The sequence below is a fragment of the Roseateles sp. genome, assembly GCF_039595595.1.
Lineage (GTDB): Bacteria > Pseudomonadota > Gammaproteobacteria > Burkholderiales > Burkholderiaceae_C > Roseateles.
Genome location: NZ_JBCNLG010000009.1, coordinates 1 through 56,137 on the forward strand (window position 1 = coordinate 1; position 56,137 = coordinate 56,137).

51 protein-coding genes (1 of these 51 cut by a window edge) are annotated in these 56,137 nt (G+C 69.3%); 18 read left to right on the forward strand and 33 right to left on the reverse strand.

Annotation, left to right across the window (positions count from 1 at the left end; translation table 11 throughout):
- Positions 1 to 164 precede the first annotated feature (164 nt).
- Together ybiB and ABDW61_RS12890 are read right to left on the reverse strand one after the other, a co-directional pair.
- Positions 165 to 1,085 carry a DNA-binding protein YbiB gene (gene ybiB, locus ABDW61_RS12885; RefSeq protein ID WP_343639161.1) on the reverse strand — a complete coding sequence of 307 codons (921 nt, stop codon included), beginning with the start codon at positions 1,083 to 1,085 and terminating at the stop codon, positions 165 to 167.
- Positions 1,086 to 1,135: 50 nt separating this feature from the next.
- A complete protein-coding gene (locus ABDW61_RS12890; protein WP_343639162.1) occupies positions 1,136 to 2,203 on the reverse strand; it encodes an ornithine cyclodeaminase in 1,068 nt (355 codons plus the stop codon).
- A gap of 236 nt (positions 2,204 to 2,439) precedes the next feature.
- Here ABDW61_RS12890 and ABDW61_RS12895 point away from each other — a divergent pair, with 236 nt between their 5' ends.
- Positions 2,440 to 2,865 carry an Lrp/AsnC family transcriptional regulator gene (locus ABDW61_RS12895; RefSeq protein WP_343639163.1) on the forward strand — a complete coding sequence of 142 codons (426 nt, stop codon included), beginning with the start codon at positions 2,440 to 2,442 and terminating at the stop codon, positions 2,863 to 2,865.
- A gap of 29 nt (positions 2,866 to 2,894) precedes the next feature.
- On the opposite strand, the gene ABDW61_RS12900 is transcribed toward ABDW61_RS12895, so the two are convergent.
- Positions 2,895 to 3,722 (reverse strand): hypothetical protein, encoded by an 828-nt coding sequence (locus ABDW61_RS12900; protein WP_343639164.1) that lies wholly within the window; start codon positions 3,720 to 3,722, stop codon positions 2,895 to 2,897.
- Positions 3,723 to 3,783: 61 nt separating this feature from the next.
- Positions 3,784 to 4,911 carry a hypothetical protein gene (locus tag ABDW61_RS12905; protein WP_343639165.1) on the reverse strand — a complete coding sequence of 376 codons (1,128 nt, stop codon included), beginning with the start codon at positions 4,909 to 4,911 and terminating at the stop codon, positions 3,784 to 3,786.
- A 112-nt stretch (positions 4,912 to 5,023) separates the two neighbouring features.
- On the opposite strand from ABDW61_RS12905, the gene pncB reads away from it, so the two are divergent.
- Positions 5,024 to 6,238, forward strand: coding sequence for a nicotinate phosphoribosyltransferase (pncB, locus tag ABDW61_RS12910; protein ID WP_343639166.1), 1,215 nt, complete (start codon positions 5,024 to 5,026; stop codon positions 6,236 to 6,238).
- A gap of 21 nt (positions 6,239 to 6,259) precedes the next feature.
- Here the strand turns inward: pncB and ABDW61_RS12915 are convergent, their stop codons facing one another.
- Together ABDW61_RS12915 and ABDW61_RS12920 are read right to left on the reverse strand one after the other, a co-directional pair.
- Positions 6,260 to 7,360, reverse strand: a complete 1,101-nt coding sequence (locus ABDW61_RS12915; RefSeq protein ID WP_343639167.1) for a hypothetical protein — start codon at positions 7,358 to 7,360, stop codon at positions 6,260 to 6,262.
- A gap of 59 nt (positions 7,361 to 7,419) precedes the next feature.
- Entirely contained in the window at positions 7,420 to 9,882 is a 2,463-nt protein-coding gene (locus tag ABDW61_RS12920) for a penicillin acylase family protein (RefSeq protein ID WP_343639169.1), read from the reverse strand.
- Between the two features lie 78 nt (positions 9,883 to 9,960).
- On the opposite strand from ABDW61_RS12920, the gene ABDW61_RS12925 reads away from it, so the two are divergent.
- Positions 9,961 to 10,941, forward strand: a complete 981-nt coding sequence (locus tag ABDW61_RS12925; RefSeq protein ID WP_343639170.1) for a patatin-like phospholipase family protein — start codon at positions 9,961 to 9,963, stop codon at positions 10,939 to 10,941.
- Between the two features lie 26 nt (positions 10,942 to 10,967).
- On the opposite strand, the gene ABDW61_RS12930 is transcribed toward ABDW61_RS12925, so the two are convergent.
- From ABDW61_RS12930 to ABDW61_RS12945, 4 genes are all read right to left on the reverse strand, one after another.
- Entirely contained in the window at positions 10,968 to 12,149 is a 1,182-nt protein-coding gene (locus ABDW61_RS12930; protein ID WP_343639172.1) for a hypothetical protein, read from the reverse strand.
- Between the two features lie 47 nt (positions 12,150 to 12,196).
- Positions 12,197 to 13,432 carry a hypothetical protein gene (locus ABDW61_RS12935; protein WP_343639173.1) on the reverse strand — a complete coding sequence of 412 codons (1,236 nt, stop codon included), beginning with the start codon at positions 13,430 to 13,432 and terminating at the stop codon, positions 12,197 to 12,199.
- Between the two features lie 113 nt (positions 13,433 to 13,545).
- On the reverse strand, positions 13,546 to 14,115 hold the full coding sequence (locus ABDW61_RS12940; RefSeq protein WP_343639175.1) for a YdeI/OmpD-associated family protein: 570 nt from the start codon (positions 14,113 to 14,115) through the stop codon (positions 13,546 to 13,548).
- Between the two features lie 176 nt (positions 14,116 to 14,291).
- Entirely contained in the window at positions 14,292 to 15,581 is a 1,290-nt protein-coding gene (locus tag ABDW61_RS12945; protein ID WP_343639176.1) for a hypothetical protein, read from the reverse strand.
- Positions 15,582 to 15,937: 356 nt separating this feature from the next.
- On the opposite strand from ABDW61_RS12945, the gene ABDW61_RS12950 reads away from it, so the two are divergent.
- Entirely contained in the window at positions 15,938 to 16,681 is a 744-nt protein-coding gene (locus ABDW61_RS12950) for a TetR/AcrR family transcriptional regulator (protein WP_343639177.1), read from the forward strand.
- A gap of 100 nt (positions 16,682 to 16,781) precedes the next feature.
- Here the strand turns inward: ABDW61_RS12950 and phaP are convergent, their stop codons facing one another.
- The gene (gene phaP, locus ABDW61_RS12955; RefSeq protein WP_343639178.1) at positions 16,782 to 17,339 is read right to left on the reverse strand and encodes a TIGR01841 family phasin; all 558 of its coding nucleotides are present in this window, start codon (positions 17,337 to 17,339) and stop codon (positions 16,782 to 16,784) included.
- A 187-nt stretch (positions 17,340 to 17,526) separates the two neighbouring features.
- Between phaP and ABDW61_RS12960 the strand changes: the two genes are divergently transcribed.
- The 7 genes from ABDW61_RS12960 to ABDW61_RS12990 all read left to right on the forward strand — a co-directional run bounded on the left by ABDW61_RS12960 (position 17,527) and on the right by ABDW61_RS12990 (position 23,906).
- The gene (locus ABDW61_RS12960) at positions 17,527 to 18,474 is read left to right on the forward strand and encodes a histone deacetylase (RefSeq protein WP_343639179.1); all 948 of its coding nucleotides are present in this window, start codon (positions 17,527 to 17,529) and stop codon (positions 18,472 to 18,474) included.
- A gap of 27 nt (positions 18,475 to 18,501) precedes the next feature.
- On the forward strand, positions 18,502 to 18,975 hold the full coding sequence (locus tag ABDW61_RS12965; RefSeq protein WP_343639181.1) for a cupin domain-containing protein: 474 nt from the start codon (positions 18,502 to 18,504) through the stop codon (positions 18,973 to 18,975).
- A gap of 46 nt (positions 18,976 to 19,021) precedes the next feature.
- Positions 19,022 to 19,468 carry a thioesterase family protein gene (locus tag ABDW61_RS12970; RefSeq protein WP_343639183.1) on the forward strand — a complete coding sequence of 149 codons (447 nt, stop codon included), beginning with the start codon at positions 19,022 to 19,024 and terminating at the stop codon, positions 19,466 to 19,468.
- Positions 19,465 to 20,184: a nitroreductase gene (locus ABDW61_RS12975; protein ID WP_343639184.1), complete on the forward strand. Its 720-nt coding sequence runs from the start codon at positions 19,465 to 19,467 to the stop codon at positions 20,182 to 20,184. Before ABDW61_RS12970 ends, ABDW61_RS12975 begins: the two co-directional genes overlap by 4 nt.
- Before the next feature lie 122 nt (positions 20,185 to 20,306).
- Positions 20,307 to 21,290, forward strand: a complete 984-nt coding sequence (locus ABDW61_RS12980; RefSeq protein ID WP_343639185.1) for a D-glycerate dehydrogenase — start codon at positions 20,307 to 20,309, stop codon at positions 21,288 to 21,290.
- A 13-nt stretch (positions 21,291 to 21,303) separates the two neighbouring features.
- Entirely contained in the window at positions 21,304 to 22,644 is a 1,341-nt protein-coding gene (gene rmuC, locus ABDW61_RS12985) for a DNA recombination protein RmuC (protein ID WP_343639186.1), read from the forward strand.
- Complete coding sequence (locus tag ABDW61_RS12990) at positions 22,641 to 23,906, forward strand: MFS transporter (RefSeq protein ID WP_343639188.1); 1,266 nt, start codon at positions 22,641 to 22,643, stop codon at positions 23,904 to 23,906. The genes rmuC and ABDW61_RS12990 overlap by 4 nt, the downstream gene beginning before the upstream one ends.
- A 6-nt stretch (positions 23,907 to 23,912) precedes the next feature.
- Here the strand turns inward: ABDW61_RS12990 and ABDW61_RS12995 are convergent, their stop codons facing one another.
- Entirely contained in the window at positions 23,913 to 24,875 is a 963-nt protein-coding gene (locus ABDW61_RS12995) for a hypothetical protein (protein WP_343639190.1), read from the reverse strand.
- A 310-nt stretch (positions 24,876 to 25,185) separates the two neighbouring features.
- Here ABDW61_RS12995 and ABDW61_RS13000 point away from each other — a divergent pair, with 310 nt between their 5' ends.
- Positions 25,186 to 28,206, forward strand: a complete 3,021-nt coding sequence (locus ABDW61_RS13000; RefSeq protein ID WP_343639192.1) for an EAL domain-containing protein — start codon at positions 25,186 to 25,188, stop codon at positions 28,204 to 28,206.
- Positions 28,207 to 28,269: 63 nt separating this feature from the next.
- Here ABDW61_RS13000 and ABDW61_RS13005 read toward each other — a convergent pair whose 3' ends face one another.
- The 7 genes from ABDW61_RS13005 to ABDW61_RS13035 form a co-directional block, all read right to left on the reverse strand.
- Entirely contained in the window at positions 28,270 to 30,336 is a 2,067-nt protein-coding gene (locus ABDW61_RS13005; protein WP_343639194.1) for a M3 family metallopeptidase, read from the reverse strand.
- Positions 30,337 to 30,506: 170 nt separating this feature from the next.
- Positions 30,507 to 32,591, reverse strand: a complete 2,085-nt coding sequence (locus tag ABDW61_RS13010; protein ID WP_343639195.1) for a methyl-accepting chemotaxis protein — start codon at positions 32,589 to 32,591, stop codon at positions 30,507 to 30,509.
- A 157-nt stretch (positions 32,592 to 32,748) separates the two neighbouring features.
- Positions 32,749 to 33,291, reverse strand: coding sequence for a chemotaxis protein CheW (locus tag ABDW61_RS13015; RefSeq protein ID WP_343639197.1), 543 nt, complete (start codon positions 33,289 to 33,291; stop codon positions 32,749 to 32,751).
- Between the two features lie 22 nt (positions 33,292 to 33,313).
- The gene (locus ABDW61_RS13020) at positions 33,314 to 35,170 is read right to left on the reverse strand and encodes a methyl-accepting chemotaxis protein (protein WP_343639198.1); all 1,857 of its coding nucleotides are present in this window, start codon (positions 35,168 to 35,170) and stop codon (positions 33,314 to 33,316) included.
- Positions 35,171 to 35,242: 72 nt separating this feature from the next.
- Entirely contained in the window at positions 35,243 to 37,390 is a 2,148-nt protein-coding gene (locus tag ABDW61_RS13025) for a chemotaxis protein CheW (RefSeq protein WP_343639200.1), read from the reverse strand.
- Positions 37,391 to 37,409: 19 nt separating this feature from the next.
- A complete protein-coding gene (locus ABDW61_RS13030) occupies positions 37,410 to 37,772 on the reverse strand; it encodes a response regulator (RefSeq protein ID WP_058934514.1) in 363 nt (120 codons plus the stop codon).
- Between the two features lie 123 nt (positions 37,773 to 37,895).
- Entirely contained in the window at positions 37,896 to 38,354 is a 459-nt protein-coding gene (locus ABDW61_RS13035) for a hypothetical protein (RefSeq protein ID WP_343639201.1), read from the reverse strand.
- Between the two features lie 282 nt (positions 38,355 to 38,636).
- On the opposite strand from ABDW61_RS13035, the gene ABDW61_RS13040 reads away from it, so the two are divergent.
- From ABDW61_RS13040 to ABDW61_RS13065, 6 genes are all read left to right on the forward strand, one after another.
- Positions 38,637 to 39,797 carry a histidine kinase gene (locus tag ABDW61_RS13040; protein WP_343639203.1) on the forward strand — a complete coding sequence of 387 codons (1,161 nt, stop codon included), beginning with the start codon at positions 38,637 to 38,639 and terminating at the stop codon, positions 39,795 to 39,797.
- Positions 39,794 to 40,441: a response regulator transcription factor gene (locus ABDW61_RS13045; RefSeq protein ID WP_343639204.1), complete on the forward strand. Its 648-nt coding sequence runs from the start codon at positions 39,794 to 39,796 to the stop codon at positions 40,439 to 40,441. Before ABDW61_RS13040 ends, ABDW61_RS13045 begins: the two co-directional genes overlap by 4 nt.
- A gap of 246 nt (positions 40,442 to 40,687) precedes the next feature.
- Positions 40,688 to 41,908 (forward strand): efflux RND transporter periplasmic adaptor subunit, encoded by a 1,221-nt coding sequence (locus tag ABDW61_RS13050; protein WP_343639205.1) that lies wholly within the window; start codon positions 40,688 to 40,690, stop codon positions 41,906 to 41,908.
- 28 nt (positions 41,909 to 41,936) lie between these two features.
- The gene (locus tag ABDW61_RS13055) at positions 41,937 to 42,635 is read left to right on the forward strand and encodes an ABC transporter ATP-binding protein (protein ID WP_343639206.1); all 699 of its coding nucleotides are present in this window, start codon (positions 41,937 to 41,939) and stop codon (positions 42,633 to 42,635) included.
- Positions 42,636 to 42,662: 27 nt separating this feature from the next.
- Positions 42,663 to 43,832 (forward strand): ABC transporter permease, encoded by a 1,170-nt coding sequence (locus ABDW61_RS13060; protein ID WP_343639207.1) that lies wholly within the window; start codon positions 42,663 to 42,665, stop codon positions 43,830 to 43,832.
- Between the two features lie 2 nt (positions 43,833 to 43,834).
- Positions 43,835 to 45,151: an ABC transporter permease gene (locus tag ABDW61_RS13065; protein ID WP_343639208.1), complete on the forward strand. Its 1,317-nt coding sequence runs from the start codon at positions 43,835 to 43,837 to the stop codon at positions 45,149 to 45,151.
- A 47-nt stretch (positions 45,152 to 45,198) separates the two neighbouring features.
- On the opposite strand, the gene ABDW61_RS13070 is transcribed toward ABDW61_RS13065, so the two are convergent.
- From ABDW61_RS13070 to fliG, 14 genes are all read right to left on the reverse strand, one after another.
- Positions 45,199 to 45,594 (reverse strand): hypothetical protein, encoded by a 396-nt coding sequence (locus ABDW61_RS13070; protein WP_343639210.1) that lies wholly within the window; start codon positions 45,592 to 45,594, stop codon positions 45,199 to 45,201.
- Complete coding sequence (locus tag ABDW61_RS13075; RefSeq protein WP_343639212.1) at positions 45,572 to 46,054, reverse strand: hypothetical protein; 483 nt, start codon at positions 46,052 to 46,054, stop codon at positions 45,572 to 45,574. Before ABDW61_RS13075 ends, ABDW61_RS13070 begins: the two co-directional genes overlap by 23 nt.
- A gap of 216 nt (positions 46,055 to 46,270) precedes the next feature.
- Positions 46,271 to 47,035: a flagellar biosynthetic protein FliR gene (gene fliR, locus ABDW61_RS13080; RefSeq protein WP_343639213.1), complete on the reverse strand. Its 765-nt coding sequence runs from the start codon at positions 47,033 to 47,035 to the stop codon at positions 46,271 to 46,273.
- A 43-nt stretch (positions 47,036 to 47,078) separates the two neighbouring features.
- Positions 47,079 to 47,348 (reverse strand): flagellar biosynthesis protein FliQ, encoded by a 270-nt coding sequence (fliQ, locus tag ABDW61_RS13085; RefSeq protein ID WP_343639214.1) that lies wholly within the window; start codon positions 47,346 to 47,348, stop codon positions 47,079 to 47,081.
- Between the two features lie 25 nt (positions 47,349 to 47,373).
- Positions 47,374 to 48,192 (reverse strand): flagellar type III secretion system pore protein FliP, encoded by an 819-nt coding sequence (gene fliP / locus ABDW61_RS13090; protein ID WP_343639215.1) that lies wholly within the window; start codon positions 48,190 to 48,192, stop codon positions 47,374 to 47,376.
- 13 nt (positions 48,193 to 48,205) lie between these two features.
- Positions 48,206 to 48,571 carry a flagellar biosynthetic protein FliO gene (locus ABDW61_RS13095; protein ID WP_343639216.1) on the reverse strand — a complete coding sequence of 122 codons (366 nt, stop codon included), beginning with the start codon at positions 48,569 to 48,571 and terminating at the stop codon, positions 48,206 to 48,208.
- Between the two features lie 147 nt (positions 48,572 to 48,718).
- Positions 48,719 to 49,162, reverse strand: a complete 444-nt coding sequence (gene fliN / locus ABDW61_RS13100; RefSeq protein WP_091722331.1) for a flagellar motor switch protein FliN — start codon at positions 49,160 to 49,162, stop codon at positions 48,719 to 48,721.
- On the reverse strand, positions 49,155 to 50,156 hold the full coding sequence (gene fliM, locus ABDW61_RS13105; RefSeq protein ID WP_343639218.1) for a flagellar motor switch protein FliM: 1,002 nt from the start codon (positions 50,154 to 50,156) through the stop codon (positions 49,155 to 49,157). Before fliM ends, fliN begins: the two co-directional genes overlap by 8 nt.
- 24 nt (positions 50,157 to 50,180) lie before the next feature.
- Entirely contained in the window at positions 50,181 to 50,762 is a 582-nt protein-coding gene (locus ABDW61_RS13110) for a flagellar basal body-associated FliL family protein (RefSeq protein ID WP_343639220.1), read from the reverse strand.
- Between the two features lie 136 nt (positions 50,763 to 50,898).
- Complete coding sequence (locus ABDW61_RS13115) at positions 50,899 to 52,338, reverse strand: flagellar hook-length control protein FliK (protein ID WP_343639221.1); 1,440 nt, start codon at positions 52,336 to 52,338, stop codon at positions 50,899 to 50,901.
- A 32-nt stretch (positions 52,339 to 52,370) separates the two neighbouring features.
- Positions 52,371 to 52,841, reverse strand: a complete 471-nt coding sequence (gene fliJ / locus ABDW61_RS13120) for a flagellar export protein FliJ (protein WP_343639223.1) — start codon at positions 52,839 to 52,841, stop codon at positions 52,371 to 52,373.
- 34 nt (positions 52,842 to 52,875) lie between these two features.
- Positions 52,876 to 54,300: a flagellar protein export ATPase FliI gene (gene fliI, locus ABDW61_RS13125; protein ID WP_343639225.1), complete on the reverse strand. Its 1,425-nt coding sequence runs from the start codon at positions 54,298 to 54,300 to the stop codon at positions 52,876 to 52,878.
- On the reverse strand, positions 54,297 to 55,145 hold the full coding sequence (locus tag ABDW61_RS13130; RefSeq protein ID WP_343639227.1) for a FliH/SctL family protein: 849 nt from the start codon (positions 55,143 to 55,145) through the stop codon (positions 54,297 to 54,299). Before ABDW61_RS13130 ends, fliI begins: the two co-directional genes overlap by 4 nt.
- Positions 55,146 to 55,157: 12 nt before the next feature.
- Positions 55,158 to 56,137, reverse strand: the 3' portion of a protein-coding gene (fliG, locus tag ABDW61_RS13135) for a flagellar motor switch protein FliG (protein ID WP_343639228.1). Its footprint extends 16 nt past the window's final position; the window shows 980 of its 996 coding nt (coding positions 17-996); its start codon lies beyond the right edge, outside the window; its stop codon occupies positions 55,158 to 55,160.

The window sequence follows — 56,137 nt, forward strand, 5'->3', positions numbered from 1 at the left end:
CTGTCTGTTCATGACGAACCGAGGTCGGCCGCCACGACCCTCGCTCTCCCTCGGTATGGCGCCCAAGCGCCTACCCTGGGCGGGTCGGCCTGTGGCGGCCTGGGCGTACTTTGCTACATACAAGGGCAGGGGAGAGGGTGGGTTTATGGCCGCAGGCCGCGACTTCAAGCGGTCGCCAGGCGGCGCAGTGCGGCGAGTTGATCGGCGATGCGGGGCGGCAAGGGCTCCGTGCTGTCGAGGATCGCGCGGACCAGCGCGGCGTTGTCCGCCGGCTCGCAAGCGGTCGACAACGGCCAATCCAGATCCTCGTTGCTTTGCGGATTGAGATCGATCGCTTGTCCGTCCGCGAAGCCTTGCAGGTGGGCCTTGCGGCGCAGATGCAGATAAGCCTCGCCCTCGCTCGCGCGCATCAGCAGCGCGCGCCCGCCGTCGGCGCTCAGAATGGGCAGCGCCGTGCCCATGCTGTCGACGTACTCGGGATGCGTCACCGCCACCACGCGCACGCTGCGCCCCGGCAGCGGATCCAGCAGCTTGGCGACGCTGTGGCTGCTGTTGCGCAGCCCCAGCCGCGGACGCAGCGCCATCATCGCGTCGAGTCCCGCATGGATTGCCGCCGTCGGCAGGATGGCGAGCCGCTCCGCCTCCAGGCGCTCACCCGCCTGCGCGGCATCCCGCGACACCGTCAGCCCCAGCGCGTCGAACAGCTCGAACGGACTGACCCGGCTGTCGAAGTCATGCCGGCCGTGGATCAGCACCGGGATGCCTTCCCGCGCCAGCAGCATCGCCACCAGCGGCATCAGGTTGGCCTGCTTGCGGGCGCCGTTGAAGCTGGGCAGCACTACGGTGCGAGGCCCATCGGGGGCCTGGACGCGCGCCGCGCCGGCTTGCATGGCCTCGACGAAGCCGAGCAGTTCGTCCAGGCTCTCCCCCTTGATGCGCATCGCGATGAGGATGGCGCCGCGCTCCAGATCCGGCACCGTGCCGTCGAGCAGCTGTCCGAAGAGCTCGCGCGCCTGCTCGCGCGTCAGATCGCGGGCGCCGCGCGCGCCACGGCCGATTTCCTTGAGGAGGGGGGCGTAGTCCATGAGGCGCGCATCTTAAGAGCGCGCCCGGGTCCGTGCCTGCGCCTCCGCTTTCAGGCGGCCAGCGCCGCAGTCTGCGCGGACTGGCCCTGCGGCGCGGCCGGCAGTCCCAGTTCGCCGAACAGGTCCTTGGGATCGGCCATGTCCGGCACCAGCGCCAGCTCGCGGCCCAGTCCCAGCGCCTTCGCGCGATCGCTCAGCCAGCGCAGCGTCGCGAAATCCTCGAGCGCGAAGCCGACCGAGTCGAACACCGTCACCTCGTCCGCCGAGCGCCGGCCGGAGGCCTCGCCGCGCAGCACGCGCCACAGCTCGGTGACCTCGAAGTCCGCCGGCATCTGCTGCAGGTCGCCTTCGATGCGCGACTGCGGCTCGTACTCGACGAACACGCTGGCCTGTTCCAGCACGCCGCGATGCAGCTCGGTCTTGCCGGGGCAGTCGCCGCCGACGCCGTTGATGTGCATGCCGGGCTCGACCATCTCCGGCGTCAAGATGGTCGCGTTGCGCTTGTCGGCGGTGACGGTGGTGACGATGTCGGCGCCGCGGACCGCCTCGGCGGTGTCGCGGCAGCGGATCAGCGTCAGGCCCTCGACGCGCGACAGGTGGCGCACCAGCTTGTCGGTGGCGGCCGGGTCGACGTCGAACAGGCGGATCTCGTCGATGCCGAGCAGGTGATGGAAGGCCAGGGCCTGGAATTCGCTCTGCGCGCCGTTGCCGATCAGCGCCATCTTGCGCGGGCCCGGACGGGCGAGTTGCTGCGCGGCCAGGGCCGAGGTGGCCGCGGTGCGCAGCGCCGTGCTGAGCGTCAGTTCGGAGAGCAGGGTCGGCGTGCCGGTGGCAACGTCGGCGAGCACGCCGAAAGCCATGACGGTGGGCAGGCCCACGCGGTGGTTTTTGGGGTGACCGTTGACGTACTTGAAGCTGTAGAGCGATGCGTCGGAGATCGGCATCAGCTCGATCACGCCGTCATCGGAGTGGTTGGCGACGCGGGCGCTCTTGTCGAACTGGCTCCACCGGACGTAGTCGTCGGCGATGTAGCGGGCCAGGGTCTTGAGGCTCTCGGCCAGGCCGTCGTGGCGGACGACGCGGGCGACGTCGGGGGTGAGGAGCAGGCGGGTCGTCATCGGCAGTCTCATGGCAGTGGGAATGCCTCCATTCTTCGAATCCGCACTGTCAGCAGGAAGCCAGAGAACTGATCAATAATTTGAGCTCATTGAGCATTTCGTCAGCCTCGGCTGTCGTTGTGCCGTGAAATCAGGGTTAACCCAGGGCGCTCTGCGCGCGAATCCGGCCGTTCATGCGCGCTCCGCGCCACGATGGTGCGCCGCGCGCCGGACCTGGAAGGCGGGGCTTCGACGACATGGACACGCTCGACCATCAACTGATCGCGCTGCTGCGCCAGAACGCGCGGGAGAGCATCGCCACGCTCGCGCACAAGCTGAAGGTCTCGCGCGGGACGGTGACCAACCGGCTGACGCGGTTGGAGGACAGCGGCCAGATCGTCGGTTACACGGTGAAGCTGCGGGCCGATGTGGCGCAGCCGCACATCACGGCCTGGATGAGCATCGCGGTCGAGGGCAACCGCACCCGCGAGGTGGTGGGCATCCTGCTCGGCGAGCCGGGCGTGGCGGGGCTGTTCGACACCAACGGGCGCTGGGACCTGCTGGCCGAGTTGCGCGCGGACAACCTGAGCGAGCTGGCCGAGATCCTGGAGCGCGTGCGCCTGATCAAGGGCATCGGCGCGACCGAGACCAGCATCCACCTGCAGACCTACAAGCTGGGCTGAGTTTCGGACCGGGGCCGGGTCCGGCGGCCTCAGCGGCGGGCGGTTTCGGGCGAAGGGGGGCCGACGGGCGCGTCGTCGTCCGGCTCCGCGCGGTCCGGTTCGAGCTCGAAGCGGCCGTCGCGCAGTTCAAGCCGGGTGCGCTGCACCACGGGACGCGGGGAGGGACAGGAGCCTTCGTTGAAGCGCAGCACGATCTCCACGCGCGGGCCGCGTCCGGGGCTCAGCACGCTGACCCCGGAGCTCTGCGGCGCCGCGCCCGCGCCGCAGGCGAGCGGGCCGGGCTTGCCGTCGAAGCCGAGTTCCGCGGCGAGCTGCAGTTCGCCGTCGCGCTCGAGGATCAGGCGCTCGGCGCGGCTCTCGCGGCCGCGGTCGATGTCGTAGCGGCGGCTGCGCAGCAGCCAGCGCTCGTCGGCGATCTGCAGGAGCTGCAGGTCCTCGTCGCCCGAGCCCGGCGCGCCGGGCATCAGCAGCAGGCCCTTGGCGCGCAGCTTCCAGCGGCCCTGCTCGTCGGCGGCCAGCACGGCGGCGCCGAGCGCGGGCACGCAGCCGCCGCAGCGGAACTGCTCGCGCGGGCCGGGCGTCAACTGATAGACGAGCATCAGCTTCTCGACGTTGTGCTCGACATAGCGGCCGCGGAAGACCTCGCGGATGTCGGCGCGCAGCGCCGGCGAGCGCCCGCCGAAGAAGGCCGCGACGCGCGCGTCGCGCCAGGTGTTGCCGCCGTAGACCAGCTTCATCGCCGCGTCCGGTTTGGGCGGCGATTCGATCGCGATCGGGATCTGGGCGCGGACCAGGGCTGCCGCACCCAGGAGCAGGGCGGCGATCGAGCAGCGGATCAGGTCGGCGGCGTGAGGCACGGAGCGTTGGAGGCGATGAAGGCAGGGCGCATCATCGCCGAGCCGGCGTGAAGCCGGGCGCTCAGTAGCGGGGCTTCTTGCGAGGCAGGGTCATCACGAACTCCGGGACCTTCTCGAAGTCGACAGGCACTTCGGCAAGGCCATAGTTGATTGTCAGCCTGTTCCGCGTGCGTTCAGACTCCCATGGTTCCAGTTGGGAATGCCCCAGGAAAATGGCGTCGCGCCAGACGTCGTCCGTGACGTTTCCCGAACCGTGTGCATGCAGCTTCTCGCGCAGCAGGTGCTCTTTTGGCCATTCGGGGCCGCCCACCTTTTCAGTCATGAATGCCGCGAACCGATCTTGCCCGCTCGCGGAATCGCGAAGGATGCGAAAGGAGATCCTCGATCCCTCGAGCGTGATTCCGGGGCCGGCGCTGACACGATTTCCGTTGCGGTCGACGACGCTGACGAAGGGGCTGCCGATATCGAATGAGGTGGCTCGAACGATGAATTCCGGATTCTCATTGGCGGTCCAATCCGGCAGTTGAACTGAGAACATGAGAGTGCCCACCTCCTGCGGCTCATGACGGCGCAAAAGGTGAGTGTCCGCCGAGGCCACGATCTCGCGGCTCTGACACCAGTGGTCCGCCCGCCCCGGCTCGTATCCGGTGATCTGCCATTGCGTCCCGAGCAGGGCCTTGCCGCAGACCACGGGCGCGATCAGCCGGCCCGGAGCGGGCTCGCCCTTCTGCTGCCCCCATTCGCAGTTCGTGCCGTCGGAGGACATGCACATCGTGTCGTTGTTCGGCGTCTTCGACAGCAGGAGGCGGAATCCCAGCATCTCGTAGTCCTGCCACTTCGCGAAGAGATTGGCGTAGGCGACGTTGCACCAGTGGTTGGTCTGGTCATAGCCTGTGGCACCGCTGTACTTGTCCGCGTACGGGGCGCCGCAGGTCAGTGGCTTCACGAGCGTCTCGTCGTCGGAGGGCGTTCCGGGCTTGCAGTGCTGGCCGTCCTCGCTGTAGCAGCTGAAGTTGCCATCGGCCTCGACGCGATAGGACTGGCCCTTGAAGACTTTCCAGGCCGAGGCTTGAGCAGGGGTTTCGGTCGTCGCGGGAGGCTCGTCGACCGGCTCGGACTTGGCGTGGGCCTGGAGGCCGGCCAGCATCAGCGCGGCCGCCATCACGGGGCGTAAGGGGAAGAACTGCATCGAAAGGCTCCTGCGAGCAATGAAGGAGCCCGCTGGGTGCGGCATGCCAAGCGAGTGCGCATGACACCCCCAGCCGGGCAGGCCGCCGCCCTCGCGGGTACAGTCCCCGCCCATGAGCCGCCCCTCGACCCACGCCCCGGTGATCCGCAGCCTGCTGGAGACCGATCTCTACAAGTTCACGATGTGGCAGGCCATGCTGCATCGCCATCCCCAGGCGCAGGCCGAGTACCGCTTCGCGTGCCGTAACACGCCGCAATACCCGCTGGCCGAGCTGGTGTCGGACCTGGAGCGCGAGATCGACCACCTGTGCTCGCTGACCTTCCAGCCCGACGAACTCGAGTACCTGCGCGGGCTGCGCTTCATGAAGCCCGACTTCATCGACCTGCTGCGCATCTTCCGCTTCCAGCGCGACTTCATCTCGGTGCGCGCGGAGGGCGAGAAGCTCGACATCGTCGTGCGCGGGCCGCAGGTGCATGTGATGGGCTTCGAGATCTTCGTGCTGGCGATGGTCAACGAGCTTTACTTCCGCCGCTTCGACCACGGCCCCGCGATCGAGGAGGGCCGGCGCCGCCTGGCGCAGAAGGTCGACGCCATCCGCGCCTTCACGCGCGACGAGGCGCCGCGCCGCCACCCGTTCCAGTTCTTCGACTTCGGCCTGCGGCGGCGCTTCTCCGGCGCCTGGCATGCCGAGGTGCTGCGCACGCTGCGCGACGAGCTGCCCGAGACCTTCCGCGGCACGTCCAACGTGCTGCTGGCCAAGGAGCTCGGCCTGGTGCCGATCGGGACGATGGCGCATGAGTACCTGCAGGCCTACCAGGCCACCGGCGTGCGGCTGCGCGACCACCAGAAGGCGGCCCTGGAGGACTGGGTGCAGGAGTACCGCGGCGACCTGGGCATCGCGCTGACCGACGTGATCGGCATGGACGCCTTCCTGGCCGACTTCGACCTGTACTTCGCCAAGCTCTTTGACGGCCTGCGCCATGACTCGGGCGATCCGGTCGAGTGGGGCGAAAAGGCGCTGGCGCACTACGACCGGCTGCGCATCGACGCCAACACCAAGCGCCTGGTGTTCTCCGACGCGCTGGACATGTCCAAGGCGCTGGCGCTGTACCGCCACTTCGCCGACCGCGTCCAGCTGGGCTTCGGCATCGGCACCAAGCTCAGCAACGACATGGGTCTGCCGACGCTGAACATCGTCATCAAGCTCACCCATGTGAATGGCCAGCCGGTGGCCAAGCTCTCCGACAGCCCCGGCAAGACCATGTGCGAGGACCAGACCTTCCTGGCCTACCTGCGGCAGGTGTTCAAGGTGGCGCCGCCGGCCTGAGCCGGCGGGCGGCGCGCAGGCTCAATGCGAGATGCGCGGGGCGGGGCGCTTGCGAGCGACCACCGTTTCGTAGATCGCCGGCATGTCCGTGGCATGCTCCCAGGACTCTGGCCGGTTCCTCTTGAAGGTGAGCGTGAGCTGGTTCTCCCGCACTTCCTGTGTCGAAGCGCCCGCCTCTTGGCGGAAGTAGGCGGACGGATCGTCCCAGCGTTGATGCGGATGGAACAAGGGGGGCGTGCGACCGTAGCCGACCCAGTACTGCAGATCGTCCGTCGGTTGAATCCGAACCGTCATCAGTCCGTGCCCCGGGGAATCGATCCATGTGACCCGTCCATCGCGGCGGGTCACATGGAACCTCATCGAATCCTGTGACTTCAGCCGCGCGGCCCAAACGATGTCACTGGACGGGAGTCCTGGAACTGTGGGGAACTCGTAGGAGATGGTCGACGGGGAAATCGAGGAGGAGGGCCGCCAGGGGGAGGTCGAATCGCTGAAGAGCCTCGTCTCCAGATCGAAGCTGCCGGGCGCGAATTCCATGCTCACGGGCGGATCCAGCTGCTGCTCCATGATCTCGGGGGACTGGCACCAATGGTCGGGCTGGTCGTCCTCATAGCCGGAGAAGCCGGTCTCCTTGAGAAGGGCCTGCCCGCAGGCAAGCGGAACCACTTCCGCCCGCTTGACGCGGCCGCGCTCTTCACCCCATGCGCACTTCCTGCCGTTCGCGGATGCGCACATCGGGTCGCCGTTCGCGTTCGTGGCGAGCAGCACCGGCAGGCCGAGGATGTCGTAGTCCTGCCATCTCGCGAACAGCTTGGCATGCGCCGTGTTGCACCAGTGCCCGCGCGTGTCATATCCCGTCACTCCCCATTTCGCCTGGGCATCGCGTCCGCAGGAGAGCGGCCGGACGAGTTCGGGATACCGGGACGGCGCGCCGGCTTTGCAGTTCCACGCGTCCTCGCTGTAGCAGCTGAAGTCGCCGTTCGCGTCGAGGCGGTAGTACTGCCCGTCGAGTTCCTTCCACTCGGAGGGCGCCGCGGGTGTGGACGGTGTCAGCGCCCAGGCATGCGACGCGAACAGGATCAGCGCCGAGGCGCAAACGCGGAGACGAAATGGAGGGCGCATCGAGAGGCTCCTTCAGCCAGTTGAAGAAGCCGCTCAGTCGCTCTCCCGGGACGATCGGATCAGTCCCGATGCGCGGTGATGCGGTGGATCACCGGCCCGGCCAGCAGCGGCGTGGGCTTGCCCTCGACCCAGTCCTGGTGCCCCGCGCCGTAGAACGGCGACATCGGATGCCCGCTCTGCCCGCCGGGCATCGACAGCCAGCCCAGCTCCTCGCGGCCGGGCGAGACGACCAGACGCTCCGACTGCCCGAAGGCCGGTCCCGTCACGTGCGGCAGGTTGCTGTCACCGCCCTGCGGCACGGAGGGCATGTCGAGCCAGCGCGACAGCAGCGGAATCGCCTTGGCCAGCGGATGCTGGATGTGGCTTGCGTTCTGAACGCCCCAGGTCGCCGCGCCGAGGTTGCCATCCGGCGCGATCTCGCGCGCCGCGTCGTCCAGCTGCGCCAGCAGCAGCGCGTCCCAGCTCGCGTAGGCCGCGGGCAGCAGATGCATCGGACGCTCGTCGACGGCGCGCGCGACGCTGTATTCGAACTGGCCGCGCCAGCGGATGCGGCGCTTGGGATCGAGCTGCCTGTCGCCGAGCGCGGGCAGCGTCCACGCGGTCCACAGGGTGTCGAGCATGCGCAGCCGCGCCTGCCGCACCAGTCGGTAGGCGGCGGAATCCGCGTCGGCGCGGCCGTTCCAGTTTTCCAGCAATTGCACGAAGGCCTTGTGCGTCGGACTGGCGCCGGCATCGCCGCGCGCCGCCGCAAGGAATCGCGCGGCCCAGGTCTTCATGAAGCGCGCCTCATCGTCCGCGTGGATGGCGCCGATGGAAGCCTCGTCATGCTTCTCGCGCTCCGAGAGGCGATCGCGGATCTGCTGCGCGCGCGCGCCGAGGTCGAAGCCGCCATCGCCGAGCAGCTCGCCCGCCGCGCCTTCGAGCTGGCGGTTGTTGGCAGTCCAGAGCTGGCCGCGCGCCGGCGACAGCACCTGCGGCGCGCGGTCCGGATCGAGCCAGTCCTTGCGCATCGCCGCGGGTGGCACGAAGCGGCCGTAGACCTGCGGCAGGCCAGGCTGGGCCCACAGCCGGCCGGCGATGGTCCAGCCGATCTGGCCATCGCTGTCGGCGGCCAGGAAATTCTGGTGCGGCATGCCGGCGCGCTGCGCGACGGCGAGCGCCTCGCTGACATGCTTGACGCCCAGCATCCGGTCGGCGTCCAGGTTGAAGGCCGCGCCCTCGTGCGCGATCCAGTGCAGCGCGAAGCGGCGCGGGCCGTCCTCGGCCACGATGGGCGCGCCGTCGAGCTCGCGCACTTCCATCGTCACCGCGGGGCGGCCCTGCACTTCGATGGTCTCGGTGCGGGTCACCAGCTTGGCGTCGCGCGGCACCTCGACCCAGTCGTACCACTGGCCGTAGGCGTTGGTGAAGCCCCAGGCCACGTGGCCGTTGGTGCCGACGACCAGCGCCGGCAGGCCGGGCAGCGTCACGCCGGCCGCGCGCAGGCCGGCAGGTCCGGCGCCGATCTGGAACTGCGCGCGATACCAGATGCTGGGCACGCCCAGGCCCAGGTGCATGTCATTCGCCAGGATCGCCCCGCCGTGCGTGGTGCGCGAGCCCGCCACCGCCCAGTTGTTGCTGCCCAGCACCGGCGGCTCACCGCCACCGCCAGGGCCCGGGGCCGCGCTGTCCTCGCCGTCGGCATCGTCATCGTCGGTTGGCCGCAGCAGCGCCGCCGAGGCCGCGCCCGAGCGGGCGGGCGGTCCGCTGGCAGGCTCGGACAGCGAAGGCGTCGTGGAAGGCGCCTCGGCCTTGCGCCTGACGTCGAGCTGCTCCGGCGCCGGGATTGGCGGCGGCGGCATCTGGCTGCCGTCCAGCGCCGCGTCCCAGCGGCCGCCGCGCGGATGCAGCCAGTCGAAGACGGCATCGCCGGCGCGCTCGCGCAGCATGGCGCGCTCGAAACCGACCTCGTAGCTGCCGGACTGCAGCATGAAGTACATCTCCGCGATCACCAGCAGCGAATCGACCGGCGTCCAGTCCTGCGGCCTCGCGCGCAGCAGCAGGTATTGCCACGGGCGCGCCGGCAGTGCGTGCAGGCCGGCGTTGACGCCCTCGGTGTAGGCGAGCAGCAGCAGCTGGTCCTCGCTGGGGAGCTGCTCGAAGCGGTCGGTCAGCCGCGCGCGGAGCCGGTGCATGCGGCGCGCGCGGTCGCGCTCGAGCGCCTTCTCGCCGAACAGCGCCGCCAGCTCGCCGGCCGCCGAGCGGCGCGTCAGGTCCATCTCGAAGAAGCGCTCCTGCGCGTGCGCGAAGCCCAGTCCGCGCGCCACGTCCAGCCGCGTGCGGCCTTCGACGACCAGCGTGCCGCGTTCGTCGCGGCCCAGGCTGAGCGGCGCGCTCAGGCCGGGGATCGCGGCGTCGCCGTCGAGCTGCGGCAGGCTCGCGCGCACCGAGGCCCAGATCCCGATCGCCGCGGCGATCAGCAGCAGCGGCAGGCCGATGAGGCCTCGGACCATCCAGCGCCGCAGCGCGCTCTCTCGACTCATGAGTTCTCCTGATTGGGGCGGGATTGTGCGTGCGCAGTGCAACAGGACTGCTACAGCGTTTCCCTAAAATCCTGCGCCATGTCTTCAGACGACCGCGACCTTATCAAGACCACGCAGGCGCTGCCGGCGATGGTCTCCCGCCGCCGCTGGCTGAGCGCCGCTGGCGCGCTCGGCCTGACCGCGCTGAGCGCCTGCACCACCTTCGGGCCAACGGCGCAGCCGCCCGTCGTGACAACACCCGACCCCGAACTGCCGGCGCCGGTCACGCCCAAGCCGGTGCCCAAGCCGCCGCGGCTGGGCCTGGCGCTGGGCGGCGGCGCGGCGCGCGGTTTCGCGCACATCGGCGTGATCCAGGTGCTGGAGGAGAACGGCATCAAGGTCGATCTGGTGTGCGGCACCTCGGCGGGCAGCCTGGTGGGCGCGCTGTACGCGGCGGGGCGCACGGGCAAGGAACTGCAGGCGGTGGCCGAGCAGATGGACGAAGGCGCGATCACCGACTGGACCTTCCCGATGCGCGGCCTGATCCGCGGCGAGGCGCTGGCGCGCTACGTGCGGCAGATGACGGGCGGGCGCGGGCTGGAGCAACTGCCGGTGCCGCTGGGCATCGTCGCGACGGACCTGGGCGATGGCTCGCCGATCCTGTTCCGCCAGGGGGACGTGGGCACCGCGGTGCGCGCGTCGAGCGCGGTGCCGGCGGTGTTCCAGCCGGTCAAGATCGGCAACCGCGAGTACGTCGACGGCGGCCTGGTGGCGCCGGTGCCGGTGCGCTTCGCGCGGCAGATGGGCGCGGAGCTGGTCATCGCGGTGGACATCGGCGAGCCGCCCGATCCGAAGATTCCGGGCGACGCGATGCGCATGCTGATGCAGACCTTCTCGATCATGGGCAAGTCGATCAACCAGTACGAACTGCAGGGCGCCGACGTGGTGCTGCGGCCCAAGCTGGACGGCTTCAGCGGCGCCGACTTCACGACGCGCCGCCGCGCCATCGCGCTGGGACGCGAGGTCGCGACGGCGACGCTGCCGGAGATCAGAAGGAAGATCGCGGCGAAGACGCGGTGAGTGCGCGGTCGGGGCTGGCCGGCCCGCTAAAAGGCGGGAACCTTGCGCTTGCGAGTGAAGGTCACGTCGACGACGTACAGGCTCAGCATGTCAAAGCGGTCATGTTGCGCTGCAAGGCCACTGGAGGCGATCAGCAGGTGGTGCGGCGTCAGTTCCCGCGACAGCTCCCAGGGCAGTGGCATCGAGGTGGCGCCTTGCAGGACAGGAAGATGTTCGTCGGCCATCCGTTGGAACGGATGGGTGGCGTCGTGGACCTTGGACGTCCAGGTCAGATCTTGGCCGAGCGGCGCGCTGTGCTGCTCGAATGCGATGCTTCCGTCGGGCCTCGTTGAAGCCTTGACCACAAGAATGTCCCTGTCGTGCGTTCGTCGCCGAGGCTCTTGGCGCACAGCTGACCAGAACGAATACGGGCGAAAGTAGTAGTCCGCGATGTCGGTCCTGTGAGAGACGCCGACAGTGACAGCCGAAGTGAGGAGCTGCTCGTCGCGGTTGAACCGGCGCTCCATGCGAACGACCCACCGCGGCTCATCGCCCGCCGACCACGCAGGCAGCGGGATGATGTAAGCCTTCTGTTCCGCGGGGAAGCCATGGATGCCCCTGCCGAGGTCCGACTTCTCCTTCATGCCGGCGAAGACCGGGACGATCTCCCGGCTGCTGCACCAATGCTTGGGGTCGTCGTATCCCTTGCTGCCCGTCCGATCGCGCAGCATGCGGCCGCATACCAATGGGTTCAGTCCGGACGCCGGCGTGGGCGCACCCGCTGGCATGCAGGTCGTTCCGTCCGCCGATCTGCACATGACGTCGCCGCGCGGCCCAGTGGCCAGCTCGACGTTGTGACGGAGCGGCCTGTAGCTGAGCCAGGTCGCGAATAGATTGGCGTAGGCCTTGTTGCACCAATGGTCGATGACCTGATAGCCGGTGCGCTTGCGGTTGTCGCCGCCCCAGCGCGGGTCGTTGCACTTGAGCGGCCATCCCTTGGCGGTCGGCGTGTTGAGGCTGCAGGTGTTGGGCCGGTCGCTGTCCTCGGCGTAGCAGCTGAGATGCCCGTCCGACTCGAGCCGGTAGTGGTGGCCATTCCATTGCTTCCATTCGGTGGCAAGCGTTTGTGGGCCAGTGTGCGCCGCTGAGGCACCGGCAGCGGACGAGAGGAAGAACATCACGGCGCTGGCAAGAAGCCGGAAGCCGGAACTGGAAGGGTGTCTGCGCATGCGCGGATCTCCGAAGAAAAGGGAGAGAGAAAAGCAAGAAAGCGCCGTCAGAACGCCGGGATCTTGCGCTTGCGAGTGAAGGTGACGTCGGTAACTCGCAGCATGGTTGAACGGTAGGCATTGCTGGCGACGACGCCCGATCCGACATGGAGCATTTGGAGATGGCGAGGCGTCGCCTTGTAATGCACTGACCACGGGGCTCCGTTCGCCGCACGCTGGTCGAGCAGCCACTTGAATGGTTCGCTGGCACGGACTTCTGGTCGCCACGCCAGGTCCCATGCACGCCCGTCGTCGCCGCGAAAGCCCAGCGGCGTACCTTGATGCTTGAATTCGATGCTGCCGTCAGCTTTCTCGGAGACCACGACGACAAGTTGGTCGCTTCCCTGCCTCAGAGGCGGTTCGTCGCGGCTTGCTGACCAGATTGCGAAGGGACGATCGAGAAGATCGCCGGCGCTGTCCCCGCGAGACAGTCCCACGGTGACCGCAGTTTTCCTCGGATAGAGGGGGTTCCAATCGAGCGGCGTGGCGAACACACGTTCCATGCGCACCACCCATTCAGCTTGGTCATCGCCCGTCCACCTTGGCAGGGGAATGTCGACGGTCTCTTGGAACCACCATTCCCGATCCACGATGCCCCCTGCGGGGCCATACCGATCTTCGCCGTTCCAAAGCAAGTTTCTTTCCGCGCCGGCGAAGACCGGGACGATCTCCCGGCTGCTGCACCAATGCTTGGTATCGTTGTATCCCTTGCTTCCCGTGCGGTCGCGCAGCATTCGACCGCATACCAGCGGGTTCAGTCCGGATGGTGGCGTGGGAGCGCCCGCTGGCAGGCAGGTCGTTCCGTCCACCGACTTGCACATGACGTCGCCGCGCGGTCCCGTGGCCAACTCGACGTTGTGACCAAGCGGCTTGTAGCTGACCCAGGTCGCGAACAGATTGGCGTAGGCCGCATTGCACCAATGGTCGATGACCTGATAGCCGGTGCGCTTGCGGTTGTCGCCGCCCCAGCGCGGGTCGTCGCACTTGAGCGGCCAGCCCTTGGCGGTCGGTGCATTGAGGCTGCAGGTGTTGGGACGGCTGCTGTCCTCGGCGTAGCAACTGAGATGACCATCTGCCTCCAGCCGGTAGTGGTGGCCGTTCCATTGCATCCATTCGGTGGGAAGCGATGGAGGCTCGGTGGCGGCGTCGGCCAGTGCCGACGAGGCGCCAGTGGCGAACGCAAAGGTGAGCATCGCCGCGCGGACATTGCGCCGCGTGTTGGAACGGGAAGGGCGTCTGCGCATGCGCGGACCTCCAAGGCAACGAAGAGGCCCGATCAGTCGTCAAGTGACTCCCTCGGGCACGGCGACTTTTCGTCGCGCGCCTCAGGTGCAATCGGGGAACCGCGAGGCGGGCGTCAGAGCCGTTCGCCGCGCGCGCTCGCCTCGATCAGCTTGTTCAGCCGCGCGAGCTGCGTCTCGGGCTTCTTCGCGCTGAGGATGTGCCAGACGCTGGTGCGGCGGTAGCCGTCCGGCTGTGCCTGGAAGAACGCCCAGGCCTGCGCATCGCGCATGAAGATGACCTCATGCGCGGGCGACAGCTCCACGAGTTCCTTCGGCTGCTCGAACGAATACACCCGCGAGCGCTCCTCCTGCCGGCGCCCAAACGCGGCCAGCCCCGCCGGCTTCATCCGGCCCTCCTGGATCAGCGCCTCGGCGCGGGCGATGTTCACCGCGCTCCAGATCGACACCGCCTTGCGCGGCGTGAAGCGGATCTTGTAGCGCTTGTCGTCGATGCGGGTGCGCACCCCATCAATCCAGCCGTGGCACAGCGCCTCGTCCACCGACTCCGGCCAGTCGATGCTGGGCGTGCCCGTGGCGCGCTTGTGGAAACCGACCACGACCTCGGTGGCCGTGGCGGCGTGCTCGTCGAGCCAGGCGCGGAACTCGGCGGCGCTGGCGAAGAAGATCGGAGTACGGGCGGCCATGGGGGTGAAGTATGCCCGGCTGGCTCCAGCCGTCAGCGCTGGCGCGCCCATTGGAGATCAGAAGGAAGATCGCGGCGAAGACGCGGTGAGTGCGCGGTCGGCGTCTTTTCGTCTCGCGTGTCAGGCGCAAACGGTGAACCGCGGCGCGCGCCTCAGAGCCGTTCACCGCGACGCGCTCAAGGCGCAGGCGGAGGGGGACGGCGACGAAACATGACGGCTTGCGCGAGCGGGGCGATAAATGTATTCCCGCCCTTGAACCCCCACCCTGCCGAGATAAAGAGGGTTGGGTATCGGGCCCCTGGGACTGGACGATGGAGTGGCCGTGCGTCGAAGTTCACGAGATGTTTGGGATCCGCAGCGACGCTGTCCCAACCCCCGCTCAGGTATCGGCGAATGCCGTCGGGCCCCAGGACCGTGATCATCGTGAATCGGCCCAGAGGCCGCCTGATATCAACCGCGATCTTTTGAGGCTCTTCTTTGCTGGATTGCTCGGAAGGCCCGCTGCCGTCGCTTGCCGAATGGGGCCCGATGGTCGGGAACAGCCATGCCTCCCCATTGCCGTCCGGCACGGTCGGAGGCCTGTACTGCCACACGTCCCGCCAAGCGTCTTCATCGTCGGCGGCGGAAGGCGAACGGAAGGGAATGGAGAGCCCGTTATCAATCGTCAGCTTGAAAGGAGCATTAGTGGCGAGGACCTCGGAGTCGTCGTCGAGCAATTGGGGCTGGACGCGGACCAGCCAGGTCACCTCGTCGCCAGCGGCCCAGTTCGGCAGGGAGATCGCGTCAGTCCAGCCATTGGGCTCCACTCCGGCCATATGGTGCGTAATCGATGAACGCCCACGGTGGAGCATCAACTCGGGCGACTGGCACCAGTGCTTGGCATGCTCGGGTTCATAGCCGCTGAAACCAAAGCGTTTGAGCATGGGGCGGCCGCAGACGAGTGGGTTCACGGGCGTCTGCTCGTTCAGCGGCAATCGGACCTGGTCTGCCGGCATGCAGGTCACACCATCCATTGACAGACACATCACGTCCCCGCGCGGCGTCGTGGACAGGTACTGCGGATAGCCGACCACGGTGTGATCCATCCATTTGGCGAAGGCGCCGGCATAGACCCAGTTGCACCAATGGTCCGGACGGCGGTGCCCGTTGCCTTGATAGCCGGCATCGGTGAGACCCGGACCTCCGCGTGGCAGGCGATCGCAGCGCAGAGGCCGGGACTTCGCTTTGTCGGGCACATTGATGCTGCACGTGCGACCGTCTTCGCTGTAGCAGGCCAACTGGCCGTCGTCGAGGCGGTAGTGACCTCCCTGGTAGGGTTTCCATCCGGAGAGGTCGACCTCGGCCTCCACCGCGGGATCGGAGGTGTCGGCCCAAGCCGACAGTCCGAGTGTCATGACGACGATGAAGCCGACGGCGAAGACGCGAGATCTCGAAGGTCGCGTGCTGGCTGGGGCACGAAAGATCAATCCAGTCTCCTGGAGTTTGCAAGAGCCGGTCAGTGAAGGTTGCTGCAGGTCAACCCATCGTGAAAACCTGCGACCGCGCGCGGTCGTTCGGGGTCTTAAGGATGTGCCAGACGCTGTTCCGCCGGTAGCCGTGCTCCAGCCGTCAGCGCTGGCGCGCCCATTGCCCTTGAAGCATTGCAACCGGATTCACGTCGCGTCGCGCCGCGCGCCGCGAGGGGAAGCCGGACGCCAGGCAGGCCTCTGGTCGTACCCGTACGGAGCCCGGCGCGCGGCGGTTGCACCCGGGTTCGTGAGGATCCAAGCTCGCCTGGCCTGGGATAACGTACGCGGACAATAACTTTGGGGACAGGAACGCCGTGTCAAACACTGACCAGGATCCGGGCCGCGAGCGGCCCCGTCTTCGCCGCGGACCGGCCGAGATGGCGGCGCTCAAGCGCGAAATGCTCGAGCGCGCCCGCAAGATCTACCGCGACGAGGGCGTCGAGGCGCTCAGCATGCGGCGCCTCGCGCAGGAGCTCGGGATCTCGACCATGGCCATCTACAGCTACTTCGAGAGCAAGAAGGCGCTGCTGGACGGGCTGTGGATCGAGGTGTTCGAGTCGCTGACCGACGAGCTGCTCGACGCCTCCAAGGGGCAGCGAGGCCCTCGCAAGGTGCTGGAAGCACACACCCGGTGCCTGCTGGACTTCTGGGAGCGCCACCCCGAGCAGTTCCGCATGATCTACATGTCGCTCACGCAGACCGGCACGCTTGAGGAGATCGGCCAGTCGCAGCAGCCGGTCTACAACCGGCTGCTCGGCCTGATGCGCGAGCGCGTGGCCGCCTGCGCGCCGGACGGCGTCGAACCCGACGAGGCGGCCATCCGGACGATGTGCGATCAGATGTCGGTGCGGACCATGGGCTATCTGATGATGGTGATCGGATTGCCGCGCTATCCGCTGTTCGATCGCGATGCACTGCGCGAGTCCACGGTGCAGGGCGTGCTGCGCGACGTGGCGGAGCAGGTCGGCCGCTTGACGGGCGGCGGCACGTCAGCCTCGCCCGCCGCCGCTTCGGGCCAGGCGGCCGAACAGCCGGCGCTGCGCACCGGCTCCGACTGAGCAAAAAAAAGCCCAGCGAAGCGCTGGGCTTGAAGGGCACTTGGGAAGCGGAGCTTCCGTGGGTACCGAGGAGACAACCGTTACGGCAACTGTCGTTCGCTCAGGCCGCGGCGCGCTTGGCGCCGCGGGTGGCGTTCTGGGTCGCCTTCACCGCCGTGCTGGTCACGGCGTTGAAATTCGATTCAGCGATTTCGGAGGCTTGCTTGGCGGCCTTGTGCAGGCTTTCGTAAGCGTTGTTGGCCGCGGCCACCGCCGACTTCACCAGAGCAACAGCATTTTCCGTGCCAGCCGGAGCGTTCTTGGTCGCGTTGTCGACGACGGCGCCGAACTTCTGCTGCGCGTCGGCGACTTGCGCCTCGGCCAGGCGGACGAATTCGGACGAGGTCGACGAAGCGATGTCGTACAGGTGGCGGCTGTAGGCGACGGCCTTCTCGGCGGTCGGTTGCAGCAGCGAGGCCTGCAGGGCCCACAGTTCCTGCGGATCCTTGACCGCGATCGCCTGCTGCGCGGTTTCGGCGGCTTCGCCGAGCGCCGTCTTGGCGACCTGCAGGTTCAGCTCGACCAGCTTTTCATAGCCTTCGAAGGCCTTGGCGGTCAGGCCGAAGAACGAGGCCTGCAGGTTCTTTTGTTGGTCGAGCACTTGGTCAGCAGTCAGCATGCGAGATCTCCTTGAGGAATGACGTCAGCCAGGAACACGCGGCAGGCTGCGAGCCGTCGCTACACGTTTGTTGCGGTGCAGCATGAAGCCAGTATAGGAGCGCCGCGAGCGATTGCAAGTACTTTTTGTGCATTGCAGCAAAACCGGGTGCGGGGCGCCGTGGAGCGGCTCTGCTAGCGTCCGCACCATGCTCGCCTTCCATTACGACCATCTGACCCTGGCCCTGCCTCCGGGGCACCGGTTCCCGCAGTCGAAGTACCAGATGCTGCGCGAGCGGGTGGAGCGCGCGCCGGGCCTGATGCGCCTGCAGGTCGCGGAGCCGGCCGATCCGCAGGCGCTGGCGCTGGTCCACACGCCCGACTACATCGACGCGGTGATGCAGGGCACGCTGAGCCCCGCCGCCCAGCGCGAGATCGGTTTCCCCTGGGCGCCGGGGCTGCCACTGCGCTCGCTGAGTTCGGTCGGCGCGACGATCGCGGCGGCGGGCGCCGCACTGGAAGAGGGCGTCGCTGCGAGCCTGGCGGGCGGAACGCACCATGCCTACGCGGACAAGGGCAGCGGCTTCTGCGTGTTCAACGACGTCGCGGTGGCGGCGCGGCTGATGCAGGCGCGGTGGCATCGCCGCCATCCTGGCCGGCCGGGGCTGCAGGTGCTGGTTGTCGACCTGGACGTGCATCAGGGCAACGGCACCGCCGCCATCTTCCGGGACGACGACAGCGTCTTCACGCTGTCGCTGCATGGGGAGAAGAACTTCCCCTTCCGCAAGGAGGCGAGCGATCTGGACGTCGGCCTGCCCGACGCCTGCGGCGACGCCGCCTACCTCGCCGCGCTGGAATCGGCGCTGGCGCAAGTCTGGCGGCGCCTGTCGGGGCGGCCGCCGGGGCTGGCGTTCTATCTGGCCGGTGCCGATCCGCACGAAGGGGATCGCCTGGGCCGGCTCAAGCTCAGCGCCGACGCGCTGCTGCGCCGCGACCGGATGGTGCTGGACGCACTGCTCGAGCGCCGCATCCCGGTCGCGCTGACCATGGCCGGCGGCTACGGGGAGGATCTCAACACCACGGTGGAGCTGCAGGTCCGGACGCTCGATGCCGCGGCACACAGCTGGATGCGATGGCGCGAGACCTCGCCACACTGAGGCGTTTTCAACTGCATCGACAACCCCATGCCCTTGACCGTTGACACCCTGCCGGCGCCGCCGGCCGCCTACGCCACGCCGGCGGTCTGCGAGGCCGTCGCCGCTTCGGAGGACTTTCCGGAGGCCGTGAAAGCCCGCCTGGAGGCCGAAGCGCGCCTGTTCGCCAGGACCTGGACCGGCCAGCCCATCCGTTGGCCGGCGGACTGCGAGGCCCGGTTCACCCGGCTGACGATTCCTCCTGGCACCCGTCTGCCGGTCCACCAGCATCCTTATCCGCGCTTCGGCTGGCTCGTCCAGGGCGAGATCGAGGTCGTGCAGCCGGACACCGGCAGGACGCGGATCCTGAGGGCGGGCGAGGTGATCGCGGAATCGATCGGCGAGTGGCATTTCGGCAGGACCGTCAGCAAGGAGCCGGTGATCTTCACGCTGCTGGACGTCGTCCCGCGCGGCACGGCGTCCAACACCGTGCTGCGGGACGCCGGGCAGCAGCACCCCGAGTAGCCCGCGCGACACCGGCTCCCCGGCGGCGGTGGAAGAATCGCCGCCCATGAGCACCGACCGCCCCGGCCCCGAGCCGCGCGCCGCCTTCGCCCGCTTCATCCCGGTGCCCACGCGCTGGATGGACAACGACGCCTACGGCCATCTGAACAACGTCGTCTATTACTCGCTGTTCGACACGGCCGTGAACCGCCACCTGATCGAGCAGGGCGCGCTCGACCTGGAGCGAGGCGAGGTCATCGGGCTGGTGGTCGAGACGCACTGCAATTTCTTCTCGTCGCTCGCGTTCCCGCAGGCGGTCGAGGCTGGGCTGCGCGTCGCGAGCCGCGGCCGCTCGAGCGTGCGCTACGAGATCGGCCTGTTCGCCGAGGGCGAGCCGCTGTGCGCCGCTCGCGGACACTTCGTCCATGTCTATGTGGACCGCCAGACGCGCCGCCCGGTGGCCGCGCTGCCCGCGTCCCACCTGAAGGCGCTCGCCGCCCTGGAGATGCCATGACCTTTCCCGACCCGTTCGTCCCGCCGACGCCCGAGCAGACCGCCGCCGTCGACGCGGCCATCGTGACGCGCCACTCGATGCGCGCTTTCCTGCCCACGCCCGTGCCGCGCGCGCTGATCGAGGAGCTGCTGGCCGTCGCGGCGCGCGCGCCTTCGGGCACCAACACGCAGCCGTGGCAGGTGCACGTGCTGACCGGCGCGGCCAAGGACCGCCTCGTGGCGCGCATCCAGTCCGTCTACGACGACCCGGAGGAGCTCGCCACCCATGGCGAGGAGTACGCCTACTACCCCCGTGAATGGGTTTCGCCCTACATCGACAGGCGCCGCAAAGTCGGCTGGGACCTCTACGGCCTGCTGGGCATCACCAAGGGCGACAAGCTGCGCATGCATGAGCAGCATGGCCGCAACTACCGCTTCTTCGACGCGCCGGTGGGCCTGATGTTCACCATCGACCGCGTGATGCAGCAGGGCAGCTGGCTGGACTACGGCATGTTCCTGCAGAACCTGATGATCGCGGCGCGCGGCCGCGGCCTGCACACCTGCCCGCAGGCCGCCTTCACGCAGTTCCACCGCGTCATCGCCGAGGAGCTCGGCCTCGCGCCGCAGCAGCAGGTCGTGTGCGGCATGTCGCTGGGCTATGCCGATCCGTCGGCGGTCGAGAACACGCTGGTGACCGAGCGCGAGGCCGTCGCCTCGTTCACGCGCTTCCTCGAATGAACTGAGCCGGCGCGGCGCGCGCGCCACGTCCTGGGCGATCCTCGGCTGTGGCGCGGGCCGGCCGCGCCGCGAGGGGCGCCGCGCTGCATACAGTTGGCGATTCCCCGGCTAGGAGATCGTCCATGAGCAAGCCCAGCGTCCTGGTGGCCCGCAAGACCTTCGGCGACATCGTCGACCGGCTGCGTCCGCACTTCGAGGTCGAAGTCAACGACAGCGACCTCGGCTGGACCCAGGACGAATTGATCCGCCGCCTGCAGGGCAAGGCCGGCGTGTACATCGCCGGCGGCGACCGCATCGACCAGAAGCTGCTCGACGCCTGCCCCGGCCTGAAGGCCGTGTGCACGATGGCGGTGGGCTACAACAACATCGACGTCGCGGCCTGCACGGCGCGCGGCGTGGTGGTGAGCAACGCCCCCGACGTCCTGACCGAGACCACCGCCGACTTCGGCTTCGCGCTGATGATGGCGACCGCGCGCCGCATCACCGAGAGCGAACACTTCCTGCGCCGCGGCGAGTGGCGCGAATGGTCGGTGACGATGTTCGCCGGCGCCGACGTGCACGGCGCGACGCTGGGCGTGCTGGGCATGGGGCGGATCGGCGCGGCGATCGCGCGCCGCGGCCACCTGGGCTTCGGCATGCCGGTGCTGTATCACAACCGCTCGCGCCTGCCGGCCAGCGAGGAGGCGCCGCTGGGCGCGCAATGGGTCGAGAAGGACGAGCTGCTGCGGCGAGCGGACCATCTGGTCATCGTGGTCCCGTACAGCGCGTCCTCGCATCATCTGATCGGCCAGCGCGAGCTGCGCCTGATGAAGAAGACCGCGACGCTGATCAACATCGCGCGGGGCGGCGTCGTCGACGACGCGGCGCTGGCGGCCGAGCTTCAGGCCGGCACCATCGCCGCCGCGGGCCTGGACGTGTTCGAGGGCGAGCCCGCGGTGCATCCGGAGTTGCTGGCCTGCCGCAACGTCGTGCTGACGCCGCACATCGCCAGCGCCACCCTCGCGACGCGGCGCGCGATGAGCGCGCTCGCCGTCGACAACCTGATCGCGGCGCTCACCGGCGGCGTGCCGCCCACGGCCTTGAATCCCGAGGTGCTCACGCGCTGAGAGAATCGCACGCATGGCTCTTTCCGATGTGCTGCAGCTGGTCCTCTCGGGCCTGATCCTGATCCTGCTGATCGCCGTGTTCATCGCGTTGCGGCGGCAGGCGGGAGGCGATGCGGCGGCGGCGCTGGCGCCCCTGATGCAGCAGTCGGGGGAACGCATGGAGCGCCTGGAGCGCGCGCTGCGCGACGAGATGGGCCGCGGCAACAGCGGCCTGCGGCAGGAACTGCTGGGCACGCTGACGCAGTTCCAGCAGGCGCTGGCCCAGCAGGCCGCGCGCGGACGCGAGGCGCAGGACGCCGCCGCCGCGCGCACGGCCACGCTGCTGACGGAGCAGTTGCAGGCGCTGGCGCAGCGCAACGAAGCAGGCCTGGCCGAGACGCGCCGCAGCGTCGAGGCGCGGCTGCAGGCGATCCAGCAGGACAACGAGAAGAAACTCGAGCAGATGCGGGCGACCGTCGACGAGAAGCTGCACGCGACGCTGGAGCAGCGCCTGGGCGAGAGCTTCAAGCAGGTGGCGGAGCGGCTGGAGCAGGTCTACCGCGGCCTGGGCGAGATGCAGACGCTGGCGCGCGACGTCGGCTCGCTGAACCGGGTGCTGACCAACGTGAAGACGCGCGGCATCTTCGGCGAGGTGCAACTGGCGGCGCTGCTGGAGCAGGTGTTCACGCCGGAGCAGTACGCGGCCAATGTCGAGACGCTGCCCGGCACCGGCGCGCGCGTCGAGTTCGCGCTGAAGCTGCCCGGCCAGCGCGACGATGGCCAGCCGATCTGGCTGCCGATCGATGCGAAGTTCCCGCGCGAGGACTATGAGCGCCTGGTCGACGCGCAGGAGCGCGCCGACGCGCCCGCGGCCGAGGTGGCGGCGCGCGCGATCGAGACCCGGCTGCGGCTGGAGGCCAGGACCATTCGCGAGAAGTACCTGGGCCCGCCGCACACGACCGACTTCGCGCTGCTGTTCCTGCCCACCGAAGGCCTGTACGCCGAGGCGCTGCGCCGGCCCGGCCTGACCGAGGCGCTGCAGCGCGAGCACAAGGTGATGCTGGTCGGCCCGACCACGCTGCTCGCGACGCTGTCCAGCCTGCAGATGGGCTTCCGCACGCTGGCGCTGGAGAAGCGCTCGGCCGAGGTGTGGGAGGTGCTGTCGGCGGTGAAGACGGAGTTCGGCAAGTTCGGCGAGGTGCTCGCGAAGACGAAGAAGAAGCTCGAGGAAGCGAGCAACACCATCGATGCCGCCGAGGTGCGCACGCGCGCGATGACGCGCCGGCTCAAGACCGTCGAGGCGCTGCCCGAGGACCAGATGACGCGCGTGCTGCGGCTGGGACAGGCGGCTGACGAGGAGGGCGTGGCGGGATGAGCGAAGACGCGTCAGGACCAGCGCCCGCGCCCGCTGACCCGGCCGTGGATCCGGCTGCAGATCCGGCCGCGGAGCCGGCCTCGACGACGGCCGGTTACGCGGGCCTGGACGCGGGCTTCGCGGCGGTCATCGCCTCGCTGGTCGCGGTGCACGCCTGCATGGCGACGACGCGGGTGTCGGCGACGCTGTGGGTGCTGCACGAGGGCTACGGCGGCGGGTACGTCGGCGTGCTGCTGAGTCTGTTCGCGGTCGCACCGCTCGGGCTGTCGCTGTGGGCGGGCCGGCTGGCGGACCGTCACGGCTTCCACCGGCCGGTGGGCATTGGCGTGGCGATGGCCTTCAGCGGCGCGCTGCTCGCGCTGGCCGCGCAGGTGCTGGGCTGGCTCTGGCTGCTCGCGGCGGGCTGTCTGCTGTGCGGCGGCGCGGTCGCGGTGTCCGCCGTCGCGATCCAGCGCGAGGCCGGGTTGATGGCGGCCGACGCCTCGCAGCTCAAGCGGGTGTTCAGCTGGGTGGCGCTGGGGCCGGCGTTGTCGAACGCGCTGGCGCCGGTCATCACCGGCATCGTGATCGATACGGCGGGGTTCACTGCGGCGCTGGTGCTGTCGGCGCTGCTGCCGCTGGGCGCGTGGCGCATCGCCCGGCGGGTGCCGAGAAGACCGCCGCGGCAGGCGGCCTCGTCCGCCAAGCCGCGTCCGGCCTGGGACCTGCTGCGCGATCGCGGGCTGCGCAATCTGTTGATCGTCAACGTCGCGATGTCGTCCTGCTGGGACGCGCACAGCTTCGTCGTGCCGGTGGTGGGGCACGCGAAGGGGCTGTCGGCGTCCAGCATCGGGCTGGTGCTGGGCAGCTTCGCGGCCGCGGCGACGGTGGTGCGGCTGGCCATCGTGCGCTGGGCCCATCGCCTGGATGAGGTCAAGGCGCTGCGCGCCGCGATGACGATCGCGACGGTCACCTTGATCGTCTACGCGTGGCTGCCCGGGACGCTGGGGCTGATGCTGGGATCGGCGGTGCTGGGACTGGCGCTGGGCGCGGTGCAGCCCATGGTGCTGTCCACGATGCATCAGGTCACGCCGCCGGACCGGCATGGCCAGGCGCTGGGCCTGCGCATGCTCGCGTCCAACGGCGCGACGGTGGCGATGCCGCTGGGATTCGGCGTGCTGGCGGCGGCGAGCGTCGCGGCGGCGCCGCTATGGCTGATGGCGTCGATCCTCATCGGGGCGCAGTTCGCCGCGCGCCAGCTTGGCGCTGCCTCGGCGCGGTGACATCGCTCACCCGCCCGGTGCGGCAGCCACCTGCCGGCGCGCTTCCTTGTGCTTCATCGCGACGTACTCCTCCAGCGACTGCTCGTGGAGCTGACGCGGATAGCGCTCCGTCGCGGCGAACCAGTCGCGCAGCCGCTTGTCGAGCCGCTGTTCAGCCGGCGCCGGCAGCGTGTCGAGGTAGGACTCGATGGCGAGGAAATAGCGCATCGTGTTGCGTTCCGCGATGCCCTGGATGCCGCCGACGTAGCGCGGCTCGCCATTGCCCTCGCGTCCGACGATCGTGAACCCGACCTTGTCCCGCCCGCTGGTCGCCAGATAGGCGCTGGTCGCGACCCGCGCGGCGAGGTTGTTGACATACGCATAGCGCAGCCGCACGAACGATCGGCGGGCGTCCAGCGGCACTGCTTCGAAGGTCAGCCGGTACTGGCTGGTGCCCATCGGCCCCTTGGCCGCGCTCATCTCGACCAGCAGGTATTGCGGCTGCGCCGCGATCACCTGGAACTGGAAATCGAGCGCGTATGCATCTTCGATGGGCTGGTCGAACTTGCGTCCGACGGCCATGTGCAACAGCGCGCCCGGCGCTGCGTCGTCATCGACCACGCAGCGCTTCACGTTGGCCGGCAGGGTCAGCAGTTCGCACCAGGCGTCGGCGCTGCGCAGCGCGCTCGACAGCGTCGCGAAGCCGTGTTGCACCACCGCATGCATCTCGCCGGTCGGATGCTCGGTGTCGTCCGCCGAACTCAGCACGATGGGCCGCTGAAAGGGGCTGCGGTTCAACTGCGGCTCCAGTTGCTCGTACTGTGCGCGCAGACTGGCGCCCTGCTGGGCGTTGACCTCGGTGGCGATCAGCAGCAAGGCCAGCAACACCGCCGCATGCGCGAGCCAGAACACCGCGCCATGCGGCGCGGCGGGGTGCTTCTGATGGCGGTGGGCCTTGTCGAAATGCGGAAGGTGCGGGAAGGAACGCATGGCGGTCTCCGTCGCGCGGCCAGCGGGCCGTTCGATTCAGCTTAGCCGCGATGGCCTCGAAGAGCGGTCGGCCCGCTGGCCGGCCGCCTGTCAGACAAGGCCGCGTCCCGTGTTCGCCTGACACGCCCCTGCCCATCGCCTACGATCGCCGCCATCCCGGCGAAGCCGGACAGGGAGCGGCACACGCATGGGTCGGATAGCGCAGCGGGTTCGAACATCGGCGGGGAGTTCCCTTCGGCCCCGATGCCAGCGTGGCGCGCTGCGGTGGCCGTCCGTCTGGGCCTGGGCGCAATTCGTCGCCGCGTTGCTGGTGACGGCCGCCGTCGCCTGGCTGTGGCTCATGCGGCCGCTGTCGGGGCCGGTCGAGCGATTGGATGCCATGGTCCAGGATGCCCAGACCCGATGGCGCGGCCGGCTGGAGCCCGGCAAGACTTATCCCATCGTGCTGCTGCGCATCGATGCCGCGAGCGCGGCGCCCTTCAACGGCGACGCCTCGGCGCGCCCGCTGCTCGCCGAGGCCATCACTCGCCTGCAGGCCGCCAAGCCGCGGCTCATCGCGATCGACCTGCCGCTGTTCGACCCCAAGCCCGGGCAGGACATGGCGCTCGCCGCCGCGATGCGAGCGGGCGCGCCGGTCTTGCTGCCCTTCGCGCTGCCGCCCGAGCCGCCCGAGCCGCCCGCTTCAGAGGCCGGCGCCGCCGCCGAGGCGCTGCGCCCACAGGCTTTCCCGAGGACTGAAGGTCCGCTCGCCACTGCCCTGCGCCGCCGCTTCGCCCAGGCGCCGCCCGAGCCGCTGCGCTCGGCGGCCGCATCGCTGGGGCACCGGCAGACCGGGCGGTCGCGCGATGGCAGCTTGCGCCACGACCTGCCCGCGTTGGCGCTTCAGGACGCCGCCTATCCATCGCTCGCGCTGCGCATCGCGGGCGACGCGATGCGCCAGCCGTGGTCCGAGGCGACGCTGCGCTGGCGCCGCGAGATCCGTTGGGGATCGCTGCGGGTGCCGCTGGATGGGCTGTCGCGGCAAGGCGTCAACGACTATGGCCCGGCGGGGACCTTTCCGTCGGTGACCCTGTCCGACCTGGTCGACGGGCGCGTGCCCGACGACGTCCTGCACAACAGGATCGTGATCGTGGGCCTGGCGCCAGGCGTCACGCGCGCGGCTGGCGCTGCCCCCGATGACACCGTCGCGACGCCCTTCGATCCCGCGCTGTCCAGAGCGGAATGGCTGGCCACCGTCGCCGACAACCTCCTCACCGGCCGGACGCTGTCGCGCCCCGCGTGGGCGCCGCTCGCCGAGCTGGGCGCGCTGCTGGCCCTGCCGCTGCTGTGCATGCTGCTGCTCGCGCGCGGGCGCTGGTGGCGCGGGCTGCTTGGTGTGGCGGTGCTCGCCGGCATCGGACTGGCGGCGGCGCAATGGCTGCTCCAGGAAGAGCAACTCGTCCTGTCGCTGGGCGGGCCGCTGCTGGCCGCCGCGGTCGCGAGCGCCAGCGCCTTGCTGCTGCGCCTGCTGGAGCGCGCAGCCCGGCATCGGCGCGAGTTCAAACGCCTGCAAGCGAACGAAGCCCGCCATGCGCTGGCTGCGCAAGGCGCCAACGATGGGCTGTGGGACTGGGACATCGGCAGCGACCGGCTGGATGTGTCCTCACGCTGGCGCGCACTGATGGGCGAGGACGAACGGGAGCCTTCAGCCGAGCGCGGCATGGCCCGGTTCACCGCCCCGCTCGACGAAGCCGCCGCAGGACTGTTCCGTGCCGAGCTCGACGCTCATCTGAAGGGGCAAGGGGCCCGTTTCCACCACGTGCTGCGCTTCCGCCAGGGCGGGCAGCCGCGCGCGCTGCTGGCACGCGGCATGGCCCAGCGGGTCGATGGCCGCGCCGTGCGGATGGGCGGCACGCTCACCGACCTCAGCGAGCAGGAGCGCCTGCAGGCGCAGCTCGTCCACGATGCGATGCACGACGGCCCGACCGGTCTGCCGAACCGGGCGCTGTTCCTGGAGTTGCTGGCGCAGCGGCTCGCGGCGCCCGTGCCCGGCGTGCCGATCGGCGTGGCGCTGATCGGTCTGGACGACTTCCATGCGTTCACTGAGCGGCACGGCGCCGCGACCGGCGAGGCGATCGCCGCCGAATGCGCGCGGCGGCTCTCGGGCGGCGAGGGCCGGGCGGCCCGCGTCGGACGGGTGGCGGCGCGGGTGGCGCCGGACCAGTTCGCGCTGCTGTTCGAGATCCGCCTCGAAGCCGGCGGCGTGCTGGTCGACCGCGTGCCCGAATGGGCGCTCGCGCGGATCGAGGAGCCCTTCCTGTTCGATGCCATCGAGCCCCCGGGCGGCGAGGCCGCGCCGTCCGCGGCGGTGCAGGAGCGCCGGCCCTCGCGCACCGGCGCGCATCGACTGACGGCTTGCGCCGGCTGGTCCCACACGGGGCAGGGCGGCTTCAGCGCGGAAGACCTGCTGGCCACGGCGGCAAGCGCGCTCGCGCGCGCGAAGGCCGCGGGCGCCGGCCAGGTGCGGATGTTCGATCGCTCGATGCCGCGCGCCGAACCGGACGGGGCCTGGGCGCGCGAGCATCTGCCGCGCGCGCTGGCGGCCGGCGAGTTCGAACTGCACTACCTGCCGGTCGTGCGGCTGAACGATCGGGCGCTGCAGGGCTTCGAGGCGCTGCTGCGCTGGCGGCATCCGGAGCGCGGGCTGCTGATGCCCGAGGCCTTCCTCTGCGCCGCCGAGGCCGGCGGGCAGATCGCGGCGATCGGCCGCTGGACGCTGATCGAGGCGGCCTTGCTGCTGCGCCGCTGGCGCGAGATCGGCTTCAAGGGCGAGATCGCGGTGAATCTGTCGGGCGCGCAGCTCGCGCGCGGGGAAGAGCTGCTGGGCGATGCGGGAGAGGCGCTCAGGGCGCTCGGCGAGGTGCCGCCGTCGCAGCTGAGGCTGGAGGTCGCCGAACGCGTGGCGATGGCACATCCGCGGCAGCACGCCGCGGTGCTTCAGGCGCTGGCCCGCCTGGGCTTCGCGCTGTCCATCGACGATGTGGGCACGGGGCGCGTGCCGCTGGCGGAGCTGCACCGCTTCCCGGTCGACACGCTGAAGATCGATCGCGGCATCGTGGCGCGGCTCGGCGACGACGCCGACGCGCGGGAGACCGTGCGCACCATCGCCGCGCTGGCGCGCGCGATGGGCTGGCGCGCGCTCGCGGAGGGCGTCGAGGACGAGGCCAGGGCCGCGATGCTGGAGGAGCTCGGCGTGCCGCTGGTGCAGGGCTGGCTGTTCGCCAAGGCCCTGCCGGCCGAGGAGGCGCGCCGGCTCGTCCAGACGGTGCCCTGGAAGAAGCCCGCGGCCTGACGCCCCGACACCGCGCCTTCCTTCAGCGCGCGGTCCCGGGACGGCCGGGGCCGCGCAGCCTGGTCAGGCCATGCCTTGATGCCGCAGCAGCGCGTCGATGGTCGGCTCGCGGCCGCGGAAGGCCTTGAAGTTGTCCATCGCGTCGCGCACGCTGCCCATCGACAGGATCTCGTCGAGGTAGCGCCGCCCGGTCGCGGGATTGAACACGCCTTCCTCCTCGAACGCGCTCCAGCAGTCGGCCGACAGCACCTCGGCCCACTTGTAGCTGTAGTAGCCGGCCGCGTAGCCGCCCGCGAAGATGTGCGAGAAGCTGTGCTGGAAGCGGTTGAAGGCCGGCGGCACCAGTACCGAGACCTCCGCGCGCACCTCGTCGAGCAACTCCTGCACGCGCGTCTCCGAGCCCGGCTCAGCGTGCAGCCGCATGTCGAAGAGCGCGAACTCGATCTGGCGCAGCGTCTGCAAGCCGGCCTGGAAGTTCTTGGCCGCCAGCATCTTGTCGAACAGCGCGCGCGGCAGCGGCTCGCCGGTGTCGACATGGCCCGACAGCTGTTGGATGACTTCCCACTCCCAGCAGAAGTTCTCCATGAACTGGCTGGGCAGCTCGACGGCGTCCCATTCGACGCCCGAGATGCCGGACACGCCCAGTTCCGCCACGCGGGTCAGCAGGTGGTGCAGGCCGTGGCCGCATTCGTGGAACAGCGTCGTGACGTCGTCGTGGGTGAGCAGCGCCGGCTTGCCTTCCGCGCCCTGGGGGAAGTTGCACACCAGGTGCGCCACGGGGATCTGCTCGGCGCCGGTGCCCGCCAGATCCGGCCGGGCCCAGCGGCTGCGCACCTCGTCCATCCAGGCGCCGGGGCGCTTGCCGTTGCGGGCGTACAGGTCCAGGTAGACCTGGCCGATCAGCCGGCCGTCACGGCGCAGCTCGCAGAACTGCACCGACTCGTGCCAGACCGAGGCCTGGGCCGGCACCAGCTGCACGCCGAACAGGCGGTCGACGATGCGGAACAGGCCGTCCAGCACGCGCGGCAGGGTCAGGTATTGCCGCACTTCCTGGTCGGAGAAGGCGTAGCGCGCCTCCTTCAGCTTCTCGGAGATGAAGGCGGTGTCCCAGGCCTGCAGGTCGTCCATGCGCAGCGCGGCCTTGGCGAAGTCGCGCAGCTCGTCCAGGTCGCGCTGGGCGTAGGGGCGGGCGCGGGCGGCCAGGTCGCGCAGGAAGGCCAGCACCTGGGCCGGCGAGCTGGCCATCTTGGGCACCAGCGAGGCCTCGGCGAAGTTCGCGAAGCCCAGCAGCCGGGCCTCTTCCTGGCGCAGCATCAGCAGTTCCTGCATCAGCGGGCCGTTGTCCCACTCCGGCTTGTCGCCGAGCTCGCTGGCCCGCGTCACGTAGGCGCGGTACAGACGCTCGCGCAGCGCGCGGTCCTCGGCGTACTGCATCACCGGCATGTAGACGGGGAAGTGCAGCGTCAGCTTGTGGGCGTCCGGGTCGGTGTTGCCGTCCTTCTCCGCGGCGGCGCGCGCGTTGGCGACGACGTCGGCGGGAACGCCCTTGAGCTCGGCCGCCGACACGATCGCCGACCAGCCGTCGGTGGCGTCCATCACGTGCTCGGAGAAGGCCTGGCCGAGTTCGGCGCCGCGCTCCTGGATCTTGGCGAAGCGCGCCTTGGCCTCGCCCTCGAGCTCGGCGCCGGACAGGACGAAGTCGCGGATCGCATGCTTGAGCAGCTGGGCGCGCTCGGGCGTCAGGCCGGGCTGCGCGGCGATCGCCTTGTACTTGGCGTACAGCGCCTCGTTGGCGCCCAGGGCGGTGTGGAACTCGGTCACCGCGGGCAGCATCGCGTTGTAGGCCTCGCGCAGCGCTGGCGTGTTGGCCACCGCGTTCAGGTGGCCCACGGCGCCCCAGGCGGTGCCCAGGCGCTCGGAAGCGACGTTCAGGGTGCGGGACAGGAGCTCGTAGTCGGCCGGCGCGCCGGGCGCGGTGACCTGGTCCAGCGCCTGCTGCGCCTGGGCGAGCAGTTCGGCGATGGCCGGCTGGATGTGCGAAGGCTCGATCGCGGCGAAGTCGGGCAGCGGCGCGGTCGAGAGCAAGGGGTTCGCGGCGGCGGGGGCGCCGGCGGCGGAGGAATCGGTCATGCAGGCCTCGTGAGTCTGACGAAATGCCGGAACAGTGTCTCAGCCTTTCGCGCGCGGATGCGCGGGAGCTTTCTATCGTGGGGATGAGCCGCAGGCTATCAAGCCCGCGGTTCTCTCGTTCACGAGGCGCGGATTGTCCTGCGGTGGCTGCTGGCCAGCCGCGCTTGCAGTCAGAAGGTTTCCCAGTCGCCGTCGTCGGCGGCTGGTGCCGGACGCGGCGCGGGCGGGGGCGCTGCGACGGTCGGAGCGCTCGGCTTCGGCGCCGGCGGCTTGACGGCGCCATGCGCCGTCCCATTCACACCGGGCCGGACCGCCTTCATCGGCGCGGGCCGCGGCGACGCCGTCTTCGCCATCGCGATCGGCGCCGACGACGACGCCTTCACCGCCGGTGCATGAACCGGCGCATGAACCGGCGCATGAACCGGCGCCGCCCGCTTCACCGCTTCCGACTCCTGCCCGAGCCGGAACACCGACACGATCTCGGTCAGCCGGTGCGCCTGATCCTTGAGGCTTTCCGCCGCCGCCGCCGATTCCTCCACCAGCGCGGCGTTCTGCTGCGTCATCCGGTCCAGTTGCGTGACCGCGTCATTCACCTGCGCGATGCCGCCGCTCTGCTCGGTCGAGGCCGCTGTGATCTCGCCGATGATGTCCGTCACCCGCTGCACGCTGTGCACGATGTCGTTCATCGACTCGCCCGCCGCCTGCACCAGCCGCGTGCCGGCCTCGACGCTGTCGACGCTGGCCCCGATCAGCGCCTTGATCTCCTTGGCCGCCTCCGCGCTGCGCTGCGCCAGGCTGCGCACCTCCGACGCCACGACCGCGAAGCCGCGGCCCTGCTCGCCGGCCCGCGCGGCTTCCACCGCCGCGTTCAGCGCCAGGATGTTGGTCTGGAAGGCGATGCCGTCGATCACGCCGATGATGTCGTTGATCTTCTTGGAGCTGGCATTGATCTCGTCCATCGTCGAGACCACCTGGCCCACGACCTCGCCGCCGCGTGCCGCCGCGCTCGACGCGCTCGAGGCCAGCTGGTTGGCCGTCTGCGCCGCGTCCGCCGTCTGGCGCACCGTGGCGGTCAATTCCTCCATCGAGGACGCCGCCTGCTGCAGGTTGGAGGCCGTCTCCTCAGTCCGCTGCGACAGGTCCTGCGAGCCGATCGCGATTTCGCTCGACGCGGTCGTGATCGAGTTGCTGGCCGAGCGCACGTCCAGCAGGATGCGCTGGATCTTCTCCGCGAACAGGTTGAACGAGGACGCGATGCGCCCGACCTCGTCGCGGCCGCCGGCCGGCAGCCGCTGCGTCAGGTCGCCGTCGCCGGCGCTGATGTCGTCGAGCGCGGCGCGCACGCGGTCCACGCCGCGCAGCATCGCGGTGATGGTGCCGGTCATCGCCAGCGCCGCGATCGCCATCATGATCAGCGCCGTGATCACCGCCGTGCGCAGCAGCGCGCTCAGCGAGGCCAGCGCCTCGTCCTTCTTCGCCGCCACGTAGAGCTGCCAGTCGGTGTCCGGGATCGGCGTGCCGCTGACCAGGAAGTCATCGCCCCCGACCTTGGCCTCCACCCAGCCCGCCTGCGGATCGATCGCCGTGGCCAGCGCCTGCGGCGTGAGCTGCTCGGAGATCTCCGTCGCGCCCTTGAGCGCGAGCTTGGCGTCCGGGTGCGCGACGATCTTGCCGTCCTTGGACATCAGGAAGGCGAAGCCGCCCGGCGTCGGCTTGATCGCCTGCACCGTGGCCACCACGTCATCCAGGAACACGTCGGTGGCGATGACCGCCTTGGTGCCGCCGCCGCTCTTGTCCGCCGCGGCGAAGGTCACCACCAGGCGTCCCTTGGACGCGTCCATGTAGGGCGCCGTCAGCACCGTGCCGGACGCGGAGGCCGCGCCGGTGTACCAGGGACGGCCGGTGGGGTCGTAGTCGGGCGGCAGGTTCTGCGGCGTGTTGAAGACAATCTTCTTGTCGGCGAAACCGACATAGGCCGCCTCCAGCCGCCCGGACTTGGCCGCCTGCTGCAGCAGCGGCACGGGGTCCGCGGCGCTCACCGCCGGCTGCAGCGAGGCGACGATGTCGCGCTGCGTGCGCACCCATTGCCGGATCGCGTCGGCGCGCGCCGCGGCCAGCTCGTCCAGCGCTTGCGAGACCTGCTGCCGCGTGTGTCCGCGCACGGTCACGTAGTTGGCGACGGTGATCGCCAGCAGGGTCAGGGCGACGATGCCCACCCCCAGTGAAATCAGCCGGGTCTTGATCGAGTCGAACATGAATGGACTCCGTGTCTCATCGGCGCCGGGCGTGTTCCGCTCTCTGGCGCGTGCCTCCACGATTCGCTCTCTCGGTCTTCTCCTGCCCATGACCCCTCAGGGCAGGGCGCGCGCCCGGCAGGAGAAACGCCCGGCGAGCGCCGGGCGCCACGCGTGATCAGGCGGTGGTCATCGCATCCATCAGGCCCATGTCCGCGCTGGACATCAGGCCCTCGATGTCAATCAGGATCAGCATGCGCTCGGCAACCGCGCCGATGCCCATGATGAAGCTGGTGTTGACGGCGCTGGAGCTCAGCTCGGGCGCCGGACGGATCACGTCGCGGTTCAGCTCCAGCACGTCGGACACCGAATCCACCACCGCGCCCACGACGCGGTTCTTGACGTTCAGCACGATCACGACGGTGAAGCTGTTGTATTCGGCCGTGGCGCAGCCCAGCTTCAGGCGCAGGTCCACGATCGGGACGATCACGCCGCGCAGGTTGACGACGCCCTTGATGAACTCGGGCGCGTTGGCGATGCGCGTGGGCTGCTCGTAGGAGCGGATCTCCTGCACCTTCAGGATGTCGATGCCGTACTCCTCCTGACCGAGGCGGAAGGTGAGGTACTCGCCGCCGGCGGGCGCGGCGCTGGCGCCCTGCGGGACCAGCGCGCCGGACTTCGCTTGCACGACTTGCGTGCCGGTTTGTTGGACGATTTCCATGTGATGACCTCGCGGGGGCTGATTAGAAGGTTTCCCAGTCGCCGTCGTCGGCGGTGGTGGCCGGCGCTGCCGGCGCGGGGGTGAGCGGAGCGGGCGCCGCCTTCGGCGCGGCGGCCTTGGCGGCGGGCTTGGACAGGGGCTTGGCCGTGTGGACCAACGGCTTCGCGCTGACCGGCTTCGAAGCGGCCGGCTTGCTGGTGGATGCGGGCCTGGCCGCAGCCAGGGCGGTGACCGTGGCCGGCTTCGCCGCGTCAGCGGCCGCAACCGGCGCGGACTTGGCGGTGAACGCGGTGGCCGGCAGAGCCGGCGCATGACCCGACACGCGGAAGCGGTCCACCACGGCGCCCAGGCGCTCGGCCTGGTCCTTCAGGCTCTCGGCGGCGGCGGCGGATTGCTCGACCAGCGCGGCGTTCTGCTGCGTCATCTGGTCCAGGTTGCTGACGCCCTGGTTGACCTGGCTGATGCCGTCGCTCTGCTCGCTGGAGGCGGCGGTGATCTCGCCGATGATGTCCGTCACCCGCTGCACGCTGGCGACGATGTCGCTCATCGTCGTGCCGGCTTCCTGCACCAGGCGCGAGCCGGTCTCGACCCGCTCGACGCTGGCGCCGATCAGGGTCTTGATCTCGCGCGCGGCCTCGGCGCTGCGCTGCGCCAGCGAGCGCACCTCGCCGGCCACGACCGCGAAGCCGCGGCCCTGCTCGCCGGCCCGCGCGGCTTCCACCGCCGCGTTCAGCGCCAGGATGTTGGTCTGGAAGGCGATGCCGTCGATCGTGCCGATGATGTCGCTGATGCGCTTGGAGCTGCTGTTGATCTCGTCCATCGTCGAGACCACCTGGCTCACCACGTCGCCCCCCTTGGCCGCCGCGCCCGAGGCGGAGGAGGCCAGCTGATTGGCGGTGCGCGCGGAATCGGCGGTCTGCTTCACCGTGCCGGTCAGCTGCACCAGCGACGACGCCGCCTGCTGCAGGTTGGACGCGGTCTGCTCGGTGCGGCTGGACAGGTCCTGGTTGCCGGTGGCGATCTCCACCGACGCGGTGCGGATCGAGTCGGCCGCCGTGCGCAGCTGGCCCACCATCGATTGCAGCGCCTCCTGCATGTGGTGCAGCGAGCGCATCAGCTTCGACGCTTCGTCGACGCCTTCCACCGGCTTCATCTCGCGGGACAGGTCGCCCTCGGCGATCGCCTCGGCCAGCGCCTCGGCCTCGGCCAGCGGCGCGCAGATGGTCTGCATGTTCAGCAGCGTCAGCGGCACCACGACGATCGCCGCGAACACCAGCACCAGGCCGAAGGTCCACAGCACGCCGCCCTGCGTCTTCTCGATGCCGGCGCGCATCTCGGCCGCCTGGGCCTCCATGCGCTTCTCGATTTCGGCCAGTTGCTTCTCGGCCTCGGTGATCTGGTCCTTGGCGGCGGTGAGCAGCCGGTCGGCGACCGCGGCGTGGTCATAGGCGCCGGCTTCCAGCTGCGTGACGACGTTGGCCGACTTCTGCGCGTAGGTCTCGAGCGAGGCCTTGATCTGCATCAGGACGGCCTTGTCGTCCTCGGGGCTCAGCGCCGCGACCTCGTCCAGATGCGTCGCCGCCGACTTGCGCGCCGCGTCCCACAGGCCATGCGCCGTCTTCACGGCCTCGGCCTTCTCGTAATTGATGATCATGTCCTTCTCGTAGCGACGGATCTCTCCCATCGCGCCGTGAAGGGCGCCCACGCGCTGGCCGCGCTCGGCGGACTTCTCGAGGAATTCCTGCGTCTGGCCGCGCATCGACTGCATGCCGAACAGACCGACGCTGCCCACCACCATCAAGAGCAGCAGCACGATCGCAATCGCGCCGATCATGCGGGTGCGGATGCTGAATTGACGCAGCAATGCACTGAAATTCATGTTGACCTCTTGTGAGTTCGGCGCCGGCCGCGCGGCCGGCGCCCTCCCGGAATCAAAGACGATCGACGGCGTTCAATGGCGCGAGCGGCGCACCAGGCTGCCCACGTCCAGGATCAGCGCGACCCGGCCGTCGCCCATGATGGTGGCGCCGGAGACGTCGGTGACCTTGCGGTAGTTCGCCTCCAGGTTCTTGACCACGACCTGCTGCTGGCCGAGCAACTCGTCCACCAGCAGCGCGACGCGGCCGCCCTCGGCCTCGACCACGACCATGATCGAGCTGACATGCTCGAAGTCGAAGCGCGGCACGTTGAAGACCTGTTCGAGTTCCACCACCGGCATGTATTCGTCGCGGACCTCGACCACGCGGCCGGAGCCGCCGACGGTCTTGATCGTGTCGGCCTGGACCTGGAAGGACTCCACCACCGACGACAGCGGCAGGATGTAGACCTCTTCGCCCACGCCCACGCTCATGCCGTCCATGATGGCCAGCGTCAGCGGCAGCCGCACCGAGACCTTCATGCCGTAGCCCTCGGCGGAGTCGATCTCCACCGTGCCGCCCAGCGAAGTGATGTTCTTCTTGACCACGTCCATGCCGACCCCGCGGCCGGACACGTCGGTGACCTGGTCCGCCGTCGAGAAGCCGGGCGCGAAGATCAGGCCCCAGACTTCCTGGTCGGTCATCGTGTCGGGCGCGTCGATGCCCTTCTCGCGGGCCTTCTTGATCAGCTTCTCGCGGTTCAGGCCGCGGCCGTCGTCGCGCACTTCGATGACGATGGAGCCGCCCTGGTGGGAGGCCACCAGCGTGATCGTGCCCTGCTCGGGCTTGCCCTTGGCGACGCGGTCGGCGGGGGATTCGATGCCGTGGTCGCAGCTGTTGCGCACCAGGTGGGTCAGCGGATCGGTGATCTTCTCGACCAGGCCCTTGTCGAGCTCGGTGGCCTCGCCCTGGGTGACCAGCTCGACCTTCTTGCCCAGCTTGGCGGCCAGGTCGCGCAGCATGCGCGGGAAGCGGTTGAACACCACCGACATCGGGATCATGCGGATCGACATGACCGATTCCTGGAGGTCGCGCGTGTTGCGCTCCAGGTCGGCCAGGCCGGAAGCCAACTGCTGGTACAGGCCCGGATCGAGGTTGCGGCTGTTCTGCGCCAGCATGGCCTGGGTGATGACGAGCTCGCCCACCAGGTTGATCAACTGGTCGACCTTCTCCACCGACACGCGCAGCGTGGACTGGTCGGGGCTGGCGCCGCCGGCGCGCGGGGCGACCTCGGTGCGGGCCGGCGTGGCCGGCTTGGCGGCCACCGGCACGTTCGCCTTGGGCGCCTCGGCAGCGGCCTTGGCTTCGGCGGCGGTCTCGGGAGGCACGCCGGGGGCGTCGTCGAAGAAGCCGTAGCCGGGGTCCTCGTCCTTCTTCGCCTCGGCCGGGGGCGCGCCGGGCGCGCCTTCGTGGAAGCCGTAGCCCTCGCCCAGCGGCAGGATCTTGACCTGCTCGCGCGAGACGTGGAAGGTGAACAGATCCAGCAGGTCGTTGTCGGTGCTGCTGGTCAGGACCTTGAAGCGGCGCATGCCGTCGGCGGCGATGCCGCCGTCCAGCGGCTCGATCGTGCCCAGGTCGGTGATCTCCTTGAACAGCTCGACCAGGTTGTCGGCCTGCGCCGGGTTGTCCAGCGGGCCCACCAGCAGCTCGAGCTGGCGCACCGTGGACTTCAGCGGCGCGGCGGCCGGCGCCGCGGGGGCTGGAGCGGGCGCCGCGGCGGCCACCGGGGCCGGCGCGGCGGCGCGCGTGCCGTCCAGCGTGCCGCCGTCGACCAGCGTGCGGATGCTGCTCAGCAGGGCGGAGGTGTCGACCGCGTCGGCGCCCGAGCCCTGATGCCGCGCCAGCTGCGCCTTGAGCGCGTCGCCGGACTGCAGCAGCACGTCCACCATCTGCGAGGTCGGCGCCAGTTCATGGCGGCGCAGCTTGTCCAGCAGCGTCTCCATCTGGTGCGTCAGCTCGGCCACGTCGTTGAAGCCGAACGTCGCCGCGCCGCCCTTGATCGAGTGGGCGCAGCGGAAGATGGCATTCATCTGCTCATCGTCCGGGTTCTCGATGTCCAGGTTCAGCAGCAGCTGTTCCATGTTGTCGAGGTTCTCGCCGGCTTCCTCGAAGAAGACCTGATAGAACTGGCTCAGGTCGATGCCCGCGCCCAGGTTGGCGCCTTCGGAGGTCATGTCTCCCATCAATCTCTCCCGCGGGACTTCAGCGGATCACCTTGCCGATCACTTCGATCAGCTTGGCCGGGTCGAATGGCTTGACCAGCCAGCCGGTGGCGCCCGCGGCGCGGCCGGCCTGCTTCATCTGGTCGCTGGACTCGGTGGTCAGGATCAGGATCGGCGTGGTCTTGAATTTTGGGTTGTCCCGCAGCTTCTTCGTCAGGCTGATGCCATCCATGCGGGGCATGTTCTGGTCGGTCAGCACCAGGTCGAAATCGCGCTGCGTCGACTTCTCCCAGGCGTCCTGCCCGTCCACCGCCTCCACGACGTTGAAACCCGCATTCTTGAGGGTGAACGAGACCATCTGGCGCATGGAGGCCGAATCGTCTACGGCGAGGATCGAGGGCATTTTTGGTTCTCCGGATGACAGGCTGTTTTCGGGTGGACTCGAAGATTCTTGAGGACCTTCAAGACCGACCGTGCTTCGCGGTCGATGTTTTCGTGATGTAAGGGGCGCAAGGTCGCAGCATCGTCAGAACAATTCGATCGAGCCGGCGTCCATCTCGTCTTGCGTGACGGGATTGGGACGCAGCGGGGCGGTCTCGACGACGGCCATCCCGTCCTCGTCGTCCCCGAACGCATCGCGCGCGAGCTGGTCCGAGCAGTTGCGCAGCCGCTGGCTGGTGTGCGCGATGAGTTGCGTGGACATGTCCTGGAACTGCAGCGCGGTGATCGCCCCGGCCAGATGCAGCATCAGCTGCTGCAGCGCGTCCTGGTCGCGCGCCTCGGGCAGGCGCTCGCGCATCTGCTCCACCAGGCCGGAGGCACCGAAGAAATGCGTCGACAGCGCCTCGCAGGCATCGTCCAGCAGGCGCTGCAGCCGCTCCAGGTCGTTGTTGACCGTCATCAGATGGTCCTGCAACTCGGCGGCGGCGAGCAGTGGCATCAGTCCGCTGCCTTCCGGCTCGACCGACGTCTCATCGATTTGCATCTTGGCTCCACATTGGATGTCCTGGTGCTTGTTCATGTCTGCCCAACTCAGACATGCGCCCGGACTTGTCGGCTGGCAAGAATCTTCGGCCTTTGCCTCGCATCTGTCGACGGGACTAATAGCGAAAAGCTGTCCCTTTAGCTTGGATCAACTGGCGTCGACGCGACACTGACAAATTCTCGATAAGGGTAAACCCAAGACTCTACGGTTTCCAGAGGGGGAACGGCGGGGGGGCTCCTGCATAGACGAGGGATGCGCGACAAACTTGGCATACTCGCGCCCATGCCGACTCTCCCCCTGGCCGAGCGCTCGCTGCGCCTGCTTCATATCGAGGATTCCGACCTGGATCACCAATTGATCCTGGCCCAGTTGCAACGGTCCGGATTGCGTTTCGAAATCACGCGGCTGGACACCCTGCCGCAAATCGAGGCGGCGCTCGACCGGAGCTGGGACGCGGTGATTTCCGATTACAACCTGCCGGGGTTTTCGGGGCTGGTCGTGCTGGACCTGATCAAGCAGCGGCAACTGGTGCTCCCGTTCGTGCTGGTGTCGGGCGAGATCGGCGAGGACACCGCCGTCGCGGCGATGCGCACCGGCGCGTCGGACTACCTGCTCAAGAACAACCTGACGCGGCTGGCGCCGGCGCTGCTGCACGCGATCGAGTCCTGCGAGGCGCAGCTCGCGCGCCAGGAAGCCGACCGCGAGCTGCTCAAGTCCAAGCAGCAATTGCACGAGTTGGCCGGGCACCTGCAGACCAGCGTCGAGATGGAGCGGGCGGCGATCGCGCGCGAAATCCATGACGACGTGGGGGGCTCGCTGACGGCGCTGAAGTTCGACCTGGCCTGGATCGCGCGCCACAGCAGCGACGAGGCGGTCCAGCAGCGCGTGCAGTCGGCGCTGGAGACGGTCACCAGCGCGATCGAGTCGAGCCAGCGGATCATGCACAACCTGCGGCCGGCGATCCTGGAACAGGGATTGCTGGCAGCGGTGCAATGGCTGGCGGCGCGCTTCGAGCGCCGCACCGGCATCGCGACCGCGGTGCGGCACGTCGGCGAGCATTTCCAGCTGCCGGCGGGCGTGCCGCTGGTGGCCTACCGCTGCGCGCAGGAGGCGCTGACCAATGTCTCCAAGCATGCCGGGGCGACCCGCGTCGACGTGGAGCTGAGCATGGAGGGCGGCGTGCTGACGCTGGAGATCAAGGACAACGGCCACGGCATCGCGCCGGGCGACCTGAGCAAGGCGCGCAGCTTCGGCATCCGGGGCCTGCGCGAGCGCGCGGCGACGGTGGGTGGCTGGGTCGACCTGAGCAGCGGGCTGCACGGCACGGCGCTGATCCTGTCGGTGCCGCTGCGCGGCGTGATCGCGGATTTCGACGTCGACGACGACGGCGAGCCGATCCCGGCCGGCGCGGGCCATGATCCGTCCTCGTGGGGCGCCCTATGATCAAAGTCATCCTCTGCGACGACCATGCGCTGATCCGCCGCGGCATCCGCGACACGCTGTCCGACGCGCCCGACATCGAGGTGGTGGGCGAGGCCGGCGACTACGGCGAGCTGCGCAGCCTGATGCGCACGCTGCCCGTGGACAAGCAGTGCGACGTGCTGGTGCTGGACATCAACATGCCGGGCCGCAGCGGCCTGGACGTGCTGCATGTGCTCAAGGACGAGGGCACGGCGACGCGGGTGCTGATCGTTTCGATGTACCCGGAGGACCAGTACGCGATCCGCGCGCTGCGGGCCGGGGCCTTCGGCTACGTCAACAAGGGGGGCGATCCGCAGCTGCTGGTGCAGGCGGTGCGCACGGTGGCGCAGGGGCGCAAGTACGTGACCCCCGAGATCGCCCAGATGCTGGTCGAGAGCCTGACCGCCCCGGCGCCGGAGCAGGCGCACCAGAAGCTGTCGGACCGCGAATTGCAGACGCTGGTGATGATCGCCTCCGGCAAGCGGCTGTCGGACATCGCCGAGGAACTGATGCTCAGCCCCAAGACGGTCAGCGTGTACCGCGCGCGGGTCCTGGAGAAGCTGGGCCTGTCCAACAACTCCGAATTGACCGTCTACGCGATCCGCAACGGGTTGGTCGAGAGCTGACCCCGCCGCGTCGCGTCCAGCCCGCGGCCGGGGCGCACCCCGGCCGCGTCCCGGCCGCATCCTGCCCGCGTCGAAATCCGCCCTCTCCATTCGTCGTCACGAGGGGGCGTTCACGACCGCCATCCGCCATTCGTCGCAACCAGGGGTTGACGCGGGCAGGGCGCCGCGCAGAATGCGCCCCGATTCGACCAAGGCGCCGCCCGCGAGGCGGTGCCGCACTGCAAGGGGGCCGTCATCGATACCGCATTGTTGAAAGAGCTGCGCATCCAGGGCACGGAGCGTGAGGACCATGGCGGCGGACCGCCGCGCTGGGTCTGGATCCTGGTGGCGGCGCTGGCCGTGCTGGCCCTGCTGGCGGGCGGCGGCTGGTGGTGGTGGCGCCAGTCCCAGGTGCCCGAGGTCGAGACCGCGAACGCGCTGCCGCGCGGCGGCACCGGCGGCAACGCCGTGCTGCAGGCCACCGGCTACGTGACGGCGCGGCGCGCGGCGACCGTGTCGACGCAGATCACCGGCACGCTGACGGCGGTGCTGTTCGAGGAGGGCGACCGCGTCGAGAAGGGCCAGGTCCTGGCCCGGCTCGAGGACAACGCGCTGCGGGCGGCGCTGCAGGCCTCGCGCGCCAACGTGGAGAGCGCCCGCGCCAATGTCGAGGCCACGCGCGCGCAATTGCTGCAGGCGCAGTCCGACCTCAAGCGCCAGGACGAGCTGGCCGCCAGCGGCATGTCCACGAAACAGGCGGCCGAGCAGGCCCGCACCGCGGTCACCGCCTATGCGGCGCAGCTCGAGGCGCGCCGCCGCGAGGCCGACGCGGCCGCGGCGCAGGCAGCGCAGACCCAGGTCAACTTCGATTACACGGTCGTCAAGGCGCCGTTCTCGGGCGTGATCACGGCCAAGGCGGCGCAGGTCGGCGAGATCGTCTCGCCGCTCTCCGCCGGCGGCGGCTTCACGCGGACCGGCGTGGGCACCATCGTCGACATGGACTCGCTGGAAGTGGACGTGGACGTCAACGAGGCCTACATCGGCCAGGTCAAGGCCGACATGCCGGCCGAGGCCACGCTGGACGCCTATCCGGACTGGCGCATCCCGGCGCACGTGATCGCGGTGGTGCCGTCGGCCGACCGCGGCAAGGCCACCGTCAAGGTGCGGGTGGCCCTGGAGCAGAAGGACCAGCGCGTCGTGCCCGACATGGGCGTGCGCGTCTCCTTCCTGGCCGCCAGACAGAGCGGCCAGACCGCGCCGCCGCCGGGCGTGCTGGTGCCGAAGTCGGCCGTCGCGTCGCGCGACGGCGCGCAGGTCGTCTTCGTCGTCGCGGGCCAGAAGGCCGCGGCGCGCAAGGTGAAGCTGGGCACGCCGGTGGGCGACCAGGCGGTGGTGCTGGACGGGGTCAAGGCCGGAGAGCCGCTCGTCGTGAATCCGCCCGAAGGGCTGCGGGACGGCGGCGAGATCCGCGTCGCCCCCGGCAAGTGAACCCTGAACCGTTACGCGAGGAGTCACCGTGAGCAAATTGATCGAGATCCGCGACCTGTCCAAGGTCTACACCCGAGGCAAGCAGAAGGTGGAGGTGCTGCACCACATCGACCTGGATGTGGCGCAGGGCGATTTCCTGGCGCTGATGGGGCCCTCGGGCTCCGGCAAGACGACGCTGCTGAACCTGATCGGCGGCCTGGACCAGCCCAGCGGCGGCAGCATCGCCATCGGCGGCGAGCGCATCGACCAGCTCGGCGGCGCCGCGCTGTCCAAGTGGCGCGCGGCCAAGGTCGGCTTCGTGTTCCAGTTCTACAACCTGATGCCGACGCTGTCGGCGCAGCGCAACGTCGAGCTGCCGCTGCTGCTGACCAAGCTCTCCGCGGCCGAGCGCAAGAAGCGCGCCGCGATCGCGCTGCAGCTGGTGGGCTTGTCGGACCGCGCCAGCCACAAGCCGACCGAGCTGTCCGGCGGCCAGCAGCAGCGCGTGTCGATCGCGCGGGCGATCGTCTCGGACCCGACCCTGCTGGTCTGCGACGAGCCCACCGGCGACCTGGACCGGCAGTCCGCCGAGGACGTGCTGGCGCTGCTGCAGGCGCTCAACCGCGACCACGGCAAGACCATCGTGATGGTCACCCACGACCCGAAGGCGGCCGAGCGTGCACGCCAGACGCTGCACCTGGACAAGGGCACGCTGGTCGAGCAGACGGTCAACGCGGCGGCCGCCTGAGGCCGCGCGGGCACGAAGAGGCACGCCATGAAATACCTGCACCTCATCTGGGCGGCGCTGTTCCGGCGCAAGCTCAGGACCTTCCTGACGCTGGTGTCCATCATCACCGCGTTCCTGCTGTTCGGGCTGCTGGACGCGGTCCGGACCTCGTTCGACCAGGCCGGCCAGTCGGCCAACGGCGCGTCGCGGCTGCAGACGGGCTCGCGGCTGTCGTTCATCCAGACGCTGCCGATGGCGCTGACGCAGCGCATCCAGGCGGTGGACGGCGTCAAGCTGGTGACCTATGCGAACTGGTTCGGCGGCGCGTACCAGGACCCGCACAACCAGGTCTTCAGCTTCGCGGTCGCGCCGAACTACCTCGACATGTATCCCGAGATGGTGGTCACCGACCAGGCCAGGCAGGCCTTCGCGTCGACGCGCATCGGCGCGCTGGTCGGTGAGGGCCTGGCCAAGCGCTTCAACTGGAAGGTCGGGGACAAGATCCCGCTGCAATCGACGATCTTCCCGGACCGCAGCGGCAGCAAGAACTGGCAGTTCGAGATCGTCGGCCTGATCCACGCGGCGGACAAGAAGTCGGGCGGCTGGTACGACCAGATGTTCCTGCTGAACTGGAAGTACTTCGACGACACGACCCCCTACAACCAGGGTGCCGTCGGCTGGTACGTGACGCGCGTGAACGACGCGAACCAGGCGGACCGCGTGGCCAAGGCGATCGATGCGATCTCGGCCAACTCGGACCATGAGACCCGCACCCAGACCGAGCAGGCGGCGATGGCCTCGTGGATGAAGCAGGTGGCGGACATCGGACTGATCGTCAGCTCGATCATGGGCGCGGTGTTCTTCACGCTGCTGCTGCTGTCGGGCAACACGATGATGCAAGCGGTGCGCGAGCGCACCGGCGAGATCGCGGTGCTCAAGACGATCGGCTTTTCCGGGCACAGCGTGCTGGCGATGGTGCTGGCGGAGTCGGTGCTGCTGCTGCTGATTGGCGGCGTGGTCGGGCTGGGCCTGGCCAGCGTCATCGGGCCGGTGGTCGGTCAGGCGAGCGGCGGCACGCTGAGGCTGCCCGCCGCCGGCTTGAACAGCTGGGCGACCGGTGTCGGGCTGATGGTGCTGTTCGGCATGATCGTCGGCGCCTTGCCGGCCCTGAACGCGATGCGCCTGAACATCACCGACGCGCTGGCCGGGAGGGCCTGATCATGAAATTCCTGAAGCGATTGGGATTGCTGGTGCTGCTGGCCGTGGTGCTGGTGGCGTGGGTGATGCTGCCGTGGTTCGGCGCGCTGGGACTGGCCGTGCTGCTGGGGCTGTGGATGCTGCTGTCGCGGCGCGGAGCGCAGGCGCGCTCGGTGACCAGCGTGGGGGTGAGCACGCTGCCGCAGCGGATGGGCTCGTCGGCGGTGATCGTCGTGGGCATCGCGGGCGTGGTCGGCGTGCTGGTGGCGCTGCTGGCGATGGCCGAAGGCTATGCCGAGACGCTGCGCAAGTCCGGCAGCGAGGACACGGCGATCGTGCTGCGCGGCGCGTCGGCGGCGGAGGTGGCGTCGGTGCTGTCGCGCGAGGACATCACGCAGATCGCGCAGGCGCCGGGCGTGGCGAAGTCCGCCAAGGGCGAGCCGCTGGTGTCGGCCGAGACGGTGGTCGCGGCCAACCTGCCGGTCAAGGGCACCCGGACCGACGAGGAGGCCAGCGTCCAGGTGCGCGGCGTCGGCGACGAGGCCTTCGCGGTGCGCCCGCAGGTGAAGATCGTCGCGGGCCGCAAGTTCCAGCCGGGGCTGAAGGAGCTGATCGTCGGTCAGGGGTCGGCGCGCCAGTTCGAGGGCCTGGAGCCGGGCAAGCAGATCCGTCTGGGCAGCCAGATCTGGACGGTGACCGGGGTGTTCGCCTCGGGGGACTCGATGGAATCGGAGCTGTGGGCCGACGCGCCGGTCGTGGCCGAGACCTACCGTCGCGGCGCGAGCCGCAATTCGGTGACGGTGAAGCTGACCGACGCCGCGGCGTTCAAGGAGTTCAAGGCGGCGCTCGATGCCAATCCGCAGCTGAAGGTCGATGCAACGACGACGCTGGCGTTCTTCGCCAAGCAGTCGGAGCAGATGACCAAGATCCTGCGGGTCATCGGGATCGTGGTGGGGGCCATCATGGCGGTGGGCGCGGTGTTCGGGGCGCTGAACACCATGTTCGCGGCCGTCGCGACGCGGGCGCGCGAGATTGCCACGCTGCGCGCGATCGGCTTCCCCGGACTGCCGGTGGTGGTGGCGGTGATGCTGGAGACGATGCTGCTCGCGGCGATTGGCGGTGTCATCGGTGGCGCGATCGCTTATCTGCTGTTCAACGGGCACGCGGCCTCGACAATGGCGGCGGGCTCGGTGGGCAAGCTGAGCTTCGAGCTGCGCGTGTCGGGGCAGTTGCTGTGGGAAGGCCTCAAGTGGGCGCTGGCCATCGGCTTCATCGGTGGACTGTTCCCCGCGGTGCGAGCGGCCAGCGTGCCGGTCACGACGGCGCTGCGGGAGCTTTGAGCGAGTGAAGAGCCGCACCATCGGGAAATGGTCGCGGCTCGCTTGTCTCAAGGGAGTGCCGCTGCAAGAGACTGAGGGGCGGCGCGCTGTCGCCTCATCTTGCCCTTCAAGCGCAGCAGCTTGCGATGCAGATCCCAGGCGATGTTCAGGGCGTCGGCGGCGCACTTCATGTCGACGTTCTGGTCGAGCACGTAATCGGCCTTCTTGCGCAGGCCATGGAGCAGCGACAGGCTGAAAGCCATCCGCTTTCCGTGCGTCATGAGCCGCTCCCGGGTCTGGCGATGAGCTCGCCCATCGCGGACCGTCACGTTCAACACATCGCGTGCGATCAGGAACACGCCATAGTAGGCGCGCGAAATGGCCGAGCGCAGCCAAGCCTCTCGTTCGTCCTCGGCCAGCTCTTCGGCAAGGAAGAGGAACTCACTGGGGTTGAATGCGGTCATCAACCGGTCCTTCCATGTTGTCGACGCCATCGAGAAGGGCCCTGTCGCTGAAGGGGCCCGTCCTGGGAAAGAAGGTGACGGGCCCTGCGACATGCGCGAGGTGCGGCGGAAAGCCGTCGTAGAAGGCGTCCTCCTCCGGGTGGCTCAGATGCTCACGCTCGGAGAAGCCGTAGACGCTGAAGATGAGGATTCCCACCGATTCGTCGTCGGGGCAAAGCTGCGCGGTAATCTCGCGATCAGGGAAGCTGCGCAGCAGATGCGCCCGGAAGGCGTCGAGGTCCTCCACGCTGATCTCGTCGTGACGTCGCAGGAAGTCCTCCAGCATCTGTTCATGCTGTGCGGAGCCGATCGGCGCTTCACTGCCGTAGGCAACGCGTGCCTGCGGCTCACTCGCAGCGGGAGGGCTGGATGCCAGAGTGGCATTGACCTGCTCGGTCTCAGCCTGGGTCATGGGGCGCATGAGTGTTCTCCATCGTCAGGTGAATCGGAACTCGCCGCAGCGCTGCCATGCATGTCGCGGCGATCGAGTTCCGTGATTGTTCAAACCTGACCCTCGTTCGGCCATGACCCAAACTGGTTGGCGACGGGGGATAAAAATGCAAAGAACAGAGTCCCCCGAAAGAGGGCTTCGGGCCGATGCGACGTCAGCGCCGAGTCAGGTCACGACTCGCGCTCGTCAGTTGAACGCCGCCAGCATGCGCTCCAGCGCGACCATGAAGGGCTGATGCATCAGCGGCAGCGTGGCGACCATGCCCACCAGGCCGATGCTGACGGTCAGCGGGAAGCCCACCGAGAACACGTTCAGCTGCGGCGCCACGCGCGAGATGATGCCCAGCACCAGGTTCACGAACATCAGCATCGTGATCAGCGGCAGCGCGATCCACAGCCCCATGCGGAAGATCTCCGCGCCCCAGACCTGCGGCTGCGCCACGCGCAGGAAGCGGAAGGGCTCCTCGCCGACGGGGAAGGCCTGGAAGCTCTCCACCAGCGAGTTGATCAGCATCAGGTGTCCGTTGATCGCCACGAACAGGAACGCGACCATCGAGCCGAGGAAGCGCGACGACGAGGTCCCCTGCGAGCCCGTCGACGGATCGAAGAAGCCGGCGAAGTTCAGACCCATCTGCAGGCCGATCAGCTCGCCGGCGAACTCCAGCGACGCGAAGACCACCCGCACCGCGAAGCCCATCGACAGGCCGATCAGAAGCTGCTGGCCGGTGACCATCAGCAGCTGCGGCAGCGAATCGAGCGGGATCACCGGCATCGCCGGCAGCGAAGGCTGCGCCGCCACCGCGATGAACAGCGCCAGCCCGATCCGCACCCGCGCCGGCACCTGGCGCTGGCTGAACACCGGCATGCCCGCGAACAGCGCCAGCGCGCGGATGAACGGCCACAGGATCGGATTGATCCACGCCAGCAGCTGCGCTTCGCTGAAGGAGATCATCGGGTGGGAGAGGGCGTCGGGACGGGACCGCGCGGCTGGCGCGTCAGCCCAGCGCCTGCGGGATGCTCTGGAGCGTGCGCTGGATGTATTCGACCAGGGTCGTGATCATCCAGGGGCCGGCCACCGCCAGCACCAGCACCGCGGCGACGATCTTCGGGACGAAGGACAGCGTCGACTCGTTGATCTGCGTCGCCGCCTGGAACACCGACACCAGCACCCCGACCGCCAGCACCGTCAGCAGGATGGGCGCCGCCACCATCAGCAGCACGTACAGCCCCTGCTGGCCGATCGTGAAGACCTGTTGAGCATCCATGGACGTCTCCTTGCGGACCGCGCCGCTACTGCGCGAACGAGGCCGCCAGCGACCCCAGCAGCAGGTTCCAGCCGTCCGCGAGCACGAACAGCATCAGCTTGAAGGGCAGCGACACCAGCACCGGCGACAGCATCATCATCCCCAGGCTCATCAGCACGCTGGAGACGATCATGTCGATCACCAGGAAGGGGATGAAGATCAGGAACGCGATCTGGAACGCCGATTTCAGCTCGCTGGTCACGAAGGCCGGCACCAGCACGCGGAAGGGCACGTTCTCCGGGGCCACGTTGGCCTCCAGTTTGGCCAGCCGCGCGAACAGCGCGACGTCCGACTGCCGCGTCTGCTTCAGCATGAAGGCGCGCATCGGCACCTGGGCCCGGTCCAGCGCCACCTCGAAGCCGATCTGGCCGCTCTGGTAGGGCTGCCAGGCCTCGGCGTAGACGCGGTCCAGCGTCGGGCTCATCACGAAGAAAGTGAGGAACAGCGACAGGCCCACGATCACCTGGTTCGGCGGCGCGGCCTGCGTGCCCAGCGCCTGGCGCAGCAGCGACAGCACGATCACGATCCGGGTGAAGCCGGTCATCATCAGCAGCACCGCCGGCAGGAAGCCCAGCGCGGTGAAGAACAGCAGCGTCTGGATCGGCACCGAGTAGCTGTTGCCGCCCGCGCCCTGGCCGATGACCAGCGGCACGCTCGCCGGCGCGCCGCCCTGCTGGGCCCAGGCCGCGGCGCCGGCCAGACCGCCGAGGGCCAGCACGGCGGCGGCGCTCAGCGCGCGCCATGGCCGGCGGCCCGGACGCGTGACCGGGGGCGCGGAGCAGGGAAGGGGACTCGAAGCCGTCATGCGCGGATTCCGATCAGGCCGAGGCACCGGGGCCGGGGCCATCGGCGTGCCTGCCGCCCAGGCTGCGCTTGAGCATCGAGGAGAACGACGGCTGCGCCGCCTGCAGCGCGACGCCGGCATCGGCCTGCGGCGGCATCACGTGCAGCGTGCGGATCTGCTGGCCGGTGATGCCCAGCACCAGCCACTGCCGGTCCTCGTCCTGGCCCACCTCGACGATCACGATGCGCTGGCTCGGCGCGATCACCAGCTGCGCGACGGTGCGCAACTGCCCGCCGAGGGCCGCGCCGCCCAGCGGCGTGCGCTTGAGCAGCCACAGCACGACCGGAATCAAGGCCAGGATGGCCAGGAACCAGAGCAGAGGGACAAGGCTGTTGTTCATGGCCGACGACTATAGCTGCCGAAGGGTCTCAGGACGCGAGCAGACGGTGTGCTGGCTAGGCGCGGCGCGCAAGCCGGACTCCTGTCCGGCGAGTGCCGCAACGACGCCAGGGCGCCGTGTGCGAAGTCGGCCTGGGGCCCTTCGGGGTCAGGCCTTGCTTAAACGGCGCATCCGTTCGGAAGGGGTCACGATGTCGGTGAGGCGGATGCCGAACTTGTCGTTCACCACCACCACCTCGCCCTGCGCGATCAAGTAGCCGTTGACCAGCACGTCCATCGGCTCGCCGGCCAGCGCGTCGAGCTCGACCACCGAGCCCTGCGCCAGCTGCAGGATGTTCTTGATCGGGATCCGGGTGCGGCCCAGTTCAACAGTGAGCTGGACCGGGATGTCCAGGATCATGTTGATGTCGCTGCCAGGCAGGTTGCCCGGCGTCGGCGCGAAGTTGGTGAAGGCCGCCGGCGCGACCTGCTCGGCCACCGGCTGCACTTCGGCCGCGACCTCGCTGCCGCCACCGCCGCCGGCCTCGGCCAGCGCCGCCGCCCATTCGGCGGCCATTGCGTCCTGTTCGTCCATCGGGGTGTTGTCAGCCATTGCGGGCTCCCAGCCAGCCGGCATCCGGGCCGGTCAGCATCTTTTCAATCTTGATCGAATACTTGCCGTTCGAGGTGCCGTAATGGCAATCGAACACCGGCACGCCGTCCACCTTGGCCTGGATGATCTGCTCCAGGTCCAGCTCGATGAAGTCGCCCGGCTTGAAGGCCAGCAGCTGTTCCACCGTCGCGGGGGCCTTGGCCAGCTCCGCCACCAGCTCGACCTCGGCCGACTGGATCTGGTGCTTGAGCAGGTTGACCCAGCGGCGATCGGGTTCGCTCGAGTCGCCCTGCGTGGTGCTGTACAGCACGTCGCGGATCGGCTCCAGCGTCGAATACGGGATGCAGAAGTACACCGTGCCGCTGGTCTCGCCGATCTCCAGCGTGAACGAGGTCGAGACGATGATCTCGCTGGGCGTGGCGATGTTGGCGAACTGCGGTTGCATCTCCGAGCGCTGGTATTCCAGCTCCAGCGGATAGATGCCCTTCCAGGCCTTGATGTACTCCTGGATGATGACCTCGACCAGGCGCAGGATCACGCGCTGCTCGGTGGCGGAGAAGTCGCGGCCCTCGATGCGGGTGTGGAACTTGCCGATGCCGCCGAACAGCGAGTCGATCACCGCGAACACCAGCGTCGGATCGCACACGATCAGACCGTTGCCGCGCAGCGGCTTGACCGACACGATGTTGAAGTTGGTCGGCACCACGATCTCGCGCAGGAAGGCGCTGTACTTCTGCACCTTGATGCCGCCGATGGCGACTTCCGGGCTCTTGCGGATGAAGTTGAACAGCCCGATGCGGATGTTGCGCGCGAAGCGCTCGTTGATGATCTCCATCGTGGGCATGCGCCCACGGACGATCCGCTCCTGGCTGGCGAGGTTGTACTCGCGGATGCCGCCGGTCTGGACTTCCTCGGCCTCGAGCTTCTGGCTCTCGCCGGTGATGCCCTGGAGCAGCGCATCGACTTCGTCTTGCGACAGGATCTGCTGATTCATGGCCCTATCCTCGCTGGATGCCGGTCACTGCACGATGAAGGTGGAGAAGAGCACCTGCGTCACCGGGCTCTCGACGGCGCGCTTCTTTTTCTTCTTCTTTTTCGGCGCGGCGTCCTCGTCTTCGTCCTCGTCGTCCAGCTCGATGCCCATCGGGCGCACGGCCTCGCGGCGGATCTCGCGGGCGAGCTTCTCCTTGCCCTCGACGGTCAGCAGCTCGGCCGAGGTCTTGTGCGACAGCACCAGCAGCACGTTGTTGCGGATCGCCGGCATGTAGGCCTTGAGCTGGTCGGCGAAATGCGCGTCGGCGACCTCCAGCGTGACGCCGACCTGCGCGAAGCGGTCGACCTCCTTGTCCGCCAGGTTCACCGTGAACGGGTCCAGCGGGACGAAGGTCGGCGGCGTGCCCGGCTTGGCGTGGGCGGCGGCGGCCGGCTTCTCGTCGGCGGCCCCGCCTTCCTCGTCGTCGGCATGGGACTTCTTCTTCATCATCAGCAACGCGCCGACGCCCACCAGCACCACCACCAGGACGATGGCGATGATGATGATCAGCTTCTTCTTGCCGCCGCCCTTGACGGCGGCGTCGTTGCCTGCGGCGGCTGTGGCCATGGGCGCTCCGGTGATGGATGAGAGGGGTTCGTCGGGGAGCCGGACCTGACGATCCGGCAATGGCTCCCATTGTGAAACGCCGCCCGCGCGCTCAACGCGCGAAAAGGCGGCGGATTCCGGTCAGACTCGGCGACCGTCAGGCGTACAGGTCGACCAGACCGCGCGGCGCGGTGCGGCGCTCGCCCCGGCCGGTGGCGGCGATGGCGCCCTCGTCGTCCGAGCCGCGTCCGCCGCGGCGGCCGCCCTGGGCGGCGCCGTCCGCGGATCCGTCTCCGCGATTCTGTCTGCCACTGGACTGCGATTGGGCGAACACCCCGCCGCCGCTCAGGGTCAGGCCCTGGGCCTGCAGCGCCGCCGCCAGGTCCGGCAGGCTGCGTTCCAGGACCTCGCGGGTGGCGGCGTGCTGGGCGTGGAAATTGACCTGCGCCTGCTGACCCTCGAGCTGGATGTTGATCGACACCGGACCCATCTCGGCCGGATTGAGCTGCAGCTGGGCCTCGTGAATGCCGTCCTTGATCAGCAGGCTGACGCTGGCCGAGAGCTCCGGCGCGAAGTCCGGGCTGTTCAGCGGCTGGCTCAGCGGGACGCTGGGCGCCTGGGCCGGCGCGGCGGCGTCGGCGCCGCCGGCGGCCGAGGCGCTGCCGGTCTGCTGCGCGGCGGCGAGCAGGGCCTCGAAGCTGTGCTGCGGCCCCTTGGCGGCCCCGTCGCCCATCGCGATCTCGTGCGCGCCGCCGGAGACGGCCTGCAGCGAGTCCTTCGCGGCGGCCGTGTCGGCCCCTTCGGCGGCGCCGGCCTTGCCGGCGGCGGCCTGGCTCAGCTCGCGCTGGAGTTCCTGGCGCTCGCGCATCGCGTCGCCGGTGGTGGGGTGCTTGCCATGCGCCTGCGCGCCGCCCGGCAGGGCGTCGGTGCCGGCGGCATCGCGATCAGCGGCGCCGGCGCGCGGCTTGGCTTCGGCCGGCGTCTCGCCGCGCAGCATCGCCAGGATCTGCTCGGCGGGCGTCGCGGCGGTGTCCTTGGCGTCCTTGGCGACCTTGTCCTTGCCTTCGCCGTCCTTGGCGTCGACACGGCTCTCATCCTGCGCGTCGCCGGCGTCGCCCGCGGCGCGGGTGTCCTTGCCGCCGGCGGCGCTCGCGGCATCGGCCTCATCGCGGGCATCCGCCTGCTGGCTGCCGTCCTTCCTGGCCGGTGCCGCGGGCGCCTTCGCGTCCTGCGTCTTGCCCGCGCTCTGACGCGCGGCGGCGTTGCGGGCGGTCAGCCGGTTCTCGTCGTCGGAGGCGCTGTTCTCAGGCGGACGCTCCGGCTTGGGCTGCGGCTGTTGCTGGCGCTGCGCCTGCTGCTGGTTCTGGAGCTGCTGCGCCTGCAACTGCTGAGCCTGCTGCTGCGTCTGCAATTGCTGAGCGCTGAGCTGCTGCGACTGTTGCGCCAGCGAAGCCTGGTTCTGCAGCTGCTGGCTGCTCTGGTTCAGCCAGCGGGCGAAGTCGGGCGAGCCCTCCTTGCGGCCGGCATAGGCGGGATTGTTCGCGCCGAGGCCGCCAAGGGCACCCGGCAGCGCGGTGTTGTTCTGAATCTGCGTCATGGCGAGGAAGGGACCGGGGGGCTGGGCCGCGATCAGGCGACCAGCCGGGACATCGGGTTGCCGCCACGGCTGGCGGCGCGGGCAGCCTGCTCATCGGTGGCGCGCTGTTCCTGGCGCATCTGGGTGCGCAGGGTCTCGGCGCGGCGGCGCTCGATCAGCTTGCGCACCGAGGCCACGCGCAGTTCGCGTTCGCGCAGCACGTCCCGGGCGGCCGTCAGGCGCTGGTCGGCGAAATCGGCGATGCCGGCCTGCTGCCCGATCGCCTGATCCAGGCGCTGGCCGAAGTTCTGATAACAGCCCAGCAGCTGCACCGTGGTCCGCTGCGAAAACTCGTGCGCCCAGCGGCTCTGGTAGTCCGACCGGTATTGCGAGAGCTGGTCGTGCTGGTTGCGCGCCGAGCTGGCACGCGCCTGCGCTTCCTGCAGATGACGCAACGCTTCATCGCGCTCGGCCTCCGCGCGTTCGAGGAGAACGGTCAGGGCCTGCAGATTGGAACTACTCATGTCGATGACCTCGCTTCACGGATGTCGGCAGCTACTACGCAAAGTTGAGTGTGGCGGTCAACTGGTTGAGGCAATCGTTCAAAGAAGCCGGGGAATGCATGTCTTGTTGGAGCAACCGCTCCATGTCGCCATGCAGACGGACGGCGAGGTCCAACTCCGGGTCATGGCCGGGCTGGTAGGCGCCGAGCTGGATCAGGTCGCGCGCCTTGTTGTACTTGGCGAGCAATTGCCGGAAGCGGCGCGCCAGTTCCACGTGCCGCTTGTCGGCAACGCTCGTCATCACGCGCGAAATGGACCGTTCGACGTCGATCGCCGGATAGTGGCCGCTTTCAGCCAGTTCGCGGCTCAGCACGATGTGGCCGTCCAGGATGCCTCGGGCGGCGTCGGCGATCGGGTCCTGCTGGTCGTCGCCTTCGGACAGCACCGTGTAGAAGGCGGTGATCGAGCCTTCTCCCGCGAGGCCGTTGCCGCTGCGCTCGACGAGCTGCGGCAGCTTCGCGAAGCAGGAAGGCGGATAGCCTTTCGTGGCCGGCGGTTCGCCGATCGCGAGCGCGATTTCCCGCTGCGCCATCGCATAGCGGGTCAGCGAATCCATCAGCAGCAGCACATGCTGGCCGCGGTCGCGGAAGTGCTCGGCGATCGCGGTGGCGTAGGTCGCGCCCTGCATGCGCAGCAGCGGCGGCGCATCGGCTGGCGCGGCGACGACCACGCTGCGGCGCAGGCCTTCCTCGCCGAGGATGTCCTCGATGAACTCCTTCACTTCGCGGCCGCGCTCGCCGATCAGGCCGACGACGATGACGTCCGCCTGCGTGTAGCGGGCCATCATGCCCAGCAGCACCGACTTGCCGACGCCGGTGCCGGCGAACAGGCCCAGCCGCTGCCCGCGGCCGACCGTCAGCAGCGAGTTGATCGCCCGCACGCCGGTGTCCAGCGGACGGCGCACCGGGTCGCGGTCCATCGCGTTGATCGGGCGGCGGACCATCGGTTCATCGCGGACCTCCTCGAGCGGGCCGGCCCGGTCGATCGGATGGCCCTGCGGATCGACGACGCGGCCCAGCAGGCCGTCGCCCATCGGCAGGTGCAGGCCGCGGTCTTCGTCGCGGCGCCACGGATGGCGCTCCTCGCCGAGCAGCGGTCCATGCGGCGCGGCCGGGCGCGGCAGCACCATCGCGCCGCTGGCCAGGCCCTGGATCTCGTCGGTCGGCATCAGGTAGGCGCGATCGCCGGAGAAACCGACCACCTCCGCCGTCACCGGCCGCTGGCCGCGGCGCGGCGAACTGGCGGAAGAGGGCATGTGGATCTCGCACACCGAGCCCACCGGCACCTTCACGCCGGTGGCCTCCAGCACCAGGCCGGCCACACGCACCAGCTTGCCCTGCGGCTCCAGCGCCGGCGCGTTGCCGGCGAAGGCCTGCAGGTCCTCGAAGTACTGCTGCCAGCGGTCGGTGCGCGCGCTCATCGCTGGTCCTCGGGCAGGCCGTGCGGCAGGCCGCCGTACTGGCTGGGCGTCGGGTCGGTGCGGAAATCGAGGCGCGATTCGCGCTGCTCGTCGGCGGCGGAGCGGCGGTCCTCCCAGACGGAGGTCTGACCCAGCGCGCCGACGGCCGACTGCCAGCGCGCCGGCAGCGAGGCGTCGACGCTGCAGATGTCGGCGTCCACCTTGACGCCGCCGCGGGCGATCGAGGGATCGGGGATGACCTGCGCCTCGCGGGCGCGCAATTCCTGGCCGGCGCCGTCGAGCACCAGCGGCAGGTCGTCGGGGTGGACGCGCACGCGCACGTGGCGGGCGTTGATCAGCAGCGCCTCGACGGCGTCGTGGGCGACACGGGACACCAGCTCCGGTGCCGTCGTCAATTCATTGCGCACGACCTGGCGGGCCAGCTCGACGGCGGTGCGCGCGAGCGCCTCCGCCATGCCCTGCTCGATCGCCGACAGGTCCTGGTCGAAACTGGCGACCAGCTGGCCGACCTGCGCGGTGATCTGCTTGGCGAAGCTCTGCTTGAACGCGTCCAGCGCGGCCATGCCGTCGCGGTAGCCGTCCTGATAGCCGGCCTGGCGGGCCTGCTGCATCAGCTCCTCGACGCTGGGGCCGGGTGGCGGGGGCGGGGGAGGCGGCTCGACCGGCGCGGGCGCGGTGACCGGGGGCTTGCGCGGCGCGGCGCCGCCTTCCAGCGCGCCGGGATTCCAGGCGGCGAAGCCGGACAGCTCCTCGCGCGGAATGATGCGGCTGTAGGTGTTGCCGCGCTGCGCTTCGCCTTCGGGGCGGAGCGGCGGCGGGACCTGGCGGGGCGGACGGGTGACCATCGATGGGCGGATTTACAGGAACTGGTCGTCGCCGCCGCCGGCCAGCACGATCTGGCCCTCGTCGACGAGGCGGCGCACCACCTTGAGGATTTCCTTCTGCTCGGCCTCGACCTCGGACAGGCGCACCGGGCCGCGCGATTCCAGGTCCTCGCGCAGCGTCTCGGCGGCGCGGCTGGACATGTTGCGGAAGATCTTCTCGCGCAGCTCGGGGCCGGCGCCCTTGAGCGCGACGATGAGCGATTCGGACTGCACTTCCTTGAGCACCGCCTGGATGCCGCGGTCGTCGATCTTCTCCACGTCGTCGAACGTGAACATGTTGTCCATGATCTTCTGCGCCAGGTCGGAGTCGGCTTCGCGGATGTAGTCCAGCACCGACGCCTCGACGCTGGTGCCCATCATGTTGATGATCTCGGCCGCGGTCTTGACGCCGCCCAGGTTGGACTTCTTCATGCGCTCGCCGCCGGCCAGGATCTGGCCCATGACCTCGTTGAGGTCCTTCAGCGCCATCGGCTGGATGCCGTCCAGCGTGGCGATGCGGATCAGCACCTCGTTGCGCTGGCGCTCGGTGAAGACGCGCAGCACCGAGCTGCTCTGGTCGAAGTCCAGGTGCGACAGGATGGCGGCGACGATCTGCGGGTGTTCATTGCGCAGCAGCTCGGCGACGGAGCCCGGGTCCATCCACTTCAGCGATTCGATCGAGGACACGTCCGAGCCCTGCAGGATGCGGTCCAGCAGCAGGTTGGCCTTGTCCTCGCCCAGCGCCTTGCGCAGCACCGAGCGGACGTACTCGTCGGTGTCGCTGACCAGGGTGCTCTGGGTCTCGGCGACCAGGTCGAACTTGTCCAGCACCTTCTCGACGCGTTCGCGCGGCACGACCTTCATCTTGGCGATGGTCTCGCCCAGCTTCTGCACTTCCTTCGGCGAGAGGTGCTTGAAGACCTCCGAGGCCTCCTCCTCGCCGAGGGACATGAGCAGGATGGCCGCGTCTTCGA

Bases quoted from the DNA above. Each gene is read 5' to 3' on its own strand.
- ABDW61_RS13005 (WP_343639194.1), bottom strand. From the start codon at position 30,336: ATGACCGATTCCTCCGCCGCCGGCGCCCCCGCCGCCGCGAACCCCTTG.
- ABDW61_RS13095 (WP_343639216.1), bottom strand. From the start codon at position 48,571: ATGAACAACAGCCTTGTCCCTCTGCTCTGGTTCCTGGCCATCCTGGCC.
- pncB (WP_343639166.1), top strand. From the start codon at position 5,024: ATGAGCCGCCCCTCGACCCACGCCCCGGTGATCCGCAGCCTGCTGGAG.
- ABDW61_RS12965 (WP_343639181.1), top strand. From the start codon at position 18,502: ATGCCCTTGACCGTTGACACCCTGCCGGCGCCGCCGGCCGCCTACGCC.
- phaP (WP_343639178.1), bottom strand. From the start codon at position 17,339: ATGCTGACTGCTGACCAAGTGCTCGACCAACAAAAGAACCTGCAGGCC.
- fliR (WP_343639213.1), bottom strand. From the start codon at position 47,035: ATGATCTCCTTCAGCGAAGCGCAGCTGCTGGCGTGGATCAATCCGATC.
- ABDW61_RS13065 (WP_343639208.1), top strand. From the start codon at position 43,835: ATGAAATTCCTGAAGCGATTGGGATTGCTGGTGCTGCTGGCCGTGGTG.
- fliJ (WP_343639223.1), bottom strand. From the start codon at position 52,841: ATGAGTAGTTCCAATCTGCAGGCCCTGACCGTTCTCCTCGAACGCGCG.
- ABDW61_RS13010 (WP_343639195.1), bottom strand. From the start codon at position 32,591: ATGTTCGACTCGATCAAGACCCGGCTGATTTCACTGGGGGTGGGCATC.
- ABDW61_RS12905 (WP_343639165.1), bottom strand. From the start codon at position 4,911: ATGCAGTTCTTCCCCTTACGCCCCGTGATGGCGGCCGCGCTGATGCTG.
- ABDW61_RS13020 (WP_343639198.1), bottom strand. From the start codon at position 35,170: ATGAATTTCAGTGCATTGCTGCGTCAATTCAGCATCCGCACCCGCATG.
- ABDW61_RS12990 (WP_343639188.1), top strand. From the start codon at position 22,641: ATGAGCGAAGACGCGTCAGGACCAGCGCCCGCGCCCGCTGACCCGGCC.
- ABDW61_RS12935 (WP_343639173.1), bottom strand. From the start codon at position 13,432: ATGCGCAGACGCCCTTCCCGTTCCAACACGCGGCGCAATGTCCGCGCG.
- ABDW61_RS13035 (WP_343639201.1), bottom strand. From the start codon at position 38,354: ATGCAAATCGATGAGACGTCGGTCGAGCCGGAAGGCAGCGGACTGATG.
- fliP (WP_343639215.1), bottom strand. From the start codon at position 48,192: ATGACGGCTTCGAGTCCCCTTCCCTGCTCCGCGCCCCCGGTCACGCGT.
- ABDW61_RS13115 (WP_343639221.1), bottom strand. From the start codon at position 52,338: ATGACGCAGATTCAGAACAACACCGCGCTGCCGGGTGCCCTTGGCGGC.
- ABDW61_RS13040 (WP_343639203.1), top strand. From the start codon at position 38,637: ATGCCGACTCTCCCCCTGGCCGAGCGCTCGCTGCGCCTGCTTCATATC.
- ABDW61_RS13070 (WP_343639210.1), bottom strand. From the start codon at position 45,594: ATGACCGCATTCAACCCCAGTGAGTTCCTCTTCCTTGCCGAAGAGCTG.
- fliN (WP_091722331.1), bottom strand. From the start codon at position 49,162: ATGGCTGACAACACCCCGATGGACGAACAGGACGCAATGGCCGCCGAA.
- ABDW61_RS12980 (WP_343639185.1), top strand. From the start codon at position 20,307: ATGAGCAAGCCCAGCGTCCTGGTGGCCCGCAAGACCTTCGGCGACATC.
- ABDW61_RS13130 (WP_343639227.1), bottom strand. From the start codon at position 55,145: ATGGTCACCCGTCCGCCCCGCCAGGTCCCGCCGCCGCTCCGCCCCGAA.
- ABDW61_RS13075 (WP_343639212.1), bottom strand. From the start codon at position 46,054: ATGCGCCCCATGACCCAGGCTGAGACCGAGCAGGTCAATGCCACTCTG.
- ABDW61_RS12975 (WP_343639184.1), top strand. From the start codon at position 19,465: ATGACCTTTCCCGACCCGTTCGTCCCGCCGACGCCCGAGCAGACCGCC.
- rmuC (WP_343639186.1), top strand. From the start codon at position 21,304: ATGGCTCTTTCCGATGTGCTGCAGCTGGTCCTCTCGGGCCTGATCCTG.
- ABDW61_RS12890 (WP_343639162.1), bottom strand. From the start codon at position 2,203: ATGACGACCCGCCTGCTCCTCACCCCCGACGTCGCCCGCGTCGTCCGC.
- ABDW61_RS13015 (WP_343639197.1), bottom strand. From the start codon at position 33,291: ATGGAAATCGTCCAACAAACCGGCACGCAAGTCGTGCAAGCGAAGTCC.
- ABDW61_RS13030 (WP_058934514.1), bottom strand. From the start codon at position 37,772: ATGCCCTCGATCCTCGCCGTAGACGATTCGGCCTCCATGCGCCAGATG.
- ABDW61_RS12995 (WP_343639190.1), bottom strand. From the start codon at position 24,875: ATGCGTTCCTTCCCGCACCTTCCGCATTTCGACAAGGCCCACCGCCAT.
- ABDW61_RS12930 (WP_343639172.1), bottom strand. From the start codon at position 12,149: ATGCGCAGACACCCTTCCAGTTCCGGCTTCCGGCTTCTTGCCAGCGCC.
- fliI (WP_343639225.1), bottom strand. From the start codon at position 54,300: ATGAGCGCGCGCACCGACCGCTGGCAGCAGTACTTCGAGGACCTGCAG.
- ABDW61_RS12940 (WP_343639175.1), bottom strand. From the start codon at position 14,115: ATGGCCGCCCGTACTCCGATCTTCTTCGCCAGCGCCGCCGAGTTCCGC.
- ABDW61_RS12960 (WP_343639179.1), top strand. From the start codon at position 17,527: ATGCTCGCCTTCCATTACGACCATCTGACCCTGGCCCTGCCTCCGGGG.
- ABDW61_RS13025 (WP_343639200.1), bottom strand. From the start codon at position 37,390: ATGGGAGACATGACCTCCGAAGGCGCCAACCTGGGCGCGGGCATCGAC.
- ABDW61_RS12970 (WP_343639183.1), top strand. From the start codon at position 19,022: ATGAGCACCGACCGCCCCGGCCCCGAGCCGCGCGCCGCCTTCGCCCGC.
- ABDW61_RS12925 (WP_343639170.1), top strand. From the start codon at position 9,961: ATGTCTTCAGACGACCGCGACCTTATCAAGACCACGCAGGCGCTGCCG.
- ABDW61_RS12895 (WP_343639163.1), top strand. From the start codon at position 2,440: ATGGACACGCTCGACCATCAACTGATCGCGCTGCTGCGCCAGAACGCG.
- fliQ (WP_343639214.1), bottom strand. From the start codon at position 47,348: ATGGATGCTCAACAGGTCTTCACGATCGGCCAGCAGGGGCTGTACGTG.
- ABDW61_RS13060 (WP_343639207.1), top strand. From the start codon at position 42,663: ATGAAATACCTGCACCTCATCTGGGCGGCGCTGTTCCGGCGCAAGCTC.
- ABDW61_RS13110 (WP_343639220.1), bottom strand. From the start codon at position 50,762: ATGGCCACAGCCGCCGCAGGCAACGACGCCGCCGTCAAGGGCGGCGGC.
- ABDW61_RS12920 (WP_343639169.1), bottom strand. From the start codon at position 9,882: ATGAGTCGAGAGAGCGCGCTGCGGCGCTGGATGGTCCGAGGCCTCATC.
- ABDW61_RS12915 (WP_343639167.1), bottom strand. From the start codon at position 7,360: ATGCGCCCTCCATTTCGTCTCCGCGTTTGCGCCTCGGCGCTGATCCTG.
- fliM (WP_343639218.1), bottom strand. From the start codon at position 50,156: ATGAATCAGCAGATCCTGTCGCAAGACGAAGTCGATGCGCTGCTCCAG.
- ybiB (WP_343639161.1), bottom strand. From the start codon at position 1,085: ATGGACTACGCCCCCCTCCTCAAGGAAATCGGCCGTGGCGCGCGCGGC.
- ABDW61_RS13045 (WP_343639204.1), top strand. From the start codon at position 39,794: ATGATCAAAGTCATCCTCTGCGACGACCATGCGCTGATCCGCCGCGGC.